This window comes from Thermoanaerobacterium sp. PSU-2 (genome assembly GCF_002102475.1).
In the GTDB taxonomy this organism is placed as follows: domain Bacteria; phylum Bacillota; class Thermoanaerobacteria; order Thermoanaerobacterales; family Thermoanaerobacteraceae; genus Thermoanaerobacterium.
The window spans coordinates 1-57,671 of sequence record NZ_MSQD01000003.1; the positions used below are offsets into that span (position 1 = coordinate 1).

Annotated in this window: 66 protein-coding genes and 1 tRNA gene (1 of these 67 running past the window's edge); 10 read left to right on the forward strand and 57 right to left on the reverse strand. The window is 34.4% G+C overall.

Features of this window, described 5'->3' with window-relative positions:
* Window positions 1–330: 330 nt before the first annotated feature.
* Window positions 331–1,506 (forward strand): class I SAM-dependent rRNA methyltransferase, encoded by a 1,176-nt coding sequence (locus tag BVF91_RS03080; RefSeq protein WP_085112043.1) that lies wholly within the window; start codon window positions 331–333, stop codon window positions 1,504–1,506.
* Window positions 1,507–1,530: 24 nt separating this feature from the next.
* On the opposite strand, the gene pyrE is transcribed toward BVF91_RS03080, so the two are convergent.
* The 7 genes from pyrE to pyrR form a co-directional block, all read right to left on the reverse strand.
* The gene (pyrE, locus tag BVF91_RS03085) at window positions 1,531–2,106 is read right to left on the reverse strand and encodes an orotate phosphoribosyltransferase (protein WP_085112044.1); all 576 of its coding nucleotides are present in this window, start codon (window positions 2,104–2,106) and stop codon (window positions 1,531–1,533) included.
* A gap of 35 nt (window positions 2,107–2,141) precedes the next feature.
* Entirely contained in the window at window positions 2,142–3,047 is a 906-nt protein-coding gene (locus BVF91_RS03090) for a dihydroorotate dehydrogenase (RefSeq protein ID WP_085112045.1), read from the reverse strand.
* Window positions 3,044–3,775 (reverse strand): dihydroorotate dehydrogenase electron transfer subunit, encoded by a 732-nt coding sequence (locus BVF91_RS03095; protein WP_085112046.1) that lies wholly within the window; start codon window positions 3,773–3,775, stop codon window positions 3,044–3,046. Before BVF91_RS03095 ends, BVF91_RS03090 begins: the two co-directional genes overlap by 4 nt.
* 8 nt (window positions 3,776–3,783) lie before the next feature.
* Entirely contained in the window at window positions 3,784–4,704 is a 921-nt protein-coding gene (pyrF, locus tag BVF91_RS03100; RefSeq protein WP_085112047.1) for an orotidine-5'-phosphate decarboxylase, read from the reverse strand.
* Between the two features lie 55 nt (window positions 4,705–4,759).
* Complete coding sequence (locus BVF91_RS03105; RefSeq protein ID WP_085112048.1) at window positions 4,760–6,055, reverse strand: dihydroorotase; 1,296 nt, start codon at window positions 6,053–6,055, stop codon at window positions 4,760–4,762.
* Window positions 6,039–6,971 carry an aspartate carbamoyltransferase catalytic subunit gene (locus tag BVF91_RS03110; RefSeq protein WP_085112049.1) on the reverse strand — a complete coding sequence of 311 codons (933 nt, stop codon included), beginning with the start codon at window positions 6,969–6,971 and terminating at the stop codon, window positions 6,039–6,041. Before BVF91_RS03110 ends, BVF91_RS03105 begins: the two co-directional genes overlap by 17 nt.
* 204 nt (window positions 6,972–7,175) lie before the next feature.
* Window positions 7,176–7,709, reverse strand: a complete 534-nt coding sequence (gene pyrR / locus BVF91_RS03115) for a bifunctional pyr operon transcriptional regulator/uracil phosphoribosyltransferase PyrR (RefSeq protein WP_143588963.1) — start codon at window positions 7,707–7,709, stop codon at window positions 7,176–7,178.
* 244 nt (window positions 7,710–7,953) lie between these two features.
* On the opposite strand from pyrR, the gene BVF91_RS03120 reads away from it, so the two are divergent.
* On the forward strand, window positions 7,954–8,931 hold the full coding sequence (locus tag BVF91_RS03120) for an AIR synthase family protein (RefSeq protein WP_085112050.1): 978 nt from the start codon (window positions 7,954–7,956) through the stop codon (window positions 8,929–8,931).
* On the opposite strand, the gene BVF91_RS03125 is transcribed toward BVF91_RS03120, so the two are convergent.
* The 21 genes from BVF91_RS03125 to BVF91_RS03225 form a co-directional block, all read right to left on the reverse strand.
* A complete protein-coding gene (locus BVF91_RS03125; RefSeq protein ID WP_085112051.1) occupies window positions 8,926–9,567 on the reverse strand; it encodes an MBL fold metallo-hydrolase in 642 nt (213 codons plus the stop codon). The genes BVF91_RS03120 and BVF91_RS03125 overlap by 6 nt on opposite strands.
* Before the next feature lie 12 nt (window positions 9,568–9,579).
* A complete protein-coding gene (dtd, locus tag BVF91_RS03130; protein ID WP_085112052.1) occupies window positions 9,580–10,029 on the reverse strand; it encodes a D-aminoacyl-tRNA deacylase in 450 nt (149 codons plus the stop codon).
* 43 nt (window positions 10,030–10,072) lie between these two features.
* Complete coding sequence (locus BVF91_RS03135) at window positions 10,073–12,229, reverse strand: RelA/SpoT family protein (RefSeq protein WP_085112053.1); 2,157 nt, start codon at window positions 12,227–12,229, stop codon at window positions 10,073–10,075.
* A 31-nt stretch (window positions 12,230–12,260) separates the two neighbouring features.
* On the reverse strand, window positions 12,261–12,782 hold the full coding sequence (locus tag BVF91_RS03140; RefSeq protein WP_085112054.1) for an adenine phosphoribosyltransferase: 522 nt from the start codon (window positions 12,780–12,782) through the stop codon (window positions 12,261–12,263).
* Window positions 12,779–15,235 (reverse strand): single-stranded-DNA-specific exonuclease RecJ, encoded by a 2,457-nt coding sequence (gene recJ / locus BVF91_RS03145; protein WP_085112055.1) that lies wholly within the window; start codon window positions 15,233–15,235, stop codon window positions 12,779–12,781. Before recJ ends, BVF91_RS03140 begins: the two co-directional genes overlap by 4 nt.
* 26 nt (window positions 15,236–15,261) lie before the next feature.
* Complete coding sequence (gene ubiB / locus BVF91_RS03150) at window positions 15,262–16,932, reverse strand: 2-polyprenylphenol 6-hydroxylase (protein ID WP_085112056.1); 1,671 nt, start codon at window positions 16,930–16,932, stop codon at window positions 15,262–15,264.
* 65 nt (window positions 16,933–16,997) lie between these two features.
* On the reverse strand, window positions 16,998–17,309 hold the full coding sequence (locus BVF91_RS03155) for a phasin family protein (RefSeq protein WP_085112057.1): 312 nt from the start codon (window positions 17,307–17,309) through the stop codon (window positions 16,998–17,000).
* 14 nt (window positions 17,310–17,323) lie between these two features.
* Window positions 17,324–18,262 (reverse strand): protein translocase subunit SecF, encoded by a 939-nt coding sequence (gene secF, locus BVF91_RS03160; RefSeq protein WP_085112058.1) that lies wholly within the window; start codon window positions 18,260–18,262, stop codon window positions 17,324–17,326.
* Between the two features lie 13 nt (window positions 18,263–18,275).
* The gene (gene secD / locus BVF91_RS03165; protein WP_206199006.1) at window positions 18,276–19,511 is read right to left on the reverse strand and encodes a protein translocase subunit SecD; all 1,236 of its coding nucleotides are present in this window, start codon (window positions 19,509–19,511) and stop codon (window positions 18,276–18,278) included.
* An 82-nt stretch (window positions 19,512–19,593) separates the two neighbouring features.
* Entirely contained in the window at window positions 19,594–20,973 is a 1,380-nt protein-coding gene (scfB, locus tag BVF91_RS03170; protein ID WP_085112060.1) for a thioether cross-link-forming SCIFF peptide maturase, read from the reverse strand.
* Between the two features lie 62 nt (window positions 20,974–21,035).
* Entirely contained in the window at window positions 21,036–21,173 is a 138-nt protein-coding gene (scfA, locus tag BVF91_RS03175; RefSeq protein WP_013298036.1) for a six-cysteine ranthipeptide SCIFF, read from the reverse strand.
* 54 nt (window positions 21,174–21,227) lie between these two features.
* Entirely contained in the window at window positions 21,228–21,620 is a 393-nt protein-coding gene (locus BVF91_RS03180) for a TIGR04086 family membrane protein (RefSeq protein ID WP_085112061.1), read from the reverse strand.
* A gap of 97 nt (window positions 21,621–21,717) precedes the next feature.
* A complete protein-coding gene (yajC, locus tag BVF91_RS03185; protein WP_013788198.1) occupies window positions 21,718–22,002 on the reverse strand; it encodes a preprotein translocase subunit YajC in 285 nt (94 codons plus the stop codon).
* 1 nt (window position 22,003) lies between these two features.
* The gene (gene tgt, locus BVF91_RS03190) at window positions 22,004–23,128 is read right to left on the reverse strand and encodes a tRNA guanosine(34) transglycosylase Tgt (RefSeq protein ID WP_085112062.1); all 1,125 of its coding nucleotides are present in this window, start codon (window positions 23,126–23,128) and stop codon (window positions 22,004–22,006) included.
* Between the two features lie 13 nt (window positions 23,129–23,141).
* Window positions 23,142–24,167 carry a tRNA preQ1(34) S-adenosylmethionine ribosyltransferase-isomerase QueA gene (gene queA / locus BVF91_RS03195; protein ID WP_085112063.1) on the reverse strand — a complete coding sequence of 342 codons (1,026 nt, stop codon included), beginning with the start codon at window positions 24,165–24,167 and terminating at the stop codon, window positions 23,142–23,144.
* Window positions 24,168–24,196: 29 nt separating this feature from the next.
* A complete protein-coding gene (locus BVF91_RS03200) occupies window positions 24,197–25,780 on the reverse strand; it encodes a SpoIID/LytB domain-containing protein (RefSeq protein WP_085112064.1) in 1,584 nt (527 codons plus the stop codon).
* 19 nt (window positions 25,781–25,799) lie between these two features.
* On the reverse strand, window positions 25,800–26,012 hold the full coding sequence (locus BVF91_RS03205; protein ID WP_085112065.1) for a DUF2905 domain-containing protein: 213 nt from the start codon (window positions 26,010–26,012) through the stop codon (window positions 25,800–25,802).
* A 9-nt stretch (window positions 26,013–26,021) separates the two neighbouring features.
* Complete coding sequence (ruvB, locus tag BVF91_RS03210) at window positions 26,022–27,017, reverse strand: Holliday junction branch migration DNA helicase RuvB (RefSeq protein ID WP_085112066.1); 996 nt, start codon at window positions 27,015–27,017, stop codon at window positions 26,022–26,024.
* Between the two features lie 9 nt (window positions 27,018–27,026).
* Complete coding sequence (gene ruvA / locus BVF91_RS03215; RefSeq protein ID WP_085112067.1) at window positions 27,027–27,587, reverse strand: Holliday junction branch migration protein RuvA; 561 nt, start codon at window positions 27,585–27,587, stop codon at window positions 27,027–27,029.
* Window positions 27,584–28,081 (reverse strand): crossover junction endodeoxyribonuclease RuvC, encoded by a 498-nt coding sequence (gene ruvC, locus BVF91_RS03220; protein ID WP_085112068.1) that lies wholly within the window; start codon window positions 28,079–28,081, stop codon window positions 27,584–27,586. Before ruvC ends, ruvA begins: the two co-directional genes overlap by 4 nt.
* 76 nt (window positions 28,082–28,157) lie before the next feature.
* The gene (locus tag BVF91_RS03225) at window positions 28,158–28,709 is read right to left on the reverse strand and encodes a hypothetical protein (RefSeq protein ID WP_168170178.1); all 552 of its coding nucleotides are present in this window, start codon (window positions 28,707–28,709) and stop codon (window positions 28,158–28,160) included.
* A gap of 142 nt (window positions 28,710–28,851) precedes the next feature.
* On the opposite strand from BVF91_RS03225, the gene BVF91_RS03230 reads away from it, so the two are divergent.
* Entirely contained in the window at window positions 28,852–29,298 is a 447-nt protein-coding gene (locus BVF91_RS03230; RefSeq protein ID WP_085112069.1) for a chemotaxis protein CheW, read from the forward strand.
* 9 nt (window positions 29,299–29,307) lie between these two features.
* Here BVF91_RS03230 and BVF91_RS03235 read toward each other — a convergent pair whose 3' ends face one another.
* The gene (locus tag BVF91_RS03235) at window positions 29,308–30,042 is read right to left on the reverse strand and encodes a YebC/PmpR family DNA-binding transcriptional regulator (RefSeq protein ID WP_085112070.1); all 735 of its coding nucleotides are present in this window, start codon (window positions 30,040–30,042) and stop codon (window positions 29,308–29,310) included.
* A gap of 188 nt (window positions 30,043–30,230) precedes the next feature.
* On the opposite strand from BVF91_RS03235, the gene BVF91_RS03240 reads away from it, so the two are divergent.
* Entirely contained in the window at window positions 30,231–30,590 is a 360-nt protein-coding gene (locus BVF91_RS03240; protein ID WP_085112071.1) for a sulfite exporter TauE/SafE family protein, read from the forward strand.
* Window positions 30,591–30,611: 21 nt separating this feature from the next.
* Complete coding sequence (locus BVF91_RS03245; protein ID WP_085112072.1) at window positions 30,612–31,007, forward strand: sulfite exporter TauE/SafE family protein; 396 nt, start codon at window positions 30,612–30,614, stop codon at window positions 31,005–31,007.
* A 91-nt stretch (window positions 31,008–31,098) separates the two neighbouring features.
* Here BVF91_RS03245 and BVF91_RS03250 read toward each other — a convergent pair whose 3' ends face one another.
* The 4 genes from BVF91_RS03250 to BVF91_RS03265 all read right to left on the reverse strand — a co-directional run bounded on the left by BVF91_RS03250 (window position 31,099) and on the right by BVF91_RS03265 (window position 32,958).
* Complete coding sequence (locus BVF91_RS03250) at window positions 31,099–31,488, reverse strand: CoA-binding protein (protein WP_085112073.1); 390 nt, start codon at window positions 31,486–31,488, stop codon at window positions 31,099–31,101.
* An 18-nt stretch (window positions 31,489–31,506) separates the two neighbouring features.
* Window positions 31,507–31,746, reverse strand: coding sequence for a hypothetical protein (locus BVF91_RS03255; RefSeq protein ID WP_013788214.1), 240 nt, complete (start codon window positions 31,744–31,746; stop codon window positions 31,507–31,509).
* A gap of 69 nt (window positions 31,747–31,815) precedes the next feature.
* Entirely contained in the window at window positions 31,816–32,463 is a 648-nt protein-coding gene (locus BVF91_RS03260) for a YigZ family protein (RefSeq protein WP_085112074.1), read from the reverse strand.
* Between the two features lie 66 nt (window positions 32,464–32,529).
* Entirely contained in the window at window positions 32,530–32,958 is a 429-nt protein-coding gene (locus BVF91_RS03265) for an NUDIX hydrolase (RefSeq protein ID WP_085112075.1), read from the reverse strand.
* 238 nt (window positions 32,959–33,196) lie between these two features.
* Here BVF91_RS03265 and BVF91_RS03270 point away from each other — a divergent pair, with 238 nt between their 5' ends.
* The gene (locus BVF91_RS03270; protein ID WP_085112076.1) at window positions 33,197–33,682 is read left to right on the forward strand and encodes a DUF3189 family protein; all 486 of its coding nucleotides are present in this window, start codon (window positions 33,197–33,199) and stop codon (window positions 33,680–33,682) included.
* Here the strand turns inward: BVF91_RS03270 and hflX are convergent.
* Window positions 33,669–34,907 (reverse strand): GTPase HflX, encoded by a 1,239-nt coding sequence (gene hflX, locus BVF91_RS03275; protein WP_085112077.1) that lies wholly within the window; start codon window positions 34,905–34,907, stop codon window positions 33,669–33,671. The genes BVF91_RS03270 and hflX overlap by 14 nt on opposite strands.
* Before the next feature lie 122 nt (window positions 34,908–35,029).
* On the opposite strand from hflX, the gene BVF91_RS03280 reads away from it, so the two are divergent.
* Window positions 35,030–35,116, forward strand: a tRNA-Leu gene (locus BVF91_RS03280).
* A gap of 143 nt (window positions 35,117–35,259) precedes the next feature.
* Here BVF91_RS03280 and BVF91_RS03285 read toward each other — a convergent pair.
* From BVF91_RS03285 to BVF91_RS03360, 16 genes are all read right to left on the reverse strand, one after another.
* Window positions 35,260–35,763, reverse strand: coding sequence for a hypothetical protein (locus tag BVF91_RS03285; RefSeq protein ID WP_085112078.1), 504 nt, complete (start codon window positions 35,761–35,763; stop codon window positions 35,260–35,262).
* Window positions 35,764–35,808: 45 nt separating this feature from the next.
* A complete protein-coding gene (locus BVF91_RS03290) occupies window positions 35,809–36,303 on the reverse strand; it encodes a hypothetical protein (protein ID WP_085112079.1) in 495 nt (164 codons plus the stop codon).
* Window positions 36,293–36,664: a hypothetical protein gene (locus BVF91_RS03295; protein WP_085112080.1), complete on the reverse strand. Its 372-nt coding sequence runs from the start codon at window positions 36,662–36,664 to the stop codon at window positions 36,293–36,295. Before BVF91_RS03295 ends, BVF91_RS03290 begins: the two co-directional genes overlap by 11 nt.
* Window positions 36,665–36,819: 155 nt before the next feature.
* The gene (locus BVF91_RS03300; protein ID WP_085112081.1) at window positions 36,820–37,593 is read right to left on the reverse strand and encodes an Lrp/AsnC family transcriptional regulator; all 774 of its coding nucleotides are present in this window, start codon (window positions 37,591–37,593) and stop codon (window positions 36,820–36,822) included.
* Window positions 37,594–37,777: 184 nt separating this feature from the next.
* Window positions 37,778–38,506 carry a phosphoadenylyl-sulfate reductase gene (locus tag BVF91_RS03305; protein ID WP_206199007.1) on the reverse strand — a complete coding sequence of 243 codons (729 nt, stop codon included), beginning with the start codon at window positions 38,504–38,506 and terminating at the stop codon, window positions 37,778–37,780.
* Window positions 38,507–38,521: 15 nt separating this feature from the next.
* A complete protein-coding gene (locus BVF91_RS03310; RefSeq protein ID WP_206199008.1) occupies window positions 38,522–39,268 on the reverse strand; it encodes an ABC transporter permease in 747 nt (248 codons plus the stop codon).
* The gene (locus tag BVF91_RS03315) at window positions 39,237–40,085 is read right to left on the reverse strand and encodes an ABC transporter ATP-binding protein (protein ID WP_240495795.1); all 849 of its coding nucleotides are present in this window, start codon (window positions 40,083–40,085) and stop codon (window positions 39,237–39,239) included. Before BVF91_RS03315 ends, BVF91_RS03310 begins: the two co-directional genes overlap by 32 nt.
* Window positions 40,086–40,096: 11 nt before the next feature.
* Entirely contained in the window at window positions 40,097–41,107 is a 1,011-nt protein-coding gene (locus BVF91_RS03320; protein ID WP_085112083.1) for an aliphatic sulfonate ABC transporter substrate-binding protein, read from the reverse strand.
* A 27-nt stretch (window positions 41,108–41,134) separates the two neighbouring features.
* Window positions 41,135–42,820 (reverse strand): sulfate adenylyltransferase subunit 1, encoded by a 1,686-nt coding sequence (locus BVF91_RS03325; RefSeq protein WP_085112084.1) that lies wholly within the window; start codon window positions 42,818–42,820, stop codon window positions 41,135–41,137.
* 12 nt (window positions 42,821–42,832) lie between these two features.
* Window positions 42,833–43,633: a sulfate adenylyltransferase subunit CysD gene (gene cysD / locus BVF91_RS03330; protein WP_085112085.1), complete on the reverse strand. Its 801-nt coding sequence runs from the start codon at window positions 43,631–43,633 to the stop codon at window positions 42,833–42,835.
* Window positions 43,634–43,697: 64 nt separating this feature from the next.
* Entirely contained in the window at window positions 43,698–44,924 is a 1,227-nt protein-coding gene (locus BVF91_RS03335; RefSeq protein ID WP_085112086.1) for an O-acetylhomoserine aminocarboxypropyltransferase/cysteine synthase family protein, read from the reverse strand.
* Window positions 44,914–45,171, reverse strand: a complete 258-nt coding sequence (locus BVF91_RS03340; RefSeq protein ID WP_085112087.1) for a sulfurtransferase TusA family protein — start codon at window positions 45,169–45,171, stop codon at window positions 44,914–44,916. Before BVF91_RS03340 ends, BVF91_RS03335 begins: the two co-directional genes overlap by 11 nt.
* Window positions 45,172–45,195: 24 nt before the next feature.
* A complete protein-coding gene (locus tag BVF91_RS03345) occupies window positions 45,196–45,609 on the reverse strand; it encodes a M67 family metallopeptidase (protein ID WP_085112088.1) in 414 nt (137 codons plus the stop codon).
* A complete protein-coding gene (locus tag BVF91_RS03350) occupies window positions 45,606–46,427 on the reverse strand; it encodes a HesA/MoeB/ThiF family protein (protein WP_085112089.1) in 822 nt (273 codons plus the stop codon). Before BVF91_RS03350 ends, BVF91_RS03345 begins: the two co-directional genes overlap by 4 nt.
* Window positions 46,424–46,633 (reverse strand): sulfur carrier protein ThiS, encoded by a 210-nt coding sequence (gene thiS / locus BVF91_RS03355; protein WP_013298069.1) that lies wholly within the window; start codon window positions 46,631–46,633, stop codon window positions 46,424–46,426. The genes BVF91_RS03350 and thiS overlap by 4 nt, the downstream gene beginning before the upstream one ends.
* A 12-nt stretch (window positions 46,634–46,645) precedes the next feature.
* On the reverse strand, window positions 46,646–47,518 hold the full coding sequence (locus BVF91_RS03360; RefSeq protein ID WP_085112090.1) for a ferredoxin-like domain-containing protein: 873 nt from the start codon (window positions 47,516–47,518) through the stop codon (window positions 46,646–46,648).
* A 193-nt stretch (window positions 47,519–47,711) separates the two neighbouring features.
* On the opposite strand from BVF91_RS03360, the gene hemB reads away from it, so the two are divergent.
* Genes hemB through hemL form a run of 3 tightly spaced genes read left to right on the forward strand, consistent with a single transcriptional unit; the run spans window position 47,712 to window position 50,544 of the window.
* Complete coding sequence (hemB, locus tag BVF91_RS03365; RefSeq protein WP_085112091.1) at window positions 47,712–48,686, forward strand: porphobilinogen synthase; 975 nt, start codon at window positions 47,712–47,714, stop codon at window positions 48,684–48,686.
* Window positions 48,668–49,255: a precorrin-2 dehydrogenase/sirohydrochlorin ferrochelatase family protein gene (locus BVF91_RS03370; RefSeq protein WP_085112092.1), complete on the forward strand. Its 588-nt coding sequence runs from the start codon at window positions 48,668–48,670 to the stop codon at window positions 49,253–49,255. Before hemB ends, BVF91_RS03370 begins: the two co-directional genes overlap by 19 nt.
* 8 nt (window positions 49,256–49,263) lie before the next feature.
* Window positions 49,264–50,544, forward strand: coding sequence for a glutamate-1-semialdehyde 2,1-aminomutase (gene hemL / locus BVF91_RS03375; RefSeq protein ID WP_502688651.1), 1,281 nt, complete (start codon window positions 49,264–49,266; stop codon window positions 50,542–50,544).
* Between the two features lie 31 nt (window positions 50,545–50,575).
* Here the strand turns inward: hemL and cobA are convergent, their stop codons facing one another.
* The 7 genes from cobA to BVF91_RS03410 all read right to left on the reverse strand — a co-directional run.
* Window positions 50,576–52,066, reverse strand: coding sequence for a uroporphyrinogen-III C-methyltransferase (gene cobA, locus BVF91_RS03380; RefSeq protein WP_085112094.1), 1,491 nt, complete (start codon window positions 52,064–52,066; stop codon window positions 50,576–50,578).
* Window positions 52,066–52,959, reverse strand: coding sequence for a hydroxymethylbilane synthase (gene hemC, locus BVF91_RS03385; protein WP_085112095.1), 894 nt, complete (start codon window positions 52,957–52,959; stop codon window positions 52,066–52,068). The genes cobA and hemC overlap by 1 nt, the downstream gene beginning before the upstream one ends.
* Window positions 52,956–54,194 carry a glutamyl-tRNA reductase gene (gene hemA / locus BVF91_RS03390; RefSeq protein WP_085112096.1) on the reverse strand — a complete coding sequence of 413 codons (1,239 nt, stop codon included), beginning with the start codon at window positions 54,192–54,194 and terminating at the stop codon, window positions 52,956–52,958. Before hemA ends, hemC begins: the two co-directional genes overlap by 4 nt.
* A 128-nt stretch (window positions 54,195–54,322) precedes the next feature.
* Window positions 54,323–55,120 carry an ABC transporter ATP-binding protein gene (locus BVF91_RS03395; RefSeq protein WP_085112097.1) on the reverse strand — a complete coding sequence of 266 codons (798 nt, stop codon included), beginning with the start codon at window positions 55,118–55,120 and terminating at the stop codon, window positions 54,323–54,325.
* The gene (locus BVF91_RS03400) at window positions 55,095–56,117 is read right to left on the reverse strand and encodes an ABC transporter ATP-binding protein (protein ID WP_085112098.1); all 1,023 of its coding nucleotides are present in this window, start codon (window positions 56,115–56,117) and stop codon (window positions 55,095–55,097) included. Before BVF91_RS03400 ends, BVF91_RS03395 begins: the two co-directional genes overlap by 26 nt.
* Window positions 56,118–56,122: 5 nt before the next feature.
* Window positions 56,123–56,959: an ABC transporter permease gene (locus BVF91_RS03405; RefSeq protein ID WP_085112099.1), complete on the reverse strand. Its 837-nt coding sequence runs from the start codon at window positions 56,957–56,959 to the stop codon at window positions 56,123–56,125.
* A gap of 6 nt (window positions 56,960–56,965) precedes the next feature.
* Window positions 56,966–57,671 carry the 3' portion of an ABC transporter permease gene (locus tag BVF91_RS03410; protein ID WP_085112100.1) on the reverse strand. Its footprint extends 299 nt past the window's final position, so the window shows 706 of its 1,005 coding nt (coding positions 300–1,005); its start codon lies off the right edge, out of view; its stop codon occupies window positions 56,966–56,968.

Genomic DNA, 57,671 nt, shown 5'->3' on the forward strand with positions numbered 1-57,671 from the left:
TCTCCCTCGCCGCTTATCGCGACATCGTCTATCTTACCACATTATCTTCTCTCTGTCAACTGCTTTCTGTCTGGTATTTTGTGGTGTCTTTATTCGCTCCTCAAAGAAGCGACGTATGTTAATATACCACGTTTTAAATTCTTATTCAAACATGAAATTTATCAATATAGTATATTTACATGCAATTATACATATATATCTTTATTATGCTCTTTTTTTCTATCATTTATTACTGAATATATTTTTTTAATAAAAAAGCAATCGTATTGAATCATCTCTGCCTATATGATATAAATTATTTAAACGAATTTTTGAATTAGGAGTGTTATTATGACAGATGTAATTCTCAGAAACGAAAATTTGAGAAGAGTATTAAGCGGTCATCCATGGATATACAAAACAGAAATAGATCACATAGAAGGCGATTATGAGCCTGGTGGAATTGTTGATGTCTATGATTACAAGAAAAACTTCATCGGGCGAGGATACATAAATCTTAAATCTATGATAACTGTAAGGCTTCTCACACATGAAAAAGATGAGCTCATAAATGAGGATTTTTTTAAAAAGAGAATTCTAAAAGCATGGGAATATAGAAAAAAAGTTATGGATAATTTAAATTCATGCAGGGTAATTTTTGGAGAAGCTGATTTTTTGCCAGCTCTTATTGTGGACAAATTCGGAGATTATTTAGTTATTCAAACACTTTCACTTGGTATGGAAAGGTACAAGGGCTTAATAGTAAACATACTCGTTGAATTATTAAGACCTAAAGGTATATATGAAAGAAATGATGTGTCTGTGCGAATGCTGGAAGGATTACCTGAAACAAAAGGATTTTTATATGGCAATTTCGATACAATTCAACAATTTGAAGAAAACGGCGTTAAGCTTTTGGTTGACATAGAAAACGGTCAAAAAACTGGTTATTTTTTAGACCAAAAAGAAAATAGAGCCGCAATAAAAAAGTACGTAAAAGATGCCGATGTTTTAGATTGCTTTAGCCATACAGGCTCTTTTTCAGTACATGCATTGCATTATGGTGCTAAAAGCGTTGAAACCGTAGATATATCAGAAACAGCATTAGATATGGCTAAAAAGAACGTAGCTCTAAACGGATACCTGGATAAGTGTCATTTTACATGTGAAAATGCATTTGATTTGTTAAAAAAATACGATGAAGAAAACAAAAGATTTGACGTTGTAATCCTTGACCCGCCTGCCTTTACTAAAAGTAAAGAGACAGTAAAAGATGCCATAAGAGGATATAAAGAAATAAATTTAAGAGCAATGAAAATCTTGAAAAGAGGCGGTTTCCTCATTACTTGTTCTTGCTCACAACACATAAGTCCCGATGCGTTTCTAAACATAATTAAAGAAGCCGCCCACGACACACGAAAGAATACAAGACTAATAGAAAAAAGAACACAGTCAAAAGATCATCCTATACTGTTGTCATCCAGTGAAACTGAATACCTAAAGTGTTTGATACTGCAAGTTTTTTAGTTTAAATAAGAAGCTCTTTGCTTCTTATTTAAACTTTCTGCTTCCAGGTTTGTATATAGGCAGTCCCTTTTCGCATAGTGGGCATTTTTCACTTTCATACGACACTGCATCAATTGATATTATAGATTCAAATTTTACTCCAAAGTTGACATTTCCATTGCTTCTGTCGACAATGCTTGCAACACCAACAATATTTGCATTATAACTTTTTACAAGTTCAATGACTTCTTTTACAGAGCCACCTGTTGTGACAACATCTTCTACTGCAAGTACATTATTACCTTCATTTATCTCAAATCCTCTTCTTAATTTCATCATCCCATCTTCTCTTTCAGCAAAGATGGCTTTTGCACCCAATTGCCTTGCAACTTCATACGCAAATATAATACCACCAATGGCAGGCCCAATTACTACATCTATTTTTTCTTTAATAAATTTACTCGCTATTTCTTTTGAAAATAATTCACTGTAATTAGGATACTGGAAAATCTTAGCACATTGGAGGTATGTGTCGCTATGCCTACCAGAAGTCAATAAAAAATGTCCTTTATTCAATACTTTTAATTCGCTTAATATTTCAAGTACCTTTTCTCTATCCATTTTAATTTTCCTTTCTCTTTGGTTTACCATAATAATTATACGTTAATAGAATTTATCAATTGGTTTACATCAAATATGTTATTTCTTAACATATATTTTTTTATTCCTTCCAAGATGTCTATTGAACCAGTAGGATTGATAAAATTATAAGTTCCAATAGCTACAGCAGTAGCCCCTGCTATCATGAATTCTAAAGCATCTTCTGCAGATGAAATTCCCCCCATACCTATCACAGGGATTGATACAGCTCTTTTAGTTTCATACACATTTTTAAGGGCTATAGGTTTTATAGCTGGTCCTGATAAACCTGCAAACACATTCTTAAAAACAGGTCGCCTTGTGTTTATATCTATGGCCATTCCAGTAACTGTATTTATAAGAGAAATTGCATCAGCACCACCGTCTTCTGCTGCTTTAGCATAAATCTTTATATCAGTTACATTTGGAGTCAATTTTACAATGACTGTTTTATTTGATACTTCCTTTACTTTTTTAGTTATCTCATGTACACTGTTGGGATCTATTCCAAATGACATACCTCCTTCTTTTACATTTGGGCATGAGACATTGATCTCTAAAGCGTCTACACCGTCTATGTTAAGTTTTTGGGCTAATAATACGAATTCTTCTATTGTTTCTCCTGCTATATTTGCGATTACTTTAGTATTAAATCTATTTAAAAATGGTAATTCGTCTTTTATGAAAGCATCGACACCTGGATTTTGCAGTCCAACACTATTTAAAATTCCTGATGGCGTTTCATATATACGCGGCGGAGGATTTCCTTCTTTTGGATACACTGTAAGACCTTTTACCATTATTCCTCCTAAATTATCTAAATCGATATATTGTGAATACTCTTTTCCAAAGCCAAACGTACCAGATGCCACAAGAATTGGATTCTTAAGCTCAAGGTCCCCTATACTGACTTTCAGATTCAAAATACTACCTCCCTTGCCCAAAATACAGGACCATCCTTACAGACTTTTTTATATTGAAATCCAGAATCGGTTTTTGTTTTGCAGGCACATACCATACATGCACCAATTCCACAACCCATATGTTCTTCAACAGAGATTTGACAAGGCACATCATACTTTTCAGCCATGTCTTTTACAGATTTAAGCATTTGCATTGGACCACATCCATAAACCATATCAATATCTTTTATTTCACCTTTCATTACATCGGTAACATACCCCTTAATGCCAGTGTTCCCGTCTTCAGTCGCAATAACGACATCGCCATACTTTTGAAATTCATCTACGAGAAATATATCGCTTTTAAAGCCAAGAGCAATCTTTAGATTTTTATTTTTTAATTTCTTTGAAAGAAACAGCAGTGGTGGTATCCCTATGCCACCACCAACGATGAGAATATTGTTGAATTTATCAAACATATCGAATCCGTGACCATGGGGACCAGTTACTTCTAATGTGTCTAAAGCTTTAACTTTCGAAAGATTGTAAGTGCCTTTTCCTTTTATCCTATAAACAATTGCAATTTCATTCCCATCATGATCACATATGCTAAATGGCCTCTTTAATAATGTATTGCCGCCACAATTTATCATGATAAATTGCCCTGGAGCAGGAATATCGTCAAATTCTAACCTAAGTCTATATATCCCATTGCTAATTTCTCTATTTTCTCTAACAACGTATTCCATATTTCACCTCAACACGCAATATATCTTCTTTTTAAAAACGCATTATTAATCATTCCCATCATCAAAAGAACTTCAGCACGTGCAGCTTGAGCAAATTCATATTCTGAAAAAACATCTTTCCAATATTGACTTTTATAAGCGAAGATGACTTTTCTCGATGAGTTGACTATAGCACCTAAGTTGTTTTCATCAAAGCAATTAATGACATCTTCTGCAGTAGCACCTTGTGCTCCATATCCAGGCACTAAAAAGATAGCAGATGGCATTATTTTTCTCAGTATTTTGGCCTCTTCTTTATACGTAGCTCCAACAACCGCACCTATAGAACTATATCCTAAGCTACCTTCGGCTAGTTTTGAAATCTTGTCAACCATGTGAGCTACATTTTCATATACAGTACCACTGACAGTTTTTAAATTTTGAATCGTTCCAGAACCAGCATTAGAAGTTTTCACAAGGATAAATAGCCCTTTGTCGTATTCTAATACATCTCGTATATATGGGGTTATGGTATCTTCCCCCATGTACGGATTGATTGTAATTGCATCAATAGAGGGATTTTGCAAATATGCTTTTGAATACATTTCTGCTACATCTGCTATATCTCCTCTTTTTACATCTGCTATAACCATAAGCCCTTTTTCTTTGGCATATTCAGCAGTTTTATAAAAAGCTTCTATCCCATTTGCCCCATATATTTCATAAAAAGCGATCTGAATCTTTACCGCTGGTACTACATCAAATACAGCATCAACAATGCCTTTATTAAAATAATAAATCGCTTCAGATATTCCTTTTGTATTGTTCCCGTATTTATTAAATGCCGCTTTCTTTATGAATTCTGGAATGCTTTCAATTCTTGGATCTAAACCGACAACCGTAGGATTATTCTTGAATTTTATTGCATGTATCAAATTATCCGAAAACATATTAACACCTCTTATAAATATTTATTCATAATAATGTATAATTATTCTATATATATTATACATTACTTATTTGATAATTGCCATCATTTTTAAATTTTATTTCTCCATTTACAATCGTATATTCCACCATGCCGTACAATTTTTGCCCATTAAATGGTGAATTTTTACCTTTTGATTTAAAATTGTCCGCATCGACTGTAAACTCTTTTGTTAAATCTATTATTGTAATATCTGCATCATTGCCTATCTTAAAACCATGGGTTAATTTTAAAAGTCTCGAAGGTTCTATCGACATATACTTTACTAAATCGTCTATCGCAATCAATCCATTTTTAACAAGATACGTGTACACTACAGAAAAAGCGATTTCGATTCCTGATATGCCAAAAGCCGCTATTTCATAAGGAACTTTTTTATCATCTTTCGTATGAGGTGCATGATCTGTCGCAATTACATCTATTGTACCATCTTTTAACCCTTCTATAAGCGCATTCACGTCTTCCCTTGTCCTTAATGGAGGATAAGCCTTTGTATTCGTGTCAAAACCATCAACTATATCTTCAGTAAGGCATAGATTGTGCGGCGTTACCTCTGCTGTTATATTTACTCCATCTGCCTTAGCTCTCCTTATCAACTCAACACTATCCTTTGTTGATACATGCGCTACATGAAGTCTTGCTCCAGTAGATTTTGCCAAAATAATATTTCGTGACAACATTACCTCTTCCGCTTCATGCGGTATTCCTCTTAAGCCGATTTTTGTTGAAATTATCCCGTTATTCATCACGCCTTCACCGCTTAACATTTTATCTTCGCAGTGAGTTATCATAAGCAAATCGTACATGCTTCCATAAGTCATTATTCTCTTCATAAGCCCTGAATTCATTATTGGAAATCCATCATCAGATAAAGCTACCACGCCCACATCCTTCAATTTTGCCATCTCTGAAATTTCTTCGCCCAACATGCCTTTAGTCATGGCACCTATCGGAATTACTTTACAATACCCTTCTTTACCAGCGATACTTTTTATATATTCCACAACTACTTCATTATCTATAACAGGATTTGTATTTGGCATACATGCAACAGTTGTATAACCACCAGCAACAGCAGCATGTGTACCTGTTTTTATCGTTTCCTTTTCTTCAAAACCAGGTTGCCGCAAATGTGTGTGCATATCAATAAATCCCGGAAATACATGTTTCCCTTTTGCATCAATTGAAATTGCGTCATTCAGCGATATTCTTTTATCTATCCCTTTTATCTTTCCATTCTCTATTAAGATATCTGCTTTTTCATTAAATCCTTCTCCATCTATTACTATCCCATCTTTAATAACCAATTTCATTTGATTTTCTCCTTTCACATAATATTTTTAATAATGCCATTCTTACAGCTACGCCATTTGTAACTTGTTCCTCAATAACCGAGTATTTGGCATTAGCTGCTTTTGATGTAAGTTCTACATTTCTATTGATAGGTCCAGGATGCATCAATATTGCATCTTTCTTGGCAAGTCTCATTCTTTCCTCTGTTATCCCAAAATACTTTGAAAACTCATCTTTTGATGGAAATAAACCATTTTTCTGCCTCTCTAATTGAATTCTAAGTCCCATGACTACATCGGCTCCATCAATAGCTTTGTCTATGTCGTAATAGACTTTTGCTCCAAGCTTTTCAAAAGTCTTTGGCAACAATGTAGCAGGACCTACCAGTCTAACGTCAGCTCCTAATTTTTGTAATCCCCATATATTAGACCTTGCAACTCTCGAATGAACTATATCTCCAACTATGACTACTTTTAAGCCGTCAAAAAATCCCTTTTTCTCTCTTATTGTCATTAAATCCAACAAAGCCTGTGTAGGATGTTCGTTAAGACCGTCACCTGCATTTATTACCGATGCATCAAGATATTTTGCCATAAGATGCGGAGCACCGGACATATTGTGACGTACTACAATCACATCTGCTTTCATCTTTTCTACCGTTCTTACTGTATCAATAAGTGATTCACCTTTTACAACGCTGCTTGTCTTGGTTTCTATGTTTCCAAAATGCGCTCCAAGGTATTTTGCTGCCATTTCAAATGACAATCTTGTCCTTGTGCTTGGCTCAAAAAATATCGTAACAACTGTCTTGCCTCTTAAAATATCTGAATTTTTATTGCCAACCAAGATTTTCTTCATTTCTCCTGCTGTATCCAGTATCTCTAAAAGATCTTCTTTTGTCATTTCCCTTATTCCTAACGCGTCTTTTCCTATCATTTTAACCATCCTTTCTTTGTTATTAAAAAATAGAGCAGCAACCATTTTTACATATTAAAATGGCTCTGCTCTTAAATATAAGATTTTTGAATATTTTTTGAATCTTATGAATTCTAAAATAACCATAAAAAATCTCCCTTTCTTTCTAAAGTGGGAGAACCGCAATTCTCCCTTATCAGTCTCGCTGGACTAATTTAAAGGTTGTTATTCTATTATTACAACTTTATTTACATTATCAATTTCCTCAAGCATGACACTTACAATTTCGCTCTTTGATGTAGGCACATTTTTTCCGACATAATCAGGTCGTATGGGAAGTTCCCTATGTCCCCTATCAATGAGTTCTGCCAACTGTATTGACTTAGGTCTCCCTAAATCTATAACAGCATCCATAGCAGCCCTTACAGTTCTTCCTGTATATATTACATCATCTACCAAAACAACAATTTTCCCAACTACATTTACTCCTATGTCCTTTTTTTTGACAATTGGCTGCTCTAATTTCGTAGTTAAATCATCTCTATATAAAGTAATATCCAGTGAACCTATAGGAGGTCTTACACCTTCGATGCGTTCAATATACTTAGCAAGTCTATTTGCAAGAGGCACACCTCTACGCATTATGCCAACTAATACAATATCTTCAATGCCTTTATTCTTTTCTACAATCTCATGTGAAATTCGAATTAAAGCTCTGTCAATTGCTTTTTCGTCCATTATCTCAGCTTTATAATTCAAATCTTATACCTCCATAAAAAAACTTCTTGATAAAGCAAGAAGTCAACATCTGTTTTAACTCCTTGCCAGCCTCACAGGACCAGTTAAAGGATGCATAATCTTCTTTTTTAATATGATATCACAATATTTTATATTTGTCTATAAGTTTTTAAATTATTTTTTACTGAAATACTTTGATGTGGAACATAAAAATTATTTATGCTAATATAGATATATACAAAAATTTTCAAAGGATGTGCTTACTATGAAAGAAGGAAAAGTGCCAACAGACATTTTATCAAAACTCGTATACACCAACTTAGGCGTAAAGCGAAACGAAGTAGCTGTACATGCAGGTATAGGAGAAGATTGCAGCGTTATTGAATTTGACCAGTATGCGGCTGTTTTGTCTACAGATCCCATAACTGCCTCAAATAACTTAAGCGGATACTTATCTGTAATTATTTCATGCAATGACATTGCATCATGTGGTGCAAAACCCATAGGCGTACTTGAAACCATTTTGCTGCCAATAGGTTCTGATGAAGAATCATTGAACAAAATCGTGCAGGAAATAGATAGAGGAGCCAAAGAGCTTAACATTGAGGTTCTCGGCGGTCATAGCGAAGTCACATCTTCCGTAAATAAACCAGTAATATCGACTACTGCCATCGGTGTATGTAGCAAAGACAAATTCATTAAAACAAGCGGCGCTAAATTAAATGATGACGTAATAGTTACCAAATCAGTAGGTATTGAAGGAACCTTCATAATCGCCAACGATTACTATGAAAAGCTATCAAATCATATTTCTGAATCTGTTTTAGACAGCGCGAAAAGCTTTATTACAGATTTAAGTGTAGTAAAAGAGGGTTTAATTGCGGCTGAATGTGGCGTAAATTGTATGCATGATATTACCGAAGGCGGGATATTAGGCGCAGCCTTTGAAATCGCAGAAGCATCAAATGTGGGAATTGAAATTTTCAGTGATTTAATTCCTGTAAGGAATGAGACTATGATTATCTGTGATTACTTTAACTTAGATCCATTTAAGCTTATCTCAAGCGGCTCGATGATTATTACGTCATCAAATGGCAAAAAAATAGTAGATGAATTGAAAAAGCAAAATATCGATGCAACAATAGTCGGTAAGATTACAAAAAACGGAAAATATCTTATAGATGGCAATAAAAAAATAGAAATAAATCCGCCGACTTCTGATGAGATATATAAGATTTTATGAAAAGCGTACAAATGGGTTTTTAAGTTTTTCGTCCTTAATTGTGGTGATATCACCATGCCCCGGAAAAACTAAAGTCGTATCAGGTAGTATAAACAATTTATTTTTAATTGAATTTATTATTTCATTGAAATCGCCACCTGGAAAGTCAGTTCGACCTATAGATTCCTTAAAAAGCGTATCTCCCGTAAAACAGGCATCATCGATTTTATAGCATACTCCACCAGGTGTATGTCCAGGAGTATGAATAGTTGTTATAAAAATACCTTCTCCAAACGATAAAGTGTCACCATCCCTTAACAAAATATCAGCATCTTGTGATATTATTTTTTCAAAGCCAAGCTCAGACAAATTCATCGCTGGATTTTTAAGCATTGCTGCATCATCGATAGAAATGCAAACTTTTGCTCCAAATTTGTCTCTAAAGTAATCGACGCCCCCAATATGATCAAAATGCCCATGAGTTATCAAAATATACTTCAGTCTAAAATCATTATCTATCAAATAATCTTCCACTTCAGATGCAAAATCGCCAGGATCTACCATTACACATTCATGACTACCCTTTGCAGATACTATATAACAGTTGGCTTGCAAAGGCCCTACTGAAAATTTTTTAATATCTAAATCGTCTCTCATATTCCACTCACCTTAAAAGATCTTTTTTGAATCTAAAAGTATCGTTACTGGTCCATCATTTATCAAAGAAACCTGCATCATAGCTCCAAATTTTCCTGTCTTAACATGAAGTCCCGTTTTACTTAATTCATTGCACAATCTATCAAAAAGGTACAGCGCTTTTTCTGATTTGGCAGCATTCATATAATTAGGTCTCCTACCTTTTCTTGCATCGCCAAGAAGCGTAAACTGTGACACTAATAAGATTTCACCGCCAACATCAATTATAGAAAGGTTCATCTTACCTTCTTCGTCATCAAAAATCCTTAAATTGGCGATCTTATCGGATATATATTCTACATCCTCCAAGCCATCATCATTTGAAACACCCACCAAGACTACAAGTCCTTTGTTAATTTCTCCTACTATATTGTCGTCAACTGTTACGTTTCCTTGCAAAACTCTTTGAACAACAGCCCTCATGTTTTAATACCTCCAATGCTGCATTTTTCGTCATGAGTAAATTTCATGCACTTATTCTGTATACATCCGTCACACCATCAAGAGCTTTTAATTTATTCATAATTTTTTCAAGCTGCTCTTTCGATGTAATCTCTAACGTCAAATTAATTATTGCAATATTATCCCTTGTTGTTCTTGCATTTACAGCTCTTACAGAAATTTTTATATCAGCTAATATACTGGTAACATCAGTCAGTAATCCATACCTATCAATAGCCATAATCTGAATATCTGCTTGATACGCCATGTTTTTGCCTTGATCCCACTCAACTTCTATAATTCTATTTTTATCGTAAACATAATCTTTTATATTTGGACAATCCTTTCTGTGTATTGAAACTCCACGGCCTTTTGTGACATATCCTACTATTTCATCACCAGGGACAGGAGAACAACATTTCGAAAATCTAACCATGACATTGTCTTCGCCTTTTACAATTACACCCATTCCGCCAATCTTTTGCTTTTTCTTTGCTTCCAGTACAGTTGGAATTTGTCTTTTGGACTCACTTTCTACTTGCTTTAACTCTTCCTTTATGCGAGGTATTATCTGATTTAATGCAAGCCCGCCAAATCCAATTGTTGCATACAAATCTTCTTCAGAATGCATGTTTAGCTTTTTTAGAACAGATTCCATTATATCGCTTTTTAATTGGGATTGTTGTATCCCTTGTCTTTTTAACTCCCTGTAAAATATCTCCTGTCCTCGTTCGATATTTTCTTCTCTTTTTTCCTTTTTAAACCACTGCCGTATTTTATTTTTTGCTTGTGAGCTTTTTACAATCTGAAGCCAGTCTCTGCTGGGACCTCTGTCAGCATTGGTTGTCGTGAGAATCTCAACTATATCACCATTTTTAAGCTCATAATCTATTGGAACGATCTTTCCATTTACTTTAGCGCCATTTAATCTGTGGCCTATTTCGGTATGAATGCTATATGCAAAATCAATAGGCGTAGAACCGGCTGGGAGACTTATGACATCACCTTTAGGAGTAAAAACGTAAACCTCATCTGTAAACAGATCTATTTTTAAGGTCTCCATGAATTCCTTAGCATCTTTTAACTCTCTTTGCCACTCCAAAAGCTGCCGCAACCAGGAAAGCTTAGCGTCAAACTCATCTTCGTAAGATTTGCCCTCTTTATACTTCCAGTGAGCTGCAATTCCATATTCTGCTGTCCTGTGCATGTCCCAAGTTCGAATTTGTATTTCAAATGGTTCACCTTTCGGCCCAATTACAGTAGTGTGGAGAGACTGGTACATATTTGGCTTTGGCATAGCAATATAATCTTTAAATCTGCCAGGCATTGGCTTCCACAATGTATGAACAACGCCTAATGTCCCATAACAATCTTTTACAGTATTGACAATTACTCTGACAGCCATTAAGTCGTAAATCTGCTCAAAAGTCTTGTTTTGCTGCTTCATTTTTTTATAAATACTGTAAAAATGTTTAGGTCTTCCATCAACATCAGCCTTTATTCCGATTTCATTCAATTTTTCTTTTAACTTTTCAATGAGTTCCTTTATGGATTCTTCTCTCTCTTTCCTCTTCTTTGCAACCTTTTCAACGAGACTGTAATATTCATCAGGATGAAGGTATCTCAATGCTAAATCCTCCAACTCCCACTTTATCATTGACATACCTAATCTATGGGCAATAGGAGCGCATATTTCCAATGTTTCTTGTGCTTTCTCCTTTTGCTTCTCTTCGCTTAAAAATTTAAGAGTACGCATATTGTGGAGGCGATCAGCGAGCTTTATCATTATAACTCGTATATCTTTAGCCATTGCAATGAGCATTTTCCTCATATTTTCAGCCTGCTGTTCTACTTTCGATTTGTATTCTATCATGCCAAGCTTCGTCACGCCGTCTACTAAATCAGCAATTTCCTGCCCAAATTCATTTTTTATATCTTCATAAGAAATAGATGTATCTTCTATTACATCATGAAGAAGTCCACTGGCAATAGTAGATACATCAAGTTCCAGATCAGCAAGAATCATTGCAACTTCTACAGGGTGAACAATATACGGTTCTCCTGAATTTCTGTATTGTCCTTCATGAGCTTTTAGCGCATAATCATAAGCTTTTAATATTAAATTAATATCATCTTCAGATTGATCGTATTTTTTTACTCTCTCAATAATTTTTTCAATCATTATTAATGATCACCTTTTTAAAACCGACATTTTAAAACTTTATCAATGAAATGACATCATAACCTTCTAACTTTTTACGTCCATTTAAAAAAGTCAATTCTGTCAAAAACAATATACAATCGACAATACCGCCCAATTCTTCAATTAACTTCGCTGCAGCATATATTGTACCGCCAGTTGCCAATAAATCATCGACAATAATAACTCTCTGCCCTTTGCTAATAGCGTCTTTGTGTATCTCCAATGAATCCACGCCGTACTCAAGCTCGTATTGATAATTGACTGTTTCAGCAGGTAACTTCCCAGGTTTCCTAACAGGCACAAATCCCAATCCCATTTTATATGCCAATGGTGCTCCAAACAAAAAACCCCTAGCCTCTGGACCTGCAATCAAATCAGCATTTCTATCTTTTATAGCATCAGCTAACATGTCTATTGAAAACACAAACGCATCTTTATCCTTTAAAACAGGTGTTATGTCTTTAAAACCAATTCCTTCTTTCGGAAAATCCGGTATTTCCCTTATTAGTGCTTTAACATCTTCTAATGTCATGCTGTTTCCTCCTTAACATTCTTTTTCAATATTTGAAAAGCAAATTTTATAAAACTTTTTTCCACTATATACAGTTTTTGTAATAGCTGGTGATCTTTAATATTCACTTTTGAATCGACACAATTTCTCCTTAACACAAAAATATTATCACTTTCTTCTATATTAATCAATCCATTGTCTTTAAGAATTTTTAAACATATCATTGACTTTATGGAATTCAAATTAAAATAATCGTAAATTTGATCTTTTAATATCAACGTATCCGAATTTTCTTTCATGCTTACAAATATTTTAGCAAAATCACTCCTTCTGGGTACAATATTGTAGATATCATTTAAACTGCTTTTTAAGTCTTCCTTTCCAAACAAAAGGTGTACAATACTTTCTCTGCTGTTTGCTAATATATTATAAAACATTTTTGAATCGAATGGTATATCGTAAAAAACTATATTTTTAAATTTAGAAGGCAAATGCATAATTTCATCAGCATTAATGCACCACAAAACTACATTCTTTGCATCGACAATTTTATTGCTTAACTTAAAATCACAATAGTTGCAAGCGTTAAGATAATTAATAAGCTCTTTTATATGGTATCGAGTGTTTATTATGACTGCTGTACTATCGTCACTTTTAAACAATTTTGAAACATAAGATCTTTTATCATCGATATTTCGCATATCAATAAAATTATAGCTTTCTAATCCTTGAAAATCATCATAATTAAAGCTCATTAAAGTATTGTATAAATTTCTGAAAAATAATACATTTTTCTCTTTCACTAAAATATCTTTTGCTATTATCTCAAGCTTTTTCTCTCCATTCCACTCATTTATTTTGATAAAGCCTGCAATATCTAAAACATCTCCTGTGCTAATCTTGTCAAATTCGCAAGCTCTATTGAATAAAACGACATTGTACATAACATCATTTTTCTCAGCCATTATTCGAATGTGTTTGTTATCTCCAAAGAGGGAAATTTGTTTTACGACCAAATTTTTAATCGCATACATTGGCATAGGATTTCCACTGCCAAAAGGCTCTAACAAACTTATTTGATTTGCTCCATCACAATCCAATACATCATCAATAGAAGTTTCTATCTCGATTATCGGCATCATATCAAAAGAAGTTAATTTTGTATTGGCATATTCATTGAGTTTAAGTCTAAAATCATCTATTTGACCGCTATCTATAGTCAAGCCTGCAGCCATTTCATGTCCTCCAAAGTTAATCAAACAGTCACCAGCATATTTTATTGCCTCGTATATATTAAATCCTTTTATGCTTCTTCCTGAACCCTTGCAAAAACCATCACTGACACTTATTAAAATAGACGGTCTATGATATCTTTCTGTTATCCTTGAAGAAACTATCCCAATTACACCCGGATGCCAATTTTCGCTATAAAGAACAATAAACTTTTCTTTTTCTAAGTCCACATTGTTTTCAACTTGCATAATAGCTTCTTCTAATATCTTTTTCTCGATTTCTTGTCTTTTCGCATTCTCACTATTTAAATAAGCTGCTATTCTGTCAGCTTCTATAGTATCATCTGTCACTAACAAATTCACACACAATACGGCGCTTTCTAATCTTCCTGCAGCATTTAGCCTCGGAGCCAATATGAATCCAACATGGTACGTATCTATATCTCTTTCATTAAGGCCGGCAGAATCTATTAAAGCCCTTAATCCTTTGTTTTTTGTATTTCTCATCATCTTTAATCCTTCTTTTACGATCACACGATTCTCTCCAGTAAGCGGTACTATATCTGCCACCGTGCCTAAAGCCACTACATCAAGGAATTCCAATGCTTCATCCCCTAAGAGTGCCAAACAAAGCTTAAAAGTAACTCCAACTCCTGCTAATTCTCTATATGGATATGTACAATCTTTAATATGTGGATTTACGATACAATTAGCTTCTGGCAGTATATCCGGAACTTGATGATGGTCTGTAATAATAACATCAAGGCCCAGTTTTCGTGCATATTGTACTTCCTTTAATGACGCTATCCCACAATCAACGGTTATAATAAGCTTCGTTCCGGAATCGCACAATGCTTTAACAGCATCCATATTTATTCCATAACCTTCCAACAGGCGATCTGGTATATAAAAATCTGCATTTGCACCAAGCCTTCTTAAAGCCATATATAAAATTGAAGTGCTGGTTATACCATCCACATCGTAATCACCATATATCGTTATTTTGTCATTTAACCCGATATGATATTTTATGATCGAAACCGCTTTTTCTATTCCTTCCAATAAATAAGGATTATTAAGCGCGTTTAATGTTGGGTTTAAATATTCATAAACTTTTTCCAAATCATCATATCCTCTATTGACAATTGTCTGTGCGACATAAGTTTTTAAATTAAACTTATTTGCAATTTCATCAACAAGTTTATCATTTTTAGTCTTTTTTGATACCCAGTTGTATACCATCTCATTCCGTCACCTCACAAAACACATTATTTTCGCTTTTTTTCTATAAAAAGTATGTAATAGACAATCGCCATACATAATATGAACGATATTAAGTAGCCAACTAAGCCCACTGCATTGTAACCATATACTTTGTACCCACCATTTAGAGACATTATAAGTGATGAACCTATTATAAGCGACGCAGCTATAATGCTTATGATCATTTTATTTATCATTGAATTAAGGTCGTACTTCATCTTTTCAGTCTCTTCAATGTCCAATTTTACTCTTACATTGTCTTTTAATATCTTTGAAATTATCCCCTGAAGCTTTGATGGAAACTTCTTTAAATGAACGTATATCTTATGAAGGTCTTTTGCATTTTCACTCAGCGTTTTGGCAAAATTGAAATTGTTTATGTATATCTTTTTTACAAAATCTTTCGCAATATCAGATATGCTGAAGTCAGGGTCTAATTCTTTTCCAACTCCTTCAATGGTCGCCAATGATTTAAGTAACAGCGTAAACTCTGCAGGCATGATCAATTTGTACTTGTAGATGATTGAAGTTATCTTTTTAGCAGAATCATTGATATTTATATTTTTAAGAGGAGTATTGTAAAAATAGCTGATGATCCCGCTAAGATCGTACTTCAAATGCCTTATATTTACGCCATCTCTTATGGCATCCATGTCTGTTAAAATCGAAACAACTTCATCTGTATCATTGTCGACAAAAGCCTTAAAAAGCTCTACTATCATTTCCCGGTTTGACCTGTCTATATATCCTACAATGCCAAAATCTATGTATGACAGCTTTCCATCTCTTCTTATGAGGATATTGCCTGGATGGGGATCTCCATGAAAAAATCCATAGACGAATATCTGCATGAATATAGACATAGCACCGTTGTATGCTATCTTCTTTAAATCAAATCCACTATCACGCAATTTTTCTTTGTTTTTAACGCTGATTCCGTCAATGTACTCCATTGTTAAAACTTTTTTTGTCGTGTATTCCCAATATATTTTTGGTATGTAGACATACGACTCATTAATAAAGTTTTCTCTAAACTTATCTGCGTTATTGCCTTCTAAAGTATAGTCCAATTCATTTAGAAGTGACTCTGACAACTCATTTACCACATCCAAAAAATCAACAGGTGAGTCAGTAAGGCGCTCATTCAAAATTTTTGCAATCGTCTTTAAGATGATAATATCAGCCGTTATTTTTTCATATACGCCTGGCCTTTGGACTTTAACCACGACGTCATTTCCTTCCCTCGTAACCGCTTTGTAAACTTGCCCAATGGATGCAGACGCTATTGGTTCTTTATCAAAAGTCAAGAATAAATTAGAAATTTTATCTCCCAATTCATCTTCGACGATTTGGCGCATTGTATCAAACTCTACGGGCGGAACATCATCTTGAAGCTTTGATAACTCATTAATCACATCATGCGGAAGCAAATCAGGTCTTGTGCTTAATAACTGCCCCATCTTCACAAATGTAGGCCCTAACTCCTCTAAAGTAATTCGAATCCTTTCAGATAAAGCAATAGGCAAATCATTCTTACGTATATAAACAAACGGTATGCTCTTTTTCTTTGACAATACTTCGCTTATAAAGCCAAAGCCATTTTTTGTGAGTATTTTTAGTATTTCCCTATACCTTTTTATATACTTTCTCGTTGAAAAAATACTGAACAGATTCATTTCCACACCTCAATAAAAATATAGCGGCAATATACTTAAAAGTATTATGCCACTAATTAAGAAATTTACATATTCTGATTGTTCTGAATAAGCTGATCTAATTTGCTTTCCAGTTCAGCTATCCGCGCCAACAAAAGATTGTATTCTTCTCTCGTCACTAAATTTGCTTCCTTAGCCAATTGCTGAATATTCTCATAAGCCTTTTCTTTAATGACCTGCTTCTGTTTGTTTACAGAATTCAATGCACTATTTATGAAGTTGTTTTTATCTTCCGCAGTGAGTTCGCCCCGCTTTACAAGCTCTTGAGCGATCTCCTCTATCTTATCTTTTGTCAGTGAAACAGCACCAAGCCCTGCAAGAAACATCTCCTTAAGCATGTAATCACCTCCTATCATGCTTTTTGAGGTCTATTTCCTACCTTGTTTCCAACACTATTTTTTCCTTCTTTATCCTTAAATATAACCCAAAGTGGGCTTGCAATAAAAATTGAAGAATACGCACCACTTGTGATACCAATTAACAATGGTAAAGCAAAATCTTTTATAGATGAAGGGCCAAAGAAGTACATAAGTATAAGCATAAGTAAAACTGTCATGACAGTATTTATCGACCGGGTCATCGTCTCATTTACGCTGACATTTGCTATCTCTTTATAGCTGGCCTTTCTCATCAACTTAATGTTATCTCTTATCCTATCAAATATGACAATCGTATCATTTATAGAATAACCAAAAACCGTAAGTATAGCAGCCACAAAAGGTGTGTCCACAACTATCCTAAGCAACGCGTAAGCCGAAATCATTATTAATATATCATGTATCAAAGCTAAAACAGCAGCAGCACCCATCTCGAAATTAAACCTGAAGCCAATGTAAATAAGCATAAGAAGTGCAGCTACGGCAGATGCTAAAATCGTTCCAAACTGCATCTCTTTACCTATTGATGCGCTGACATTCTGTGATGACACAAGGTCTTTAACAGTGAGTTTGTACTTAGATTCTATAGCATTTATAACGGCAGTCCTCGTCTTATCGTCAAGACTTGGAGTCGTTATTGAAACATGTGTGTTATTGGGACCAATAGCTTTTACCTGTGAATCTTTAACACCATTGCTTTTTAAAATACTTGTAATTTCATTATTCATAGCAATCGTCACAGGCTTATGCATATTGAATTCAACTACAGTGCCTCCTGTAAAGTCAAGCCCCCAATTTAAGCCCATTGTAAACAAAGCAATAAGCCCTGCCAATATTATTATGCCGGATATAGTAAACCAAACTTTGGTTTTACCTATGACGTCAATATTCCACTTAATGTTATTCCATCTCATAGTTTTCGCCTCCTTATGCACCGTATACTCTGATATTCTTAGTGAATTCTGTTTCAACAATCGACTTAAGTAAGAACCTTGAAACAGTTATTGCAGTAAACATACTTGCGATAACACCGATTATAAGCGTCAATGCAAACCCTTTTACAGTTCCTGCACCCATGAAGAACAAGACAAATGCAGCAATAAGTGTTGTGATGTTTGAATCAAATACTGCCACAAATGCTTTTCTGAATCCGGCATCTAAGGAAGCTCTTATAGATTTTCCTGCTCTCATCTCTTCTTTCATTCTTTCAAAAATGATTATATTAGCGTCAACCGCCATACCTATTGACAAAAGCATACCAGCAATGCCAGGCAAGTCCAACGTAACATGCAACAATGCGTATACGATAAAGTTTATTAAAATGTATATACCAAGAGCTATATCTGCTATCAATCCAGGCAGCCTATAGAAAGCTATCATAAACAATAAAACTATTAAGAGTCCATACATACCCGCTTCTTCACTGGCTTTTAATGCACTTGGTCCTAATGTAGCACCAACAGAGCTGTATTCAACCTGTTTCAGCGTCACCGGAAGTGCTCCACCTCTTATAAGGTTTGCCAAATTTTTTGCTTCGTTAAAATCTTTCATTCCATTTATAACCGCTTTGCCATCAGGAATCTGCTCTTGTACTACTGGCGCAGATATTGTCTTGTCGTCAAGAACTATTGCTATTTGCTTGCCTACAAACTTCGCTGTCGCATCTGCAAAAGCTTTCGCACCCTTGCTGTTTAAATCAAGTGTAACAACTGGCTCCTGTACACCGGCCTGAGTCGTTTGATAAACTGCTTTTGAGTCTTTAACATCCGCACCTGTCAATATAACTTTGCCATCAGGCCCTATAAATTTAAGCTGTGCTGTCTGTCCTAAGTAAGAAATAACTTGATCAGGATCGTTAACACCCGGAATCTCTATCCTTATCCTATTGGATCCTTGTTGAACTATAAGCGGTTGTGATACGCCTAAAGCATCTACTCTGTTTCTTATTATAGAGATCGCCCTTGTCATAGCGTCCTGTGAAACATTCCCTTGTGCCTGTTCCAAGACGTAGACACCACCTCTTAAGTCAAGTCCCAGCCTTATACTGTCTTGAACTGGCTTAATCGAATAATTTCCGGCATTTACACCATAAAAAGCAACATACGCTACTATTATGGCAAGCACGATTACTGATAAAAATTTTGCCAATCCTCTCGATTTCATCATTATCCCCTTTCTTTTGTTCGCTACGTTTTATTATATTACTTTTATTGTAAACGGTCAATTATCAAATTACCATGGCTTACTATTTTTCGTAAATATCATTTTCTTTTAACATTTCATAAGCTTTGATTGCTATAGCACACTCAAATCTCTTTTTTTGCATCTCACAAGATAGTTCGTATGGTTTATTTATGTCCCCATTTATATTATAATTGTTGGCAAAGCATCCACCGCTGCAGTAAAATCTTGCCCAACATTTACTACATTCTTCTCTTTTATATATATCGCTTTCCATGAATTTCTCTTGTAGCTCTTTGTTTTCAATTCCTGTGTCAACACTACCTAATTTAAAAGATTCATTCCCCACAAACTGATGGCATGGGTATATTTCACCATCAGGAGTTACAGCCGCATATTCAAACCCGGCACCACAACCCTGAAGCCTTTTTTTGATGCAAGGACCATTATCTAAACTTATTTTAAAATGATAGAATGAAAAAGGTCTGCCATCCTCAATTCTCTCTACATACTTTTCTGCAAGCTTGTCATACTCTCTTAAAATCTTTTCTAAATGTTCTTGCTTTAATGTGTAATCTGTATCTTCTTTTTCCACTACAGGTTCTACTGAGATCTCCTTTATTCCCATATCGGCTAAATGCAGTACATCTTTGGAAAAATCAAGATTTTTAGCCGTAAAGGTTCCTCTTACGTAATGCTCTTTATCGCCTCTTTTTAAAACAAAGTTTTTAATTTTGGGGAAAATCACATCGTATGAACCACTGCCATCAATCCTTTTTCTCATGGCATCATTTATATCTTTTCTGCCATCGAGGCTTAATACGACGTTGGAGAAATTCTCATTTATGTATGTGGCTTTCTCTTCATCTAATAATACACCATTCGTAGTTATAGTGTATTTAATAGTCTTTCCATATTTTTTTGCTTCTTCTCTTCCGTAATCAACCAATTTTTTTACAACATCAAAGTTTAAAAGCGGCTCTCCTCCAAAAAAATCCACTTCTACGATCTTCCTGTTTCCTGAATTTTTTATTAAAAAATCTATAGCTTTTTTGCCTACTTCGTACGGCATCAACTTCCTGCCGCCCTTAAAATCGCCAGTTGACGCAAAACAGTAACTACATCTTAAATTGCAATCATGTGCCACATTAAGGCAAATAGCTTTTATCACAGAATCTTTTCTGCTTACATCTATATCCTTGTACACATCTTCGGAATAAAGAAGACCTTTTTGACGGAGAGACTCTATTTCATCGTACGCTTCTTTAATATCCGATTCAGCGTATTTATCTTTTAATAGATCACATATCGTATCAAAGTCATTATCTAAATATAAATCCAACAATTCATAAGTTAAATCATCCACAACGTGTATTGCTCCGCTGACAGGATCTAATACGATATTCATTCCTAATTGTCTAAATTTATGTATTATGCTATGCATCTTAACCTCCTATACATTTTAAATGGCAGTAACATATCATTACTGCCACTTGCCTATGTAAATTAATTTTGGCACTCCTGATTTGCAACAGTGCACGAAGTCTTGCAAGCAGATTGACATGATGCCTGACATTCTCCACAACCAGGTTTTTTCAGGCTATCTTTCAATGATGTTCTGTTGATTGTTACAATATGTCTCATTTTCATACCTCCTCTTCCTTTTTGATTATAACATATAATTCACGACAATAAAAGCTATAGATTTATGCCTATCATGCCACCTATAGCACCTAAAACAATTCCCCAAATAAGCTTTAAAGCTATTCCAGCATTTATTCCAGCTTCTTTTACAAAATAAACTCCCAAAAACAGCATAAGGAGAACATAGAGAAGACCTGCCAAGCCACCGTTTAACCAACCTTTGCTTTTTGTATTGCGGGCAGCTATAGCACCAGATAATACTATGCCAATTATTGTTATAAGCATTGTAAGCGTAGGAAGCGTCAATTCTGAAAGCGGTGTATATGTCAATACCAACGCATAAATTATAAAAAATAGAAGCGTAATTATATAGCTTATTAGCAATCCAACTATTATACCAGGTATATTTAATACCTTGTCGTTGTAATTTTGAGTTCTGCTTTTCATTAAAGCACCTCCCTTTTTTCATCAGTAAATTTTATGCTTGTAAAAAAGACAATATTACATCTTATTAAAGCAAAAAAATGCGGTTTCCCGCATCTTTTTATTTGTTTTCGCTTTGTGAACTTAATACTTTTCCTACAGACCATTTGGCTATCTTTAATTTGACTTTATCAGCGCCTACTTCAATTGTAATCGCATCGTCTTTTATGTTTAATATCTTGCCATAGATACCGCTTTTTGTAAGAATCTCGTCACCAGGTTTTAATGCATCAATCATAGCTTTCTCTTTCTTTTCCCTTCTCTGCTGTGGCAATATCAATAAAAAGTAAAAAATTGCCATAAAAATTACAATTTCGCCAATTAAATAAATCGTTTGAGCGTTCATTTTATTCCTCCTTGTACCCGTATTTTTTATAAAATTGTGATTTAAATTCAAGCAGCTTGTCTTGCTTAATTGCCTCTCTAATGCCTTCCATAAGTCTTGTCAAAAATCTTAAATTATGTATTGTTGCAAGCCTTGCTGCTAAAATTTCATTAGCTTTAAAAAGGTGCCTTATGTATGCCCTTGAAAAGTTTTTACATGTATAGCAATCACATTCGGCATCTAATGGAATAAACTCTTCAGCATGTGGAGCATCTCTTACTATAAGCCTACCTGTGCTGGTTAGAACTGTTCCATTTCTCGCTATACGTGTAGGCAAAACACAATCAAACATATCGACTCCTCTTATTACCCCTTCTATCAAATCATCTGGACTTCCAACCCCCATCAGATATCGAGGTTTGTCTTGAGGAAGAAAATCTGTCGTTAGATCTACCACATGATACATCAATTGTTTTTCTTCGCCAACGCTTAATCCACCTATAGAATATCCCGGAAAATCCATATCAACCAATCTATTGGCACATTCTTTTCTCAAGTCATCGTAAGTACCACCTTGCACAATGCCAAAAAGCGCTTGCTTGTCCGTATTTTTATGTGCCTCTTTCCCTCTTTTAGCCCATCTTAGTGTCAGCTCCATAGAATTTTTTACATAACCATAATCAGCGGGATATGGCGCACACTCGTCAAAAGACATTATAATGTCTGCACCTAATGCATTTTCTATCTCTATCACTTTTTCTGGCGTCAAAAAATGCCTTGAACCGTCTATATGTGAACGAAATTCGACTCCTTCTTCCGTGATTTTCCTAAGTGGTCCTAAGCTAAACACTTGAAATCCACCGCTGTCAGTCAGTATAGCTCTATCCCAATTCATAAACTTATGCAATCCGCCAGCTTTTTTAATAAGCTCATGTCCCGGCCTTAAATATAAATGATATGTATTGCTCAATATTATATTAGCCCCAATTTCTTTAAGTTCCTCAGGAGTCATGGCCTTCACAGTTGCTTGAGTGCCAACTGGCATAAAAACAGGCGTCTCAATATCCCCATGTGGAGTGTGAAGCACTCCCAGTCTTGCTTTTGTATTTTTTTCTCTTTTTAATAAGTCGTATTTTATAGCCGTCATCGTTTCCTCCTAATCAAATAATCAGCATAGCATCGCCAAAACTATAAAATCTATATTTATTTTCTATGGCAGTCTTGTAGGCATTCATGACATTCTCCTTTCCAGCAAATGCAGAGATCATCATGATAAGCGTTGATTCAGGCAAATGAAAATTTGTTATTATGCCATCTATTGCTTTATACTTATATCCAGGATAAATATAAATGTCAGTCCACCCACTGCCAGCATGAATAATTCCATCATCGTCGGCAACAGTCTCTAAAGTTCGAGTAGATGTAGTGCCGACTGATATTATCCTGCCACCTGCCTTTCTGGCAGCATTAATCGCATCCGCTGCATCTTCATTTACAATATAAAATTCAGAGTGCATCTTATGGTTCTCAATTACTTCCTCTTTGACAGGTCTAAATGTGCCCAGTCCTACATGAAGCGTTATGAAAACCGTCTTAACTCCAAATTCTCTTATTTTATCTAAAAGCTCATTTGTAAAGTGAAGGCCAGCAGTAGGAGCTGCAGCAGAACCTTCATGTTTTGCGTACACTGTCTGATACATGTTTTTATCTTTCAATTTTTTCTTTATGTATGGCGGTATAGGCATCTCCCCTAGTTTATCAAGCACTTCCTCAAAAACACCTTCATAGCTAAATCTCACAATTCTCCCGCCAGCATCTGTATCTGATAGTATTAAAGCTTTCAGTTCTCCATTGCCAAAAATAAACTTAGAACCTATTTTAGCTCTCCGCCCTGGTTTTACTAATATTTCCCACTCATCAATTCCAAGCCTTTTTAAAAGAACAAATTCTATTTTCCCCCCGGTATCCTCTCTAACGCCGTATAATCTTGCCGGTATGACCTTTGTATCATTTAAAACAAGAACATCATTCGGTTTCAAATAGGTTAATATATTTTTAAAAATATCATGCTTTATTTCACCTGTAGCTTTATTTAAAACCATCAATCTTGATTCATCGCGATTTTGAAGAGGTTCTTGTGCGATAAGCTCTTCAGGTAAATCGTAGTAAAATTCGTGCAAATTCATAATAATGCCTCCAAATTTCTGCGTAAATTTTATAAAGCCTTATTGTTTATTGTATCATAAACATCGATTCCTTTATAGTAGTATTTTAATATGTCTATATAATTATACCCATGATCTGCCATTCCACGAGCTCCATATTGGCTCAGCCCAACGCCATGTCCGTATCCACTGCCATTTATAGTAAATATAGTAGACGATCCATTTTGGCTGGTAATTTTAACCGTTTTGCTTTGTCCTAAAATGTACAAATTGTTGTTGCCAACAGTCTTTTGCCCACTCGCAGACATGACTGTTAAGCCAGACAATGATTTACTTACAACGCCCTGTTGTGACTGAATATAAACAGTATTGCTATTTGAAGCACTGCCATTCCCACTTATTGTTATCATATTGCTTTTAAGTCCAAAAAAATTTCTTATATCATTTTTATTTAAAACATAATTACCTTTATCTCCATAAATCGTTACCTGTATAGCCCTGCCAGTCCAACTCTTGCTGGTAACTTGAATATTTCTGATATTGCCTATATCAATGCCACTGTCTTTTAATTTCTGTGCAACAGAATCGGCAGTGACACTTACAGTCCAATTGTCAAGGGCTTCATTGTACCCGAAGACATACTTATCTTCAACGCCTCTTAAGTAGGGAACGCTATTTGTATAGACATTTTCACTATCTTCTGTATAACCGCCACTATGTGAATGGAATATGGCTTCTATAGGCTGACCATTGTATATTGCTATTACTCCTTTTGTATCATCAACAGCCTTATTTGCATTTGGATTTTCTCCATCGTACCCGTTGTATGCTTGGCAGCTTACATCATTTGTTAAATCAAATCCATATTTGCTGTATTTCCCAATATTGTACACCGCATAAGTTCTTGCCGCTACAGCCTGTGCTTTTAAAGCTTCTATATTCCATGAGGCAGGCATTTCTGCAGGAACAACGCCATACAAATACTCCTCCAGTGGCAAAACGTTTATCGCAGTCATGTCGCTATTTTGTTGCCTTATGAATTCAAAGTACCCTCTGTATCTTTTTCCATTAATAGATACTGGCCCATCACCAGATGTATCCATAAGGTAAAACTGATTACTTGCTGTATATAGAAATACAGATTTTCCATTTTGAACTATTAATATATGATTGTTTGGAGATACCAACTTAACATCCGAAAATTTAGATTTAAGGCTATTCATTGCTGAGTTTGCATCAGACTGGCTTGAATACGGTCCAATGTAAATATGATAATTGCCATCATATCCCACAACTGAATTTGAAACGTCAGAACTTAATTTTGTTTGTTGTCCGTCCGCCGTCGCTTGATCAGGAAAATTGCCTTCTTGCAAGTAAAAGTTGTCATCTTTTATTACCTGAACATTGTTATATGAAATATTGTATATTGCTTTTACATTGCCAGTACCATCGTCTACGCCTACTTTGAATCCGCTTGAAGAAACTATTGAATAAGACGGCAACGAATTAGAAGCATAAAAAAGCCCTATTTTTATCAAAGACGACATATTTACACTGGCGTTTACATAGCTTACAGTACTCATCAAAACAAGTGTAAAAAGTAAGAAAAATGAAATAAACTTTTTAAACCTCACAATCATGACCCCTTTACGTTTATTTTCTAAAAAGCCATAGTATCAAAGTCAAAACAACGCTTAAAATTATTGACGACATCAATGGAAAGTAAAAAGTAAAATTGCCTTTCTTAAAAACAATATCACCAGGCAAATGTCCAATTCCGAACTTTCCACCAAAAAATAATATTACACCAACTATTGTAAGCACTATGCCTATGCCCATCAACACTTTTCCAAATTCTTGAAACATATTGATCCCTCACTCAGGTAAGCTGTAATTGAGATACTCATAAGCCAATTTTGTCGCTATCCTACCCCTTGGAGTCCTGTTTAAAAATCCAATCTGCATCAAATATGGTTCATAAACATCTTCAATAGTATCGCTTTCTTCACCAATTGAAGCTGCAATAGTGTCAATGCCGACAGGCCCTCCAGAAAATTTCTCGATGATAGATTTTAACATTTTTCTATCTATATACTCAAGTCCCATATCATCTACCCCTAACATATCAAGGGCATCTTTTGCTATATGAAAATCAATAAAGCCATTGCCCTTCACTTGAGCAAAATCTCTCACTCTCTTTAAAAGCCTATTGGCTATCCTTGGCGTTCCCCTGGAACGGCGACCCAGCTCATAAGCAGCCTCATCGTTGATGCCTATATTCAATATGGCTGATGACCTTTTTATGATCTCACTTAATTCCTCAACAGAATAAAACTCCAACCTCATGATTACACCAAATCTGTCCCTTAGAGGAGAAGTCATCAATCCAGCCCTTGTCGTCGCTCCTATAAGAGTAAAATGTGGCAAATCGAGCCGCAGCGATCTTGCACTTGGTCCTTTTCCAATTATTATATCTAATTCAAAGTCTTCCATAGCTGGATATAAAATTTCTTCCACACTTCTATTAAGCCTGTGTATTTCATCAATAAAAAGAATATCATTTTCTTGTAGGTTAGTAAGTATCGCTGCTAAATCTCCTGCTCTTTCTATGGCTGGTCCCGAAGTTATTCTAATGCCAACACCCATCTCATTTGATATAATGTTGGCAAGTGTAGTTTTGCCAAGACCAGGTGGTCCAAAAAGCAGTACATGGTCTAATGGTTCACTTCTCATCTTAGCTGCCTCTATGTAAATTTTTAGTTCCTCTTTAATCTTCATCTGTCCTATGTATTCAGACAATCTTTTTGGCCGTAAAGAATACTCGGAGGCGTCTTCCGGCGTAAAATTCTGCGTTAAAATCCTCTCCTCCATTTTATCACCTTATTTCATAAGCTTTTTCAATGCCTCTTTTAAAGCAGACTCTAAATTTGAACAGTCCACTCCCTCTAATGCTTTTATAGACTCTTGTTTTGTATATCCAAGTGATAACAGCGCATCAACCACATCATTTGACAAATCATCAAGTTTTACATCATGAGCAAATGTTAACTTGTCTTTAAGCTCCAATATAATCCGCTGTGCAGTTTTTTTACCAATGCCTGGTGACTTTTCTATAGCCTTTGAATCGCTGTTTCTTATGGCATCATAAAAACTTTCAATGGAAATTGTCGACAATATTGAAACTGCTGCTTTAGGTCCAACACCATTTACAGCTATCAATTTTTTAAAAATCTCCACTTCATTTGTCGTCAAAAATCCATAAAGTTGAAATCCATCCTCTTTAACATGCATGTATGTATAAAGCTTAATTATCTCACTTGTATTTGTCAACTGACTTAAAGTGCTCCTTGGCACTATTATTTTAAAACCTATGCCAAGCGTTTCAATAACAACGTAGTCAATGCCTTTTTCAACAATATGACCCTTTATGTAATCTATCATTTTAATGACCCCAATTTCGCATTCAAAATATTGCTGTTGCTGTGGCAAAGTGCAACTGCCAGCGCGTCGGCAACATCATCTGGTTTTGGTATCTCATCTAACCTTAAGATTGCCTTTACCATATTCTGAACTTGCTTTTTTTCAGCTCTCCCGTAACCTACTACAGATTGTTTTACTTGCAATGGAGTATATTCAAACACTTGTATTCCACAATTTACTGCAGCTAAAATAGCCACGCCTCTTGCTTCACCTATAGTTATGACAGTTTTAGCATTCTTGTTAAAAAAAAGCTCTTCAATGGCCATCACATCAGGCCTATACTTTTCAATCAGAGACTTTATACCATCGTACACATCTTTAAGCCTCAAACTTTTTTCGGCTCCAACTGGCGTTGTAATAGCCCCGTACTCCAAAACCTTAAATTTTCCGCCATTGTCATCAATTATTCCATAGCCCATAATTGCAATTCCAGGATCAATACCAATAATTCTCATCAAATTCCTCCTCGTATACTATTTTAACATCTACATCGTACATAGACAAGAAAAAACTCCCTAAAATATCGGGAGTTTAGCTGCTTAAATTTGCAAGTATTGAGTACGCTTCATCCGCATCTTTCACAACAATGTTGTTTAAAATCCTCTCTTTATCGTTTGGATTTAAATTATTTACCAAAATGTCCGTCTTTTCCACAAGGGTTTTCCCACCATTTCCATCTGATTTATATAATGACACATACCCATTCAAGCTGGAAATTATGTAATAACCTGGTGGAAAACCATCTTCTTCTTTGTAAAGTATCACTTCTTCACTGTCAAATTTTTTAATACTCCATCCATTATAAATTTTCGCAATTTCGTCTTTGCTTTTGCCAGCAATCGAAACACCTATTTTCTGTTCTTCCTTTATTATATCTCCATTTCCTTTATATAACGTCTCGAAAATCAATTTTCCATTTGGGCTGACACTGCTATTTGTAAGAATGCTATTGACTTTTGTATTGGTATATTGCGGCATTTTTGAAGAATGATTGTAATATCTTATATAATACAAGTATCCTGCTAAAAAAATTGCAACAAAAATCAATACAATAGGTATAATTTTCCTTATAAAATATTTCATACAATAATTACCTACCTTCACCATTACAATTTAACTTTTTTGTAATTATACCCAATAAAAAATTTTTTATACTAAAATTTTTTGAAGGATTTTGTAAAATTATATCGAATATTATCATTTGAAAGGAGTTGATTAATATAATATGCTAAATCAAATTGTTATATTCAAATTAAACGACGAGGAATTTTGCGTAGATATAATGGATGTATTAGAGATAATCCGTATGCAGTCAATAACAAAAGTACCTGATGTGCCAAGCTTTGTAGAAGGCATTATCAATCTAAGGGGCATAGTAATACCAATCATAGATCTTAAGAAAAGACTAAACATGAAACTTACAGAATACGACGATGACACAAGAATAATAATCATTAAGATCAATGAAAAATCTGTTGGATTTATCGTTGACTCTGTGACAGAAGTATTGCACGTAGAGCCTGAATCTATAAAAGAAGCACCAGATATCATAGCAGGAATAGGAAAAGAATACATAGAATCAGTAGTAAGCTATGACGAACGCCTGATTATAAACTTAAATTTAGAAAAAATACTGACAGAAAAAGAAAAAAAGGAGATAGAAGAAATGTAATCATTTCTTCTACTCCTCATCATCTGGCATATCGACGTTATGATATACTTCTTGCACATCATCATTTTCTTCCAACTTTTCTATGAATTTTTCAAATTTTTCATAATCGCTATCAGAAAGTTTTACCCTGTTTTGCGGAATCATCGTTATTTCAGCGGAAGACACGACATATCCAGCCTTATTTATTGCATCTTTAACAGCTTGAAAGTTAGAAGGATCCGTCAAAATCTCATATTCATCGCCATCAGATGAAAAATCGTCAGCTCCTGCATCTATTGCAACCATTGCCAATTCATCTTCATCGATATTATCACTCTTTTCCACCGTTATAATGCCTTTTTTGTCAAACATCCAAGCGACGCATCCAGTTGAACCTAAGCTTCCACCGCTTCTATCAAATATATGCCTTATATCTCCAGCAGTCCTATTCTTGTTATCTGTCAAAGCCTCTACTATTATTGCAGAACCTGCAGGTCCATATCCTTCATAAACGACTTCCTCCAGATTACCACCGCTTAACTCTCCAGTGCCTTTCTTTATAGCCCTCTGTATGTTCTCGTTTGGAAGATTATTAGCTTTCGCTTTTTCTATAGCATCCCTTAATTTGCTGTTAGTCTCAGGATCACCGCCTTCTTTCGCCGCCATTATTATGTCTTTTGTAAGTTTTGTAAATATTTTCCCTTTCTGCGCATCCATCTTTTCTTTTTTGTGCTTTATATTAGCCCATTTTGAATGTCCAGACATAAAAATAAACCTCCTTTACTTTGTGCCAAAATTATTTTATCAAAAAAAGCCTCATAAGTAAATTTAAAATCGCATCAAAAAATCAGTCATATCATTAAGACTAACACATAAAAATTTTAAACCTATACATATCTTATGTCAATTATGCAAGAATAATATAATAAAAAGTTTAAGGTGATATTGATGAAATGAAAAGATATGTAAAATTAATACTCATTGGCTTTATGACTGGAGTTTTAAATGGACTATTTGGAGCTGGCGGTGGAACTATCATCGTACCTTTTATGGTTTTTTTGCTTGGAATCGAAGACCATAAAGCACATGCGACAGCGATATCAATAATTCTTCCACTGACGATTTTTAGCTCTATCATATACATTAAAAGCGGCATATTCAACTTGCCGATAACTTTAAATGTTACACTGGGCAGTGTAGTAGGCGGTCTTTTAGGTGCATCTATCTTAAATAAAGTACCTATAAAGTATTTGCGAAAAATATTTGGAATAATAATGATTGCTGCGTCTATAAGGATTTTATTGACTAAATAAATTCGAAAGGGATACAATGCAATGAAATTATTTATAATAGGTTTTTTATCTGGTATCATTGGAGGTATGGGTATTGGCGGTGGAACAATTTTAATCCCAAGTTTGACGATTTTTGCAAATATTGAGCAACACATGGCTCAAAGTGTAAATTTGTTATCATTCATTCCGACAGCCACCATCGCACTCCTATATCATTTAAAGCAAAAAAATGTAGTTTTAAATATTATTTTAAATATAATATTAAGCGGTTTAGTGGGAAGTCTTATCGGCTCATATATATCAATTTACATCAATTCATACATGTTAAAAAGGCTATTTGCGGTATTCCTATTTATCATGGGAATTTACGAAATAATATCAAAGCAAAAGATAGGTGAAAAACAAGATGAAAAAGCGCAAAATAAAAAAATCAAGTAAAAAATTTAAAATAAATAGATCTAAACTGGAAGTATGCGAAAACTATTATGTTACAAATGACATCAATTGGGATGGCAGAGGCGAAACTTGATTATTTTCGCCTATCTGTCTCCATCATTACACACGTATTGTAAACAACATTAAGTCCTAAATTGTTAGCTTTTTCAATCAGTTCATCGCTTTCAGCTCCCGGCTGAAACCAAATAATATCCACACCGAGTTTTGCCGCTTCTTCAACAAAAGCATCACCTATTTTAGGTGATACAACCATATCAACAACCTCAGGAACAACTGGCAGCTTTGATAATGATTCGTAGCACTTATCACCATCAACACTTTCATAATTAGGGTTAACAGGATAAACAGTATAACCTTCCAACTTTAAATTTTTGTATATCTTGTACCCAAACTTATTTTTTCTATCTGTAGCACCTACAACAGCCCATACCTTTCTCTTTAGAGCTTCTTCAACATAATCCATTTTATCACACCTTTCAAATTATCTTATCATTAGATACTTATTTGTCCTCTCTTGGCATTTTCCGTTTATATATGACATTTCATCAATAGGTTTGACAAGTAAAACAGATGTATGGGAATGTTTTCTTTTGGCTCTCGGCATTCTATTGCCGCTTTCAAAAGCGTCTATTATATTTTTAGCTTTAAAGTACCTTGTAACAGTTATTTCTTTTGAATTGCCTAAATGACCACATGAAATCAAGACTTTGTAATAATTCATTTAATGCACCCCCAGAATATGTGGCAATTCAAATTGATTTTATTAAATTCTATACAAGGTACAAAATGATTATTCTAAATATTTATCACCCGTTTTATAGAGATATAAATCATTTCCTTCTTTAATGATAGATTTTGCGTTTGTCAAATTTATAATATGCTTTATAAAATCATCTCTTTCATCATATTTAACGTACACAGTCAATGTAACCTTGTCAGTGTATTCGATATTTTTAATTATATAATTATTTTTCAACAACTCGTTTTGTACTGTGCCAAATATAGTGTAATCTACAGTTATGTACAAGCTTTTAAACAGGATCTTTTCAACGATAGTTGCAGCCTCAAGCCCTAACTTTGCGCTCTTTACATAAGCCCTTATTAAGCCACCAGCACCAAGCAGTATACCTCCAAAATACCTTGTCACAACAACAGCTACATTTTTTAATCCTTCACTCTTTATAACATTTAAAACAGGTACGCCGGCTGTGCCAGAAGGCTCCCCATCATCGCTATACCTCTGTACCTCATCCCTTTCTCCTAAAATATAAGCATACACATTGTGAGTAGCATCCCTATGAGCACTTTTTATACTATTTACAAACTCGATTGCTTCATCTTCGTTTTGTACAGGTTTTGCGTGTCCTATAAACCGCGATCGCTTTATTTCTACTTCTTTACATCCATATTTATATATCGTTTTATAAGTATAGAGCAAACTACCACCTCGTAATAAATTATACCAAACTTTTGCATAAAAATAAAAGCCATAAGGCTTTTATTTTTATGCAATAACCTTGTTTAAAGATTTGTACTTGTAATAAGAAACGTTTACTAAAGCCCTGTCCTGACTATAAGTTATAAGTTCCAAAGCCTTCTCAATTGGGTAAAAGCCGCCGTCTGAAAAGCCATCTTCACTGCTAATATTGAATTCTCGATCATCTGTAGACATTAAATACCATGTGATTTTATTGTAGACAGGACGTTGACGTGTAACAGAATAGAATTCGTAACTAGTTTCACCAGCAGTAGACAGGACATTCAAAGATTTTAAGCCGGTTTCAGCCCGTACTCTCCTTAATGCTGCATCAACAGACAGTTCATTGTTTCTAATTGCGCCTTTAGGCAATACCCACTCATTTTTTTCATTCTTTAGGAGAAATACCTCATCTCCCCTAAATACAACTCCACCAGAGCATTCTCTTATTAACATATATAAGCCCCCTAAGCTTTTTATATTTATTGTGATTTAATCACAATATTTGCTTATTATATAATATTCTTTATAAACTCTTAAATTCCTTCTAAAATTTTATTTTTAATTTTATTTTATTATTTCCACAATAAAAGAAAATTATGTATAAATTTATCTTCGTTTCTAAAAATGGTTAAAAGTCTTAGAATAATTAATATAGATTCAATCAAAAATATATTTGAAAGGAGCGATTTGAATGCATATTATATACCACTGTTACGGAGGAACTCATACATCGGTTATAGCTTCTTACATCCATATTGGGATGCTGCCAACAGATAAAATTCCTTCAAAATCAGAAATTGAAGGAATTCCTATGTTTGACAGATTAAATGGTCAAAATGATACAGGTCATATAGTCTTAATAGGTACAGATGAATATGGCAACAACGTATATTCTTTAGGCGTAAAAAATGGAAAAAAACTCGTGGAGCCAGCTTTAAAAGATCTATATTATCATTTATTCAATACAAATGATGGTTTGCTTATTATTGATACATCATCTGCTACAAACTGGATAATGAAAATAGGTGGTTTCACGTCCATAGCTTTGAAAATGCCTGTAATAGGAAGACCTCTTGTATCATATGGAGTGACAAAAGCATACAAAAACATAGTTCAGATTGTAAAAAATGTAAAAGCACAAGAAAGTGCTGAATATAACGCTATCAAGAGACAATAAAATCTTTCAACACATTTCTCTCCATCGCACTTACTTGTGCTTTTATCTTGATTCCTTTTTCATCATACTCCTCTTTTAAAATTTTAGAGTTTTTCTTCAAAAACAAGTATTCATTACTATTTGCGTAAGAAAAATAGAAATCTAAAATAAACAAATCACTGTATGCAAATCTGTCAACCGCCTTTAACAATTCATCAATCCCAATTCTTTCTTTAGCAGAAATATATACACTATCACCTTTGTTTTCAGGCACCTTATCCAAAAGATCGGATTTGTTGTAAACATTTATCTTAGGCTTATTAATGACATCAAGATCTTTAAGAACACCCTCAACTACACCGATTTTATGCATTACATCTTTTGCAGATATATCTATAACATGAAGTAAAACATCTGCATATTTTAGCTCCTCCAATGTAGACTTAAAAGCTTCCACTAAATCATGTGGAAGTTTTCTTATAAATCCAACTGTATCAATCAAAACAATTTCTCGCCCAGATGGCAAAACAAGTTTCCTTGCTGTTGGATCAAGCGTAGCAAAAAGCTTATCTTCAGCATAGACTGAAGCATTTGTAAGTACATTCATCAATGTAGATTTGCCAGCATTTGTGTATCCTATTATGGCTACAACAGGAACTTCATTTTTTCTCCTTCTCCCTCTTAAAAGCTCTCTGTGTCTTCTTAAATCATCTATTTTTGCTTCGATCGCTCTTATTCGCTCCTTAATATGTCGCCTATCTGTCTCAAGTTTTGTCTCACCGGGACCTCTTGTCCCTATACCACCACCTAACCTCGATAAATCATTTCCGATTCCTTGAAGTCTCGGCAATCTGTACTTCAATTGAGCAAGTTCAACTTGAAGTATACCCTCTGCCGACTTTGCTCTTTTCGCAAAAATGTCTAGAATAAGACCTGTCCTATCGATTACTTTTTTATTCACAACATCTTCGATATTTTTAATCTGGATACCCGTAAGCTCATCATTAACAATTATCATACTAACATCATTATTTTCAATGAATTCTTTTAATTCCATAAGCTTGCCTTTACCTATATAACTTGTCCTATCTATGTTCGTTCTTGATTGTGTCATTACACCTACAACTTCTGCACCGGCTGTCTCTGCCAGCTCTTTTAATTCGTCCATGCTTTCATTATCATCATCATTTATAATTACTCCCACTAATACTGCCTTTTCCTTGCTATCATTTATTTCATTGCCCATAAAATTCACTCCACACATGTATTCGATACATATATATTATCCTGTCTTAACAAAATAATCAACATTTTTAAATTAGGTATTGAAATTTTAGTTTTTATATGATAATATATCTAATGTGACGTGCCGAAGTGGTGAAACTGGCAGACGCGCTGGACTCAAAATCCAGTGGTAGCGATACCGTGTGGGTTCGAGTCCCACCTTCGGCACCAAAGATAAGCCAATAATTTTATTTTATTAAGATAAAAAAAGTCTTTATATAATAACAAAGAAATTTAAAGGTTGCTGTTTTACGCATCATAAAAGAGCAGGATGTAGGGATCCTGCTCTTCTGATTTTGCTACATTATTATTCATTAGTTTTTTCTAACAAGTTGAAGATTAGCTGTACCATTATACTTAGTATCAAGTACATATATATCAAGGATGTATTTTTCTTTCGATATATCCTTTTTAATTACTTTGGGTTCAGTAGTAGTGCTGGAAATCTCAAGGTAATATGAAAGATAATTTAAATCAGGATTATATCCATAAACAACAACAAGAGTTTCATATTGCTGAAATTGATAAACCCATACCAAATCTCTTTGCTTTATTGATGCTACTGATCCTCCAAAGTATTTTCCACCTCTAAACAAATCTAAATAAATATTTTCTCCATCTTGTCCGAGAAAACCTGAAAAATGCTTGTTTGTCTTTTGCACTTTGATACTATAATTGGGTTTATTTGAGTATTTATCTCTTAAGAATTCTTCAGGATTTACTGTTTTTGCAAAAAAATATTTGCCTACAATTATTGATAACACGATAGCTACTACTAATAAACCAATTAGTCTAATAATATTCTTATTCTTTTTCAAAGCATCACCTCTATTATTTCCTATATATCTAAGCAATATATACCGTTAATATATTAGAGAACTGGCAATTTGCCAAGATGCACTGGAATTAGTCAATGTAATGCCAACATCAGTTAGTGAAATATTAAATGAAGGAACAGTCTCTGCCCATGTGTGAACATATTTGCTAACCCACTTACGTGTGCCAGAACTATTATCATTACGACCATTGCTTGCTAATATTACTTCTCCAGATTCCTCACCAAAACCCCAAACAACACTGGAATAGGCTTCGTCCTTCTTATAAGGTCCAGAACAATCACCAAAAACGGTTGAAGAAGTCAAAACATATCCATTTGGCCATGTAATAGTCATAAAGTCGTCATTATCATTTGCAGGACCATTGCTGCCATACTGTCCACCATTCCATTTCCCTATTGATTCAGCAAATAATGCTGTAGGATCATAGTTATCATATCCAACTAAAGTGTATAATGTAAAATTTCCTTTCACTGTTGGAGTTCCAGATGCAGCATTTGGACTTGCAATATTACCCAACATCTTCTATTGTCATAGGCACAACACCGGTTTTATTGTTAGGATCTTTTGTATCTTTTAAGTAAACTTTTGTCCAACCTATAGCAACTGGTGTTTTACCTTCACCCATATATTTAGAGAGAATGTCTTGTATATCTGGATCATCTAATTTCTGCGATAATTTCTGGGATTGCTCCATATTAGTGCTTTTCTGAATTTCGATTCGGCCATTTTTATTTGTTAATTTAACAGAGTCAAAAATAACCTGGCCTTTCTCTTCATAAAAGGGTGAAGAATCTGTTTGAACTTCTGATGCATATATACAATTAAACGTAGAAACTGATATAAGCATAACAAGAAGTAGTGAAATTAATTTTTTCAGCATCTTGAAATATCCCCCTTATAAAATTTTTATTAACAGCTTGTAACGTTACTAACTGTTAATTAGTATTATAAAGTTTAATTCAAAATATGGAAAGTCTCTTTGCAACCTTTTTTCGGTCATCGATTAAATATAATATTTTAAGAATTATATTAATTTTATAGTATATCCCCATAACAGTCTATAATCCTTAAATACATAGCATTTATAATTAATCGAATATCATTATTTACATTTAACAAATTATAAAGTTTATTAATCCGCCTTCTTAGTGTTCTTTCTGAAATGCCCATTTCTTCAAGCACTGCTTTTCTTACACCATTGCGCAATAATGAAGATAGAATTAATGTGTCAATATCATCAAGGCCCACATATATTTGCGAAATCTTCTCGTTTTTAATGGATATTTTTTCTTCAAGAAAAGAAACTATATTTTTAAGAAGTGTATTTTGATGAACAATGTTGTTAATTCCAATTCGTGAAACATCAAGATAACCAATTACTCTACCATAGTAACCATCCCTAATTGGCATCGCCGTACAATACCAATCTTTAAACAGGCGACAATAATGATCATTACCGTATAATTCAATTAAGTTATTATATTTCATAGAAAGATTTACTGCATTAACCCCACAATCTTCAATCCGCAAACTATTACCTTCTTTAAAATTTAACTCTTTAAAATAATTAGTCAACTCATTATTATTGATAATTTTTATTATATATCCATTTTTATTGCACAAAATAAAAAAGTACCCTTTCTTGAGAAGAGACTCATATCCAACAAATCTTGTAATAGCATTATAAAGCGTTGATATCAAAAAGTTGTTTTTCTTTTTTTCATATTTTAATTCTTCATCATTAATTGAGCTATCAAAAATATGTTTATTTGGATCAATATTTACTTTGTTAAAAAAATTTTTACCCATTAAAATCAACTCCCTTACTACTTGCATTTATATTATATATATTTTCTATAAAAGTATAGAAATTCCTTCTAAAATTTTTATCAAATGCATAGAAGTTTTATATGCATATACATCAAAAATCAAAAAACTCGTTTAAATTTATGCATCTAAAATGCATAGCTTAAACGAGTTTTTTGATTTTCATTTATTCAGCAATTTTATTTTGAATGTGAAGTCCACATTCTTTTTTATCTGGATCTTCCCACCACCATCTTCCGCTTCTAACGTCTTCTCCAGGCTTTACAGCCCTTGTACAAGGCTGACATCCAATACTTCTGAAGCCTTTATCATAAAGGCTGTTGTAAGGGATATTTTCTTTTTTTATATATTCCCAAACCATATCTTCAGTCCAAAATGCAATGGGATTTATCTTATATATAGAATGAACGTAGTCCCACTCAAATATATTTATATTCTCACGAGTTACAGATTGTTCTCTTCTTAAGCCACATATCCATCCATCAACCGTAGCAAGAACTCTTTTTAGCGGTTTTACTTTTCTAATTTCACAGCATTTTTTCCTAAGATCAACGCTTTGGTAAAAAAGATTCGGACCATATTTTCTAATTAGTGGCTCTAAGTCCTGGCTTTCAGGAGTATACACTTCGTAATTAAAATGATATCTCCTCATTGTTCGTTCCATCAGATCATATGTTGATTGAAAGTGTCTTCCAGTATCGATAAAAAATATCCTTGCCTTACTATCAATCTTCAATAGTATATCTGTTAAAAGCTGATCTTCTATTGAAAGACTTGAAGCTAATACAACACGTGATGCACCAATTTTATCATAAATATACTTTATAATCTCAAAAGGACTTTTATCTTTATATTCATTGTTTAATAATTCAAGATCTAATTTATCTATGCTCATTATATCTCACCTCTTTTATAAAGCTTTGCGCACATTTAGGCCCCATCTATATCTTATTGAGCCTTCTATTCTTCCAAATACGAATTTGTCTATGACTAAACCCAAACTTAAAATTACAAGCATTACAGCAACAACTTGGCTTATGTCAGATAACTCTCTTCCAACCATAAGAATCTGTCCAAGTCCTGTTGTAGCTACCAACATTTCGCCAGAAATCAAGCTTCTCCAAGCAAATGACCAAGCTTCTTTAAGCCCTGATACTATATTTGGAAGCGCAGCAGGAACAATCACATTTGAATATAATTTATATCCTTTAGCCCCCATTGTCTTCGCCGCTTTTAAATAAATCGGATGTATATTTTTAATGCCTGAATCTACAGCAAGGCTAATGGAAAATATAGATCCAACAGCTATGACAAAAATAATTGAACTTTCATTGAGGCCAAACCAAAGAATTGCAAAAGGCAGCCATGCAATGCTAGGTAAAGTTTGAAGGCCGAGAATTAATGAACGGAAATTATCATCTATATATTTAAAGCGAACCATCAGCAATCCTATTATAGAACCAATTACAACCGATATGAAATACCCAATGATAAGTCTTTTCAGGCTGGCTAAAATTGCAATTAACAGTGTATTATCCTTTAATAAGCCTGTTATGGATGTAAAAACTGAAATTGGAGAAGGAAACATGTAAGGCTTCCAAACATTTAAAATATCTACGCCTATTTTATAGACCAATTCCCATATTGCTATCAACATTAGATAGAAACAAATCCTTTTCAACACTCCAGCCGCCGTCATATTCAGATTTTGCAACTTTCTCTACCTCCTCCCTTAACTCATCCATTATTTCCCTTACATAGTAATTTACGTCCGGACTTTCTGGTTTTCTTGGCCTAGAAAGTTCTATCTTAAATTCTTTTTTAACTCTTCCTGGATTTGTAGACATTACGACAACGCGATCCGCTAATACCACCGCTTCTTCTATATTATGTGTAACAAAGACAATTGTCTTTTTTGTGTCCATCCAAATCCGCTGTAATTCCAACTGTAAAATATCCCTAGTTTGACTGTCAAGGGCTGAAAATGGTTCATCCATTAAGAGCACCTGAGAATCAATGGCTAATGCTCTTGCAAGTGCAACACGTTGCATCATACCACCAGACAATTGATGAATATATGAGTCTTTAAATTTTGTAAGATGAACCATTTTCAAATATTTCATAGCTCTTCTTTTTCTTTCCTCTTTTTTTATGCCCGCCATCTTCATCCCAAATTCTACATTATCTATCACTGTGAGCCAAGGAAAAAGGGCAGGTTCTTGAAACATAACTGCTCTATCAATGCCTGCATCCTTTACTACACTACCATTTAAAATAATTCTACCGCATGACGCACTTTCGAGGCCGGCAATTATATTAAGTAGTGTAGACTTACCGCAGCCAGAAGGACCTATGATGCATATAAATTCTCCTTTATTTATTAAAAGATTCACATTGTCCAACACTATATTTGTTTTTAAATCTAGCATAAAACTCTTCGATATATTCTCTATGACAAGGCTCAAATTAAACACCTCTTAAATATCTATTTGATATTCCCTAAAATTTTATTTAGCAAACTAGTATCTATCATTTTATTGACATTTACATCATTTTTAAGAAAACCTGCTTCTTTTGATAGATTAATGTAATCATTAATTGAACTTTTTTCTGGATCAACTGTTACTTTCAATCTATTGAAAGACGTATTAAGTATATCATTGGGCAATGGCTTCTTTGTCAATTCATAGATTTCTTTATTGATACTTGTATAGGCTTCACTCTTGTTCTTATTTATATAATCTGTCAGTTGAACATGTGCCTTTAAGAACTCTTCAACAATATCTGGATGTTCTTTTAAAAATTGTGTTCTGACCACAACTACTGTAGTTGAATAATCACCACCTCTTAAAATTTTATCGTAATCAAGCACTACATTTGCATTTATCTCTTTTATGAGTATAGATCCCCATGGTTCAGGCACCAGCGCTGCATCTATATCTCCTTTCCCCATTAATGTCTCAATATCAGGGTTCTCTGCCTGCCTTATTTCGACAGTACCTCCTTTAGTTGTATCCTTTAATCCATATTCATTAAGAAGATGACGAAGAGTTAGATCTTGTGTATTTCCAAACTGTGGAACAGCTACTTTTTTGCCGCTTAATCCTTTTACATCATCGATTTTCAGATCTTTTCTTGATACCAGCACTTCACCGCCATTTGCAGCACCAGCAATTATCTTAATAGCACCATTTGATTTTGCAAAACCGTTTATCGCTGGTCCCGGACCTATATATCCTATATCAATTTCATCAGCTAACAACGCTTCTATTTCAGATGGCCCTGCATTAAATATTTTCCAATCAATCTTTGTCTCTCCAAGTGCCTTTTGAAACGCTCCATTTTCTTTACCAAGCAATCCTTGGGCATGTGTTATATTTGGAAACAATCCTATCCTAACTGTTGATACCTCACCATTTCTCGATTTATCTGAACAACCAGCGCTGGAAATAACAATTGCCGCAATAATAAACAAAGCAAAAAACTTCAATCTCATGTTTTACCCTCCTCTCCTATATGGCATCTAAACTGCTTTATATACTATCCGCTTATTAGCCATGGGATCATACCACCTGTTTGCAAAATCAACTAAATCAAATTTTGACTCCTTAAAATCATTTTTAAAATTGATAAAATCATCTTGATTTTTTACCTTTACCAAAAATCCATCACTGCTATATACAGGATAACCTTCATACTTATACTCATTTAAATTGATTAAATCAATCAACTTACCATTCCTTATTAAGGCAGATAGCTCAATATTTAAGTCAATGACATCAAAATTATCAGGGTAATAATATGTGTCTCCATTTACAGGCAAATCATCACCTATTTTATAGGGTTTTCTTTCAACAGCTACTTTTTTTATCTCGTTAGATGGTATTAAATAATAGTATTCATCAAAGCAGGTTATCGGAAGTTCCACATTTCCTTTTACAAATTTATTTGCTACACCTAAAATTTCTAAGCCATTTATAATTCCTCCACCGCTTATATCATAGCCATCTACAATAACAAATCTGCCTGTTACATGATTATTTCTAAATTCATCAAAACAAATTTTATCTTTGGTCTTTATCACAACTTCAGCGACTTCATTAGTATTTACTTCTTTTGCGTTATCATTGGAAAAAAGCGTAGAAGCATCTATTACTCTATTAATTGCAGCTATTTCACATTCTGTCTCTTGTGTAACTAATTTAAGTTTATATCTTTTATTCATTGTCAGCCTTTTTTCGCCCATCCAGAATATATTCGCCTTAAACGTATCTCCTACCAGTGGAGCCTCATCGTCCTTGCGGGTTATAAATTCTCCCCTTTTATAGAAAAACTCATCAAAAAGCGTAATTCCGACTGACATTCCCGCTTCAACTTTTGCCGTTTTGTCTTTTTCTTGCCAGTATTCGATAGATTTTATTTTAGACGTTCTTTTGCTTGGATATATTACTATTTCATCTCCTACATTAAGTACGCCAGATTCTATCCTACCGGCAATAATCCTTCTATTGTCGAATTTATAAACATCTTGTATAGGTAACCTCAGTGGTTTATCGATTATCTCTTTATCCTTTTCAAAAATATCTAAAGCATCTAAGACTGTATCACCTTTATACCACGGCATTTTTTCTGACCTTAAAGCTATATTCTCACCATAAAAAGCGGATACGGGTATATATTTTTGTGGAAAGACATTAATGCTTTTTAGAAAAACATCCATATCGCTTTTTACATCTAAAAATTTTTCTTCCGAATAATCTATTAAGTCCATTTTATTAACCAAAACATAAACCTTTTTTATGCCCAGCAATGATAGGATGTACCCATGCCTTTTTGACTGTTCTCTCACACCTTCATTGGCGTCTATAACAAGTAACGCAGCTTCTGCGTTAGCTGCACCAGATATCATATTTTTTAAAAATTCTACATGTCCCGGTGCATCTATTATTACGTAATCTCTCTTTTTTGTATGAAATTGAATTTGCGTCGTGTCGATGGTTATGCCTTGTTTCTGTTCCTCTTCAAAAGCATCTAATAAATACGCATATTCAAATGGCTTACCAGTTTCTTTTGATATTCTTTTTACTTTTTCAATGGCCCCCTCCGGCAATGACTTTGTGTCGTACAAAAGCCTTCCAATAACTGTGGACTTTCCGTGATCAACGTGGCCTACAACTACTATTCTAAAAATTTCTTTACTTTCAACCATTTTTCTCCTCCTTTACATATAGCCGTCTTTCCTCAGTTTCTGCATTGCATATGCATCTTCTTTGTCCTGTGCTCTTCCAGCCCGTTCATTTATATTTGTGTGCTTTAGCTCCTCAATAATTTCATCAACTGTTGCAGCATTTGAATCTACTTGTCCTGTACATTGTGCACATCCAAGACTTCTGTACCTTTTACCATTCTTTGCAAAATACAAATCCACCACCGGTATGTTTTCCCTCTTTATATATTGCCAAATATCTAATTCAGTCCAGTTTAATATAGGATGTACCCTGATATGATTACCTTTTGGAAAATCCGTCTTAAACTGATCCCAAAGCTCTGGAGGCTGGTTTGTGTAATTCCACTCAGACTCTTTATTTCGTTCACTGAAAATCCTTTCTTTTGATCTCGAACCTTCTTCATCCCTTCTCACACCTACAATCAGTCCTTCAAATTTATACTTATCTATCACATGCTGCAATGCATCTGTTTTTAGTGCCTTACAGCAAACTAATCTGCCTTTCTCTGGCCCCATGCCATTATTTATAGCATCCCAGTTTGTATAGACGATAAGGTCGAGATTATACTCCTTTGCAATCTTATCTCTAAATCTTATCATTTCAGGTATTTTATACGTCGTATCTATATGAATAAAAGGAAACGGGCAATGTCCAAAAAAAGCCTTTTTAGCAAGCCACAACATCACTGTAGAATCTTTCCCAATCGACCACAACATACCAAGTTTTCCAAAGCTTTTATAAGCTTCTCTTAATATGTATATACTTTGAGATTCCAACATATCTAATCGATCCATATTAACACCTCACAAAAATAATTAATAGTAAACACATCTAAATACTCGTAATTCGAATAAAAAATTATAGCCTTTCAATGGATTGCATAAAATCTTCTTTTAAATCTTCTACATCTTCCAGACCAACGCAGATTCTTATTAAATCGTCATATACTCCCATGAACTTTTTTTCCTCATCACTGCTTTCAGCAAAAATCGTAGATGATGGATGAATTATAAGCGTACGTGTATCACCTATATTCGTGATATTTGTTGCATACTTTAAAGAGTTAATCATTTTATAGGCTCTTTCTTTAGAACCTACACGAATTGTCAGTATGGCACCAAATTTATCACCAAACTGTCTTTTTGCAATATCGTGAAATGGGCTTTCTTTAAGCCCCGGATAGTTAACTGATAGTACTTTATCAAATTCTTTTAAAAAAACAGCTAATTCATAAGCATTATGGCATATCCTTTCCATCCTTATTCCAAGCGTCTCTAAACCCAAATTATTAAGATACGCATTAAATGGAGACATACATGCGCCAATATTTCTAAAGAGGCCCTTTCTAAGCTTTGCTAAATATGCAAATTGCCCATATTTTTCAAACCTTTTAAGCATCGAAAACTTATCAAAATTCCAATTAAATTTACCAGAATCGACTATAATTCCACCAATAGAGTTTCCGTGTCCATTTATAAATTTTGATGTTGAATGTATAACGATGTCTGCCCCCATTTCTATCGGTCGAATTAAATATGGAGTAGTCACAGTATTATCCACAATTAAAGGAATTTTATTTTCGTGTGCCAGAACAGAAAGACTTTTTATATCAGGAACATCTAATTTAGGATTTCCAATCGTTTCAATATAAATCAATTTTGTATTATCAGTTATAGATTCTTTAAAAGCGTCTATCGAATTATCTTTTGCAAATTTTACAGTAATGCCAAAGTTTCCAAAATCTTTAAACAGTTCATACGTCCCACCAAATATTCCTGAACTAGATAGTATTTCATCACCAACCTTTAATATATTTAAAATAGCCAAAGTTATAGCAGCCATTCCTGATGAGCATGCAACTGCCCCTATTCCACTTTCCAGTGATGCAATCCTTCTTTCAAAAGCTTCAATAGTTGGGTTATTTATTCTCGTATATGTAAAGCCATATTGGCTGCCTTTAAATATATTCTCCATCTCTTCCGCTGAATGGCTAAATGATGTAGATTGATATATAGGCATCAATGAGGCTCCAGTCTTTTCATCAGGTTCATAATTCAGATGTAATAGCTTTGTATTAAACCTCATCCAAAGGGCCTCCCTTTTTAACAAATATCGTATAAGTTCCATCTCTATTATTTATAACATTTAATATCTTATGTCCTTCATCTTTAAAGCTGGATGGTACATTCTTAATCGGCTCTCCTTCATTCATTCTTACTTCAAGGATTTGCCCGTCTTCTAATTCTTCTATAGCCACCTTAGCTTTGACAAAAGTAATAGGGCATACTACATCAGTTATATCTATAAAACTGTCAGCTTTTATATCTTTCATGATTATACTTCCTTTCCAAAATTTTTAATCTTCAATTAAAATATCTTCTTCATAGCTATTTCCATCCTCAATTATGAAACTCTTTAAGACAGGGTTTTCTTTGTCCATCAGTGACAATATTAAATAGCTGAGTTTACTATCAAATGCCAGTCTTTTGTCCTCTTCTGACGGCCTTGCCGGTGATTGGGGATGACTGTGGAAATTCCCGATAAGCGTAAGTTTGTTTTCTCTGAAATGCTTCAAAGCCTCAAATTGTTCTTTCGGATCCATTGAGAAGTGCTCAGGACTTCTGTCTATATTAGTCAACAAACGAATTTCCTTAACAAATTTCTTTTCACCATTTACTATTCCTGCAAGTAAGCCACATGCTTCGATAGGACTTTCTTTTTTTGCATGATTTAATATTTTTTCATAATCGTTCCTTGACAGTATTATCATTTGTGTTCCTCCTTGAGATTACACTGCGGCCCTGCATAATCTATCAATTCTTTTATTGTAGGATGGTTACCACAAACTTGGCAACTTTTTCTCTTGGATATTTTTATTTTCCTAAAATCCATTTTTAACGCATCAAATGTCAATAAATAGCCTGTTAAAAGTTCACCAACTCCAAGTATATACTTTAATGCTTCTGTTGCCTGAATCGTACCAATTATCCCACCCATGACTCCAAGCACTCCTGCCTGTCTACAAGTAGGAACGGCATCCTTCGGCGGCGGATCTTGAAAAACGCATCTATAGCACGGTCCCTCACCAGGTACATATGTCATTGTTTGACCTTCAAATCTTATTATTCCGGCATGTGAAAAAGGTTTTTTTATAAGCACACAAGCATCATTTATTAAGAATTTTGCCGGGAAATTATCCGTACCATCAATTATAAAGTCGTAATCTTTATCATTTATGATGTCAATTATGTTTTTAGAGCTTATCCACTCATGATATGTTATTACATTTACATCAGGATTTATCTCGCTGATTGTCTCTTTGCCGGATACAACTTTATCTTTGCCAATGTCCTTAGTTCTATGAATTATTTGTCTTTGAAGGTTTGACAAATCCACCTTATCATAATCTACTAATCCTATTGTTCCAACACCTGCTGCCGCAAGGTACATAGCTGCTGGCGCTCCAAGGCCACCTGTCCCTACTATCAAAACCTTTGAATTTAATATTTTTTGCTGCCCCTTTGCACCAACTTCTTTTAATATAATATGACGTGAATACCTTTCTAACTGTTCATTAGAAAAATTCATCTACTTCCTCCTCCCATGTAATAAAGGAATTCAACTGTATCTCCGTCTTTTACAATTATTTTATCAAAATCATCTCTTGACAATATTTCATCGTTAAGCTGAACCGTTACATATTCTTTCATTTTAACATTTAATACATCTAACAATTCCTTTACAGTATACTCTCTGTCAATTTTTTGATCATTGCCATTTACTTTGATATTCATAAGCTACACTCCTCACTTTATATCTTCATCTTCTAAAATTTCTTTTTTGAAATTTTCCAGGCCAATTCTATTTATTGTGTCATAAAGCCTTTCTTTACTGATGCCATTGCTTTTGTAAAAATTCATTGTCTTCTCAATAATGTTTGGTATTTTTTCTACATCAACAAGATCTGCAATATGGTATCCAAAGTTGTACCTTTTGCCAAACTTGCCGCCCACAAAGACTGCTACTCCGCTTCTTTTTCTCTTCCATGCATCCATTGGGCACACCCTTATGCATGAACCGCAATAAATACATTTATCATCATCTCTTACAGCAAGACCATCTTTAATCGTAATTGCTTTAACGTCACAGACGTCTGCACACAGCCCGCAACCTGTGCATAAATCCTCATTAAGTTCAGGCTCTACCTGCCCTTGAAATCCGATATCATTAAATTGAGGTTTCGTACAATTATTAGGGCAACCTGAAATTCCCATCTTAAATTTATGTGGAAAACCATGTGTTGGGAAAAACTCGTCGTCCAGTTTTTTTGCTAAACCTTGCGTATCAATTAATCCATATGGGCAAACAGTACCTTTGCAGGCTACAATCGGTCTTACTCTTGGCCCACAGCCAGCCATTGCAAGTCCAATTCTCTCAACTTCTTCTTTTGCCTCTTGTAATTTGGAGTAGTGAACCCAAGGAATCTCTATTCCCAGCCTTACTGTAAATGTGACATATCCTCTGCCGTATTTTTCAGCAAGTTCAGATACTTTTCTCATCTGTTCTGCAGTAATGTTACCTGCGACTACTCTTATTCTTATTGAATAGTAATCTTTTTGCTTTTGTTTAATGAATCCACCATCTTTTAATGTTTTTACTAAATCATCATTGAAAATCATCTTATCCTCCTTTAATTCATAGTAAATAGATATGAATTTGTGTATTTCTTTTTTTATAATTTAACACATCGTTTTATTAATGTCAATCCAATTTAAATTGAATTGCTAAACATAATTTTGAAAAATTAGCCATGTACATCAAACAAAAAGTGATATAATAATTTATAAATAAAATGTTTAGTGAGGTGTCGCTATGGAATTGCTAAAAAGGCCAAGAAGGCTTAGAACAAATGAAGTTATAAGAAGGATGGTAAAGGAAACGTCTATAAGCGTAGATGATTTGATATACCCTATGTTTGTCGTACCTGGTGAAAATATAAAAGAAGAAATTGAGGCAATGCCTGGAGTCTATCGTTATTCTGTAGACAACCTCGTAAAAGAGGTTAAAGAAGTATATGATTTAAGAATACCCGCCGTACTGCTTTTTGGCATACCATCAAATAAAGATGAATTAGGTTCTGAAGCATATGATGATGATGGAATCATACAAAAAGCTGTAAAATCTATAAAAGAGTCAATTCCGCAAATGATTGTTATAACTGATGTATGTATGTGTGAGTATACAAGCCATGGTCATTGTGGAATTGTAAGAGACGGCTATGTACAAAATGATGAGACAGTTTCATACATAGCAAAGATAGCATTGTCACACGTCAAGGCAGGTGCAGACATCGTGGCACCTTCTGACATGATGGATGGACGTGTAAAAGCAATAAGAGATGTTTTAGATAAAAATGGTTATGTAAATACGCCAATAATATCCTACAGTGCTAAATATGCGTCGTCATTCTATGGTCCTTTCAGAGAAGCAGCCAATTCAGCACCTCAATTTGGAGATAGGAAGTCATACCAAATGGATCCTGCAAACTCTAATGAGGCTTTAAGAGAAATCTCACTTGACATAGAGGAAGGTGCTGACATAATAATGGTTAAACCTGCACTACCGTACCTCGATATAATAAGAAGAGCAAAAGACACCTTCAATATCCCAATCGCAGCATACAATGTAAGCGGTGAATACTCAATGATAAAAGCCGCATCTCATATGGGTTATATAGACGAAAAATCTACAGTTTTGGAATCACTAACTGGAATAAAAAGAGCAGGCGCCGATATCATAATAACATACTTTGCTAAGGATGTTGCAAAATGGCTTACTATCCTATAATGTTGAATATCGCAAATAAAAAATGCCTTGTTGTAGGCGGTGGTAATATAGCTTACAGAAAGATATTGTATTTACTTGAATTTGGTGCAACTGTCACAGTATTATCATCATCTTTTATAGATGAGATTTTAGAATTGTGTAAAAGTCATAAAGTTAAATTGGTAAAACGAAATTATCAAAAAAATGATGTTGAAAATTACTTTTTAGTTGTTGTAGCAACAAATGATAAATTTATAAACAAAGAGATTTCGGATGAATGTAAGAAAAAAAACATACTTGTAAATGTCGTTGACGATAAAGAGCTTTCTACATTTATAGTTCCTTCTGTCATGAGAAAGGGTGATCTCACTATATCAATATCAACAAATGGTAAAAGTCCTTTATTAGCAAAGCGAATAAAAGAAATGCTTGACAACATGTTTGAAAATGATGTTGAAAATCTAATTGCTGAGCTAAGCAATGTGCGAGAGAAACTTAAAACAATTCCAATTTCAATGGAAGAAAAAATAAGATTATACGATGACATTATAAATAAGTACAATATTTTGAAAGGAAATGATAAAAAATGAGTTATGAAATGTCAAAAACTTTTTTTGAAAAAGCTAAAACTCTCATGCCTGGTGGTGTAAATAGCCCTGTAAGAGCGTTTAAATCTGTTGGAATAAATCCACCGTTTATAAAAAGAGGATATGGCAGCCATATAGAAGATGTAGATGGAAACACGTATATAGATTATGTTCTCTCGTGGGGTCCACTTATACTTGGTCATTGTAATCCTCGCATAGTCAATGCTTTAAAAAATCAGTTGGAAAATGGCACAAGTTTCGGAGCTTGCACTGAGGCAGAAGTCAAATTAGCCGAAAAAATAAAAAAGGCTGTTCCATCAGTTGAAGTCATAAGGATGGTAAATTCGGGCACAGAAGCTACAATGAGCGCTATACGATTAGCTCGTGGATATACTGGAAGGGATATCATAGTGAAATTTGAGGGGTGCTACCACGGCCATTCCGATGGTCTTCTCATTAAGGCAGGATCCGGCGCTCTTACATTTGGAACACCTGATTCAAAAGGCGTAACAAATGAAACTGCTAAAAACACCATAATAGCAAAGTATAATGACAGTGATTTGATTGTGGAGGTATTTAAAAAATACGGAGAAAGTATCGCCGCGGTTATTGTTGAGCCAGTAGCAGGAAACATGGGAACTATTCCACCAAAAGAGGGATTTTTGAAGACTTTGCGAGAAGTTACAGAATCGTATGGTTCACTTCTCATATTCGATGAGGTTATGACTGGATTTAGAGTATCTTTTTCATGTGCTCAAGGACTATACGGTATTAATCCGGATATAACCACATTTGGAAAAATTATTGGAGGTGGCTTGCCTGTTGGTGCTTATGGTGGAAAAGAGGATATTATGAGGATGATCTCCCCAGATGGTCCTGTTTATCAAGCAGGTACATTATCTGGCAATCCACTTGCAATGGTGGCCGGTTACGAAACATTGAATGTATTATCAGAAGACCCTTCTATCTATGATGAATTGGATAAAAAAGCTGATAAACTATGCAGAGGTTTAAAGAATAGCATGGAACAAAATGGAATAGATGTTAAAATAAATCGCGTCGGTACAATGATGTGCATGTTTTTCACCGATAATGATGTATACGACTTTGAAACAGCTACTAAATCAAACACTGATTTATTTGCAAAATACTTTAAAGCCATGTTAAAGAGAGGCATTTATTTGCCACCGTCTCAGTATGAAACTTTTTTCCTCTCCACTGCACATACAGATGAAGATATTGACAAAACAATTGAAGCGAGCTTTGAAGCAGCAAAAGAAATTTCAGCGTAGTAAATTATACGTTAAAGCGCGAAGATATCTCTCATGCTTCGCGCTTTAATATCTCTTTAATCAAGTTTTCAAATGTGTAAGTATTTGGAATTATATCAACTTTAAAACCATTTCTTTCTATTGATTCTTTCGTCACAGGTCCTATTGCGGCTATTTTTGCATCTCTTAAGTAAGACATATCATCTCCTAATATTAAAGACATGTAGTTAAATGTTGATGTGCTTGTAAATATTGCCATATCAATACCCTTTTTAATTTCATTTATTAATTTATCTTTTATTTCATAATTTGGGGTATTTTTATACGCCACAATCTTATCTAAAAAGGCGATATCTTTAAGATTGTCTATAAGCACATCACCGCCTATATCAGAAGTCAAGAGTGCAACTTTCCCCTTTATTGGAATGTTTTTAAGCTTATCTGCTAAAGCCTTTGAAGTATATTCTTCAGGTACAATATCGGGATATATATGCATCTCGTTTAAAGCTTCATTCGTTTTGTCACCAATGGCTGCAATCTTTAATCTGTACAATCTTCTCACATCAAATTTCATCATATTTATAGCATTTTCAAAGGCTTTGACTCCATTTTTGCTGGCAAAGATGAGATATTCATAATCATTAACGTTATCAATAAGTTTTATGACGTTATCTATCTGATAAATTATCTTGATAGTCGGACATATTACAACATCCGCACCATTATCGCATAGTTCATCGATTGCATCAGAATTCAAATTAGAATCACTTGTCAGAAGAATTCTTTTCCCAAAAAGTCGTTTCTTTTCAAACCAATTAAGCTTTTCACTCATGTTTACAACTTTTCCAACAACTATTATTGCTGGATTGTGGATACCTTCCTTGAATGATTTATACGCTATTTCCGATAGAGTACCATTTACAGATTTCTGTTTAGGCGTTGTCCCGTTCATTATTACAGCAGCAGGCATATCTTTAGACATGCCATTTTCGATCAATTTGTTTGCTATAAACTTGATGTTTTTCATGCCCATCAAAAAGACAAGTGTACCATTAAGCTTCGAAAGCACTTTCCAATCTAAGTTTTCTAATTTGTCATCTGCTTCATGGCCTGTTATGACATGGAACGATGAACTTAAATTTCTATGCGTTATAGGAATACCTGCATAAGTTAAAACAGCTACAGCAGAGGTAATTCCCGGAATCACTTCAAACGGTATGCCCTTACCATAAAGATACTCACCTTCTTCACCACCTCTTCCAAAAACGTATGGATCTCCACCTTTTAAGCGCACTACGACATTGCCCTCTAAAGCCTTTTCTGCTATTATCTCATTTATCCTCCATTGCGGCACTTTATGTGAATCAGGCATCTTTCCAACATCTATAAACTCAGCACCATCTTTAGCCATCGCAAGTATGCTGTCATTTATCAACCTGTCATATACAATCACATCTGCTTTTTTTATCGCTTCAATTGCCTTTAATGTAATAAGATCTACATCTCCTGGCCCTGCACCTACTAAATAAACAAAACCTGCCATCATAAACCTCCAATTTTTTTAACTATAGCTTCACCAATACTTTCAATGTCTTTAACAAATCCAGTTTCTTTAAATTTAAGCAGTTTGCCATCTTTGTAGTACGAAATCCATATTGAAATCAGTTCTTCATTTCCAATTTTCTTGTATTCAGAGTATACGCCTAAAGGTATTTTGCAATTTCCACCAAGCTTCTTCATTATTTTCCTCTCTGCAGAAGATTCAAAAAAAGTCTTTACATCAAGAAGCATTGGGTATATTTCAAAAAATTCACTTTCAAAATCCACTCTTACTTCCACAGCCAATATACCTTGGCACGGCGCCGGTACAATCAAGTCAACAGGAAAATAATCCTTCACTAATTTATCAAGTCCAAGCCTCTTTATACCTGCAGCAGCTAAGACTATTCCATCTAAAATCAATTCATCCATCTTTCTTATCCTCGTAGCAATATTGCCTCGTATAGGAACTATCTCAATATCGGGTCTTAAATTTTTAAGCTGTACACTTCTCCTTAAGCTGCTTGTGCCGACTTTTGCATTTTCTCTTAAATCAATAAATCTTCCATTGTTTGAAATAAAAACGTCACGGGGATCCTCTCTTTTAAAAACAGGCAAAAGTTTCAACCCTTCAGGTATTTCAAAAGGCATATCTTTCATGCTATGGACAGCCATATCAATTTCATTATTCATCAAAGCATCTTCGATTTCCTTAATAAAAAGGCCCTTACCACCTATTTCACTTAAAGATACCTCATTAACAATGTCTCCTTTTGTGGTTATCTTAATTATTTCAAACTCCAAATCAGGCTTATATTTCTTTATTTCATTTATGATTATTAATGTCTGCGTCAAAGCTAATTCGCTTCCACGAGTTCCAACTCTTACCTTTTTCATGTTTTCACTTCGCTCCCATCAATGCAAAACGATACTTCGTCCATAATTAAAGCATCATCCTTCAGGTGCTTTATCATTACGTTAGCCATTTTTTCAGCTACTCTCTTAAGAGATATTTTAATATTTTCCTTGTCTTTGTCAGTCATTTTTTCCAACTTCTTTGCAAGCCTATCAAACTCACTGTCACAAACCTCGTTAGAATAAATGTTTATCTTTTTAATATGCGGTTCAACTTTTATGGCTTTAAACCAATTGTTAAATTCATTTACTCCTTCTAATACTATTTCTTCAGCTTTTTTAATGGCATTTAATTGTTCTATTCTGTTTTCTTCAGCAATTCTTTTAAGATCGTCAATCGAATAAAGCTTGACGCCAGGGATTCCGCCTATCTTAGGATCAATGTCTCTCGGCAGTGCAATATCAACCATGCAAATCTGTTTGCCATTGTAGAAGCTATAAAATTTATCATAAGAGATAGTATAATGCGGCGCATTTGTAGCGCTTATCACTATGTCGCTTTTGGCAATCTGCTCATACTTGTCTGAATAAGGAACAAGCTGAATCTCTGGCATCTCTGATTTTAATTTCTGTGCTTTTGAATATGTTCTATTTGACACAAATACATTGACACCTTTTAAAATAAGATTCCTTATTGCAATCTTGCCCATTTCACCTGTACCTATTACAAAGGCATTTTTTCCTTTTAAATCTTTAAATACACTTTCTACAAATTTTACCGCAATATGACTTATAGATGATGAATAATTTTTTAATCCCGTTTCTGTCCGTACCTTTTTCCCTATGGAAATGGCATCCCTAAAAAGCTTGTTTAATATCTTCCCTGAAGCTCTGTTTTCTTGAGAAGTCATCAACGATTCTTTTACTTGACCTAATATCTGGTCCTCACCTAAAACCATAGATTCCAATCCACTGGCAACTCTAAATATGTGCTCAACTGTTTTTAATCCTGATATACAGTAAAAATAATTTCTAAATCCGCCATCCAAATTAAAATGCCTTATATAGAAGTCTATTATATCTTCAAAGCTTTTAGATTCTGAAAAAAAATATATCTCGCTTCTATGGCAAGTTGAAAGTATTGCTGCTTCATCTAAATCATTTTTCTTTAATACATTTAAAGCAACATCAACACCTTTATTAAATGCTACTCTTTCCCTAATTTCAATTGGTGTGTTTTGATCTATTCCCACCATCTTTATGTCATCAACATTCATACAACTCAACTTCTTTCTTGATGTAAATTTACATTTATACGCTAATCATAATTTTAACACAAAAATCATCTTTTTAAAAAGCTAAAAAAACATGCTCCAACATAGGAACATGTTTTTAATTACCATTTCTATATGGCCCATTTGCTTTCTATTTTGGGCACATCTCCAATCAATTGCTTTGTGTAGTCCTCTTTAGGATTTAATATGACATCATCGGGCAAACCTTCCTCGACAAATCTACCTTCTTTCATAACGTATATTTTGTCAGAAACATAGTATGCAAGACCTATATCATGTGTTATAAAAACAACAGTAGTGCCAATTTCATCTTTTAATTTCATCAGTGCATCTAGTATGCTGGCTCTCGAGCAAGCATCGATCATAGATGTAGGTTCATCAGCTATGACAAGACTGGGTTTTATCAACAAAACACGAGCTATCATAAGCCTTTGCATTTGACCGCCTGAAAGCTCAAAAGGGTATTTATTGTATATTTCATCAAATCTTAAATTTACAAAGCTTAAAGCTTCTTCAATTAACTTACGCTCTTCGCCTTTATTTAATTTGACGTCTATCAATTTCATGCAGTCTAGCAGTACATTATTTACCTTTCTAAATATATTAAAAGAAGAAAAAGGATCTTGAAAAATAGGTTGTACATTTCTCCAATATTCAATCCTTTTCTTTTTAGTTCTCAAATCAATAAGATTCTCTTTAAAAAATATTTTGCCGTCTGTTGGCACTGTCAAACCTAATATCATTTTTGCTAATGTAGTCTTTCCACTGCCGCTTTCACCGACAATTGATATTATTTCACTGCTATTAAAATCAAAATTCACATGATCAACAGCCACAACTCTTTTTCTCTTGTCAGCAAAAACTTTAGTCACATCTCTCCCGCTAAGTAGTGGCAGACTTTTTGCCATCCTCATACATCTCCTTAAGCTCATCTATTTCAAAAGCGCATCTGTAATTTCTTGGACCATGACTTTTTAAATTTATCTTTTCGCTCTTACATTCATCTTTTGCAAATTGGCACCGCTCAAAAAATCTGCATCCATTCAATTTTGATTTTAAGTTTGGAGGAGCACCAGTTATAACTGCTAGTTTTTTCCCTTTAATGCCTTTCTCAGGGACGATTATCGAGTTCATAAGTCCATGTGAATAAGGATGAATTGGATCAAATATAATTTCTTCTGTTTTTCCAGATTCAACTATCTCTCCAGCGTACATTACCAAGATTTCATCTGCAATATTGTAAAGTAATGGCAATTCATGCGTTATAAATATCATCGCTTTTATAAATCCTCTTTTTATTAAATTCTTTAAAAGTTTTATGACTATTTTCTGAGATGTAACATCCAACGCAGATGTAGGTTCATCTGCAACCAGAATTCCAGGATTAAGGATTGTGGAGATGGCTATAACTGTTCTCTGTTTCATACCACCTGAAAGTTCTATAGGATACCTTTGAAGCACATCTTTAGGCAAATTAAGTGTTTCAAATCTCTCTTCAGCAATCCTTTTTATCTCATTAAATGATATTCCTTTTATATGCTCTTTCATAACATCTGCTACAAGATTTATTATTTTTTGTGTAGGATTCAGAGCATTCATGGCTGCTTGTGGTATATACGCTATTTCTTTTCCAAGAATTCTTTCCCTTAACTGATTATATGGTAATTTAGCAATATCAATTCCGTTTATGTAAACTGCACCACTTTCATAAAAAAGTGGTGGATGATAATATCCCATAATACTCATGGCTAATGTAGATTTGCCACTTCCGCTTTCTCCTGCGATACCTAAACATTTTCCACTCTCCAAATTAAAGGACACATCATCTACAGCAATAATCCTTTCATTGAACCTTGTTTTATATACGCTTTTTAAATTTTTAACCTGCAATAAAATTTCAGCCATAATTATTAACTCCTTATCTGTGGATTAAATACTTGGTCAAGGCCTGTATTCATCAAATTAAGAGAAAATGTAATAAGCGCAATCATTAATACTGGCGGTACAAAAGCCCACCATGCCCCGCTCATATGTGCCTCATACATGGTAGCCCAATTTAACATAAGTCCAAGCGTCACAGTATTTTGCGGACCAAGCCCCAACATTGATATAGTCGCTTCTGAAAGGATTCCTGACGCAACTTGAAGTATAAATGCCATGCCTACATAAGATGCAATATAAGGCAATATCTCCATTACAATAATCTTCGGTACGCTATACCCTGAAACCTTTGCAAGATTCACATGATCCCGATTTCGAAGGGATATTGTCTGTGCCCTTACAGCTCGCGCAGTCCACGGCCAACTCGTAAATCCGATCACCAATGCTGTTGTCAAAAACGATCTTGAACTTATGCTTACAGATATTAAAACAAGAATAATAAATGATGGAATTACAATAAAAATATTTGTGACAGATGATAAAATGTTATCTGCCAATCCTCCTAAATACCCTCCTGATAGACCTATGATAAGGCCTATGCATGTGGCTATTGCTCCAGCTAAAATTCCTATAATCAATGAAGTTTTTCCTCCAGCAATCAACTCAACTAATTCATTTCGCCCGAAATTATCTGCGCCTAATGGCAGATTCGCTCCCGGAGGCTGAAACATTGTGTAATTCATCTTTAACGGATCTTCTTTGTTTAATAAAGGAAAAATAACAATACATAAAAGCAATAAAGCAAAGATAGCTACTCCCACATCGAACTTGCCCGATTTAAAAATCATCTTAAAATTACCATTCATGCTTCATCACTCCCGTTGTGCCACTTTTATTCTTGGATCTATCAACCCATACGCAATGTCTATCAAAAAATTTGCTACAAGAACTCCTGTAGTAATCAAAAGTGTACACCCTGATATAAGAGGAAAGTCCTGCGCCGCAATTGCATTAAAAAGTACAGAGCCCAAACCAGGATAGCTAAAGACAATTTCCGTAATAAGAGCACCCCCCACCATCGTACCTAAAGAAAGCGCTAAACCCGTTATCTGAGGCAAAACCGCATTTTTGAAGACGTACTTGACAATCTTTGAATCTCTAAGTCCTAACAATCTACAATACTTAACATAATCTGCGTTAAGCTCGTAAATCGACATTTCCCTCATGCCAAGTGACTGACCCCCAATTCCCACTAATACAATTGACCAAAATGGAAGTTGATAATGCTGTAAAACAGATAGGAAAAATGAAAAAGTAGGACTTGGAATCATGTCAAACGCATATCCACCGCTGGCTGGCGCTATTTTTAATGCCACTGCAAACAGCCACACCATTACAATGGCAAATCCAAATGAAGGTATACAACTTATAAATAAAAAAACTGGAAATAAAATTCTATCAAATCCTTTTTTTACATAAGCAGCCAGAACCCCTAAAACATTGCCAAGAATCCAACTTACGATTATTGCCGGCAATTGAAGTCCTATCGTCCATACAATTGAACTTGCCAAAATATCT

Coding starts and splice junctions, on each gene's coding strand:
- BVF91_RS03080 (WP_085112043.1), top strand. CDS start 331: ATGACAGATGTAATTCTCAGAAACGAAAATTTGAGAAGAGTATTAAGC.
- pyrE (WP_085112044.1), bottom strand. CDS start 2,106: ATGGATAGAGAAAAGGTACTTGAAATATTAAGCGAATTAAAAGTATTG.
- BVF91_RS03095 (WP_085112046.1), bottom strand. CDS start 3,775: ATGGAATACGTTGTTAGAGAAAATAGAGAAATTAGCAATGGGATATAT.
- pyrF (WP_085112047.1), bottom strand. CDS start 4,704: ATGTTTTCGGATAATTTGATACATGCAATAAAATTCAAGAATAATCCT.
- BVF91_RS03105 (WP_085112048.1), bottom strand. CDS start 6,055: ATGAAATTGGTTATTAAAGATGGGATAGTAATAGATGGAGAAGGATTT.
- BVF91_RS03110 (WP_085112049.1), bottom strand. CDS start 6,971: ATGATAGGAAAAGACGCGTTAGGAATAAGGGAAATGACAAAAGAAGAT.
- BVF91_RS03120 (WP_085112050.1), top strand. CDS start 7,954: ATGAAAGAAGGAAAAGTGCCAACAGACATTTTATCAAAACTCGTATAC.
- BVF91_RS03125 (WP_085112051.1), bottom strand. CDS start 9,567: ATGAGAGACGATTTAGATATTAAAAAATTTTCAGTAGGGCCTTTGCAA.
- dtd (WP_085112052.1), bottom strand. CDS start 10,029: ATGAGGGCTGTTGTTCAAAGAGTTTTGCAAGGAAACGTAACAGTTGAC.
- BVF91_RS03135 (WP_085112053.1), bottom strand. CDS start 12,229: ATGATTGAAAAAATTATTGAGAGAGTAAAAAAATACGATCAATCTGAA.
- BVF91_RS03140 (WP_085112054.1), bottom strand. CDS start 12,782: ATGACATTAGAAGATGTTAAAGCACTAATAAGGGAAATACCGGATTTT.
- recJ (WP_085112055.1), bottom strand. CDS start 15,235: ATGGTATACAACTGGGTATCAAAAAAGACTAAAAATGATAAACTTGTT.
- ubiB (WP_085112056.1), bottom strand. CDS start 16,932: ATGAATCTGTTCAGTATTTTTTCAACGAGAAAGTATATAAAAAGGTAT.
- BVF91_RS03155 (WP_085112057.1), bottom strand. CDS start 17,309: ATGCTTAAGGAGATGTTTCTTGCAGGGCTTGGTGCTGTTTCACTGACA.
- secF (WP_085112058.1), bottom strand. CDS start 18,262: ATGAGATGGAATAACATTAAGTGGAATATTGACGTCATAGGTAAAACC.
- secD (WP_206199006.1), bottom strand. CDS start 19,511: ATGAAATCGAGAGGATTGGCAAAATTTTTATCAGTAATCGTGCTTGCC.
- scfB (WP_085112060.1), bottom strand. CDS start 20,973: ATGCATAGCATAATACATAAATTTAGACAATTAGGAATGAATATCGTA.
- scfA (WP_013298036.1), bottom strand. CDS start 21,173: ATGAGACATATTGTAACAATCAACAGAACATCATTGAAAGATAGCCTG.
- BVF91_RS03180 (WP_085112061.1), bottom strand. CDS start 21,620: ATGAAAAGCAGAACTCAAAATTACAACGACAAGGTATTAAATATACCT.
- yajC (WP_013788198.1), bottom strand. CDS start 22,002: ATGAACGCTCAAACGATTTATTTAATTGGCGAAATTGTAATTTTTATG.
- tgt (WP_085112062.1), bottom strand. CDS start 23,128: ATGACGGCTATAAAATACGACTTATTAAAAAGAGAAAAAAATACAAAA.
- queA (WP_085112063.1), bottom strand. CDS start 24,167: ATGAATTTGCACGAATTTTACTACGATTTACCTGAAGAGCTTATCGCA.
- BVF91_RS03205 (WP_085112065.1), bottom strand. CDS start 26,012: ATGTTTCAAGAATTTGGAAAAGTGTTGATGGGCATAGGCATAGTGCTT.
- ruvB (WP_085112066.1), bottom strand. CDS start 27,017: ATGGAGGAGAGGATTTTAACGCAGAATTTTACGCCGGAAGACGCCTCC.
- ruvA (WP_085112067.1), bottom strand. CDS start 27,587: ATGATAGATTACATAAAGGGTCATATTGTTGAAAAAGGCATTGACTAC.
- ruvC (WP_085112068.1), bottom strand. CDS start 28,081: ATGAGAATTATTGGTATTGATCCTGGAATTGCAATTATGGGCTATGGA.
- BVF91_RS03225 (WP_168170178.1), bottom strand. CDS start 28,709: ATGAAATATTTTATAAGGAAAATTATACCTATTGTATTGATTTTTGTT.
- BVF91_RS03230 (WP_085112069.1), top strand. CDS start 28,852: ATGCTAAATCAAATTGTTATATTCAAATTAAACGACGAGGAATTTTGC.
- BVF91_RS03235 (WP_085112070.1), bottom strand. CDS start 30,042: ATGTCTGGACATTCAAAATGGGCTAATATAAAGCACAAAAAAGAAAAG.
- BVF91_RS03240 (WP_085112071.1), top strand. CDS start 30,231: ATGAAAAGATATGTAAAATTAATACTCATTGGCTTTATGACTGGAGTT.
- BVF91_RS03245 (WP_085112072.1), top strand. CDS start 30,612: ATGAAATTATTTATAATAGGTTTTTTATCTGGTATCATTGGAGGTATG.
- BVF91_RS03250 (WP_085112073.1), bottom strand. CDS start 31,488: ATGGATTATGTTGAAGAAGCTCTAAAGAGAAAGGTATGGGCTGTTGTA.
- BVF91_RS03255 (WP_013788214.1), bottom strand. CDS start 31,746: ATGAATTATTACAAAGTCTTGATTTCATGTGGTCATTTAGGCAATTCA.
- BVF91_RS03265 (WP_085112075.1), bottom strand. CDS start 32,958: ATGTTAATAAGAGAATGCTCTGGTGGAGTTGTATTTAGGGGAGATGAG.
- BVF91_RS03270 (WP_085112076.1), top strand. CDS start 33,197: ATGCATATTATATACCACTGTTACGGAGGAACTCATACATCGGTTATA.
- hflX (WP_085112077.1), bottom strand. CDS start 34,907: ATGGGCAATGAAATAAATGATAGCAAGGAAAAGGCAGTATTAGTGGGA.
- BVF91_RS03290 (WP_085112079.1), bottom strand. CDS start 36,303: ATGTTGGGTAATATTGCAAGTCCAAATGCTGCATCTGGAACTCCAACA.
- BVF91_RS03295 (WP_085112080.1), bottom strand. CDS start 36,664: ATGCTGAAAAAATTAATTTCACTACTTCTTGTTATGCTTATATCAGTT.
- BVF91_RS03300 (WP_085112081.1), bottom strand. CDS start 37,593: ATGGGTAAAAATTTTTTTAACAAAGTAAATATTGATCCAAATAAACAT.
- BVF91_RS03305 (WP_206199007.1), bottom strand. CDS start 38,506: ATGAGCATAGATAAATTAGATCTTGAATTATTAAACAATGAATATAAA.
- BVF91_RS03310 (WP_206199008.1), bottom strand. CDS start 39,268: ATGTTGATAGCAATATGGGAATTGGTCTATAAAATAGGCGTAGATATT.
- BVF91_RS03320 (WP_085112083.1), bottom strand. CDS start 41,107: ATGAGATTGAAGTTTTTTGCTTTGTTTATTATTGCGGCAATTGTTATT.
- BVF91_RS03325 (WP_085112084.1), bottom strand. CDS start 42,820: ATGGTTGAAAGTAAAGAAATTTTTAGAATAGTAGTTGTAGGCCACGTT.
- cysD (WP_085112085.1), bottom strand. CDS start 43,633: ATGGATCGATTAGATATGTTGGAATCTCAAAGTATATACATATTAAGA.
- BVF91_RS03335 (WP_085112086.1), bottom strand. CDS start 44,924: ATGAGGTTTAATACAAAGCTATTACATCTGAATTATGAACCTGATGAA.
- BVF91_RS03340 (WP_085112087.1), bottom strand. CDS start 45,171: ATGAAAGATATAAAAGCTGACAGTTTTATAGATATAACTGATGTAGTA.
- BVF91_RS03345 (WP_085112088.1), bottom strand. CDS start 45,609: ATGATAATACTGTCAAGGAACGATTATGAAAAAATATTAAATCATGCA.
- BVF91_RS03350 (WP_085112089.1), bottom strand. CDS start 46,427: ATGAATTTTTCTAATGAACAGTTAGAAAGGTATTCACGTCATATTATA.
- thiS (WP_013298069.1), bottom strand. CDS start 46,633: ATGAATATCAAAGTAAATGGCAATGATCAAAAAATTGACAGAGAGTAT.
- BVF91_RS03360 (WP_085112090.1), bottom strand. CDS start 47,518: ATGATTTTCAATGATGATTTAGTAAAAACATTAAAAGATGGTGGATTC.
- hemB (WP_085112091.1), top strand. CDS start 47,712: ATGGAATTGCTAAAAAGGCCAAGAAGGCTTAGAACAAATGAAGTTATA.
- BVF91_RS03370 (WP_085112092.1), top strand. CDS start 48,668: ATGGCTTACTATCCTATAATGTTGAATATCGCAAATAAAAAATGCCTT.
- hemL (WP_502688651.1), top strand. CDS start 49,264: ATGTCAAAAACTTTTTTTGAAAAAGCTAAAACTCTCATGCCTGGTGGT.
- cobA (WP_085112094.1), bottom strand. CDS start 52,066: ATGGCAGGTTTTGTTTATTTAGTAGGTGCAGGGCCAGGAGATGTAGAT.
- hemC (WP_085112095.1), bottom strand. CDS start 52,959: ATGAAAAAGGTAAGAGTTGGAACTCGTGGAAGCGAATTAGCTTTGACG.
- hemA (WP_085112096.1), bottom strand. CDS start 54,194: ATGAATGTTGATGACATAAAGATGGTGGGAATAGATCAAAACACACCA.
- BVF91_RS03395 (WP_085112097.1), bottom strand. CDS start 55,120: ATGGCAAAAAGTCTGCCACTACTTAGCGGGAGAGATGTGACTAAAGTT.
- BVF91_RS03400 (WP_085112098.1), bottom strand. CDS start 56,117: ATGGCTGAAATTTTATTGCAGGTTAAAAATTTAAAAAGCGTATATAAA.
- BVF91_RS03405 (WP_085112099.1), bottom strand. CDS start 56,959: ATGAATGGTAATTTTAAGATGATTTTTAAATCGGGCAAGTTCGATGTG.